General features: G+C 63.0%; 50 protein-coding genes, 1 other RNA gene and 1 riboswitch (2 of these 52 cut by a window edge). Of the genes, 28 read left to right on the forward strand and 23 right to left on the reverse strand.

Features of this window, described 5'->3' with window-relative positions; genetic code table 11:
* Positions 1-106, forward strand: partial view of a hypothetical protein gene (locus tag ACP7AL_RS07230; protein ID WP_425990204.1) — the final stretch only. 335 nt of this gene lie to the left of the window's left edge; the window shows 106 of its 441 coding nt (coding positions 336-441); the start codon falls outside the window, past its left edge; its stop codon occupies positions 104-106.
* Between the two features lie 9 nt (positions 107-115).
* On the opposite strand, the gene ACP7AL_RS07235 is transcribed toward ACP7AL_RS07230, so the two are convergent.
* Positions 116-814, reverse strand: a complete 699-nt coding sequence (locus tag ACP7AL_RS07235; protein ID WP_006021757.1) for a class I SAM-dependent methyltransferase — start codon at positions 812-814, stop codon at positions 116-118.
* 231 nt (positions 815-1045) lie between these two features.
* On the opposite strand from ACP7AL_RS07235, the gene ACP7AL_RS07240 reads away from it, so the two are divergent.
* The gene (locus ACP7AL_RS07240; RefSeq protein WP_006021756.1) at positions 1046-1483 is read left to right on the forward strand and encodes a hypothetical protein; all 438 of its coding nucleotides are present in this window, start codon (positions 1046-1048) and stop codon (positions 1481-1483) included.
* 90 nt (positions 1484-1573) lie between these two features.
* On the opposite strand, the gene ACP7AL_RS07245 is transcribed toward ACP7AL_RS07240, so the two are convergent.
* From ACP7AL_RS07245 to ACP7AL_RS07260, 4 genes are all read right to left on the reverse strand, one after another.
* Positions 1574-2071, reverse strand: coding sequence for a collagen-like protein (locus ACP7AL_RS07245; protein ID WP_425990207.1), 498 nt, complete (start codon positions 2069-2071; stop codon positions 1574-1576).
* 125 nt (positions 2072-2196) lie between these two features.
* Positions 2197-2664, reverse strand: coding sequence for a DUF6691 family protein (locus ACP7AL_RS07250; RefSeq protein WP_425990209.1), 468 nt, complete (start codon positions 2662-2664; stop codon positions 2197-2199).
* 4 nt (positions 2665-2668) lie between these two features.
* A complete protein-coding gene (locus ACP7AL_RS07255; protein WP_425990211.1) occupies positions 2669-3097 on the reverse strand; it encodes a YeeE/YedE family protein in 429 nt (142 codons plus the stop codon).
* An 89-nt stretch (positions 3098-3186) separates the two neighbouring features.
* Positions 3187-3738, reverse strand: coding sequence for a dTDP-4-dehydrorhamnose 3,5-epimerase family protein (locus ACP7AL_RS07260; protein WP_425990213.1), 552 nt, complete (start codon positions 3736-3738; stop codon positions 3187-3189).
* A gap of 152 nt (positions 3739-3890) precedes the next feature.
* Between ACP7AL_RS07260 and ACP7AL_RS07265 the strand changes: the two genes are divergently transcribed.
* Positions 3891-4352, forward strand: a complete 462-nt coding sequence (locus ACP7AL_RS07265; RefSeq protein WP_425990215.1) for a hypothetical protein — start codon at positions 3891-3893, stop codon at positions 4350-4352.
* 104 nt (positions 4353-4456) lie between these two features.
* Here ACP7AL_RS07265 and thiC read toward each other — a convergent pair whose 3' ends face one another.
* The 5 genes from thiC to ACP7AL_RS07290 all read right to left on the reverse strand — a co-directional run bounded on the left by thiC (position 4457) and on the right by ACP7AL_RS07290 (position 9197).
* Entirely contained in the window at positions 4457-6388 is a 1932-nt protein-coding gene (gene thiC / locus ACP7AL_RS07270) for a phosphomethylpyrimidine synthase ThiC (RefSeq protein ID WP_425990217.1), read from the reverse strand.
* A gap of 23 nt (positions 6389-6411) precedes the next feature.
* The gene (locus tag ACP7AL_RS07275) at positions 6412-7020 is read right to left on the reverse strand and encodes a thiamine phosphate synthase (protein ID WP_425990219.1); all 609 of its coding nucleotides are present in this window, start codon (positions 7018-7020) and stop codon (positions 6412-6414) included.
* Positions 7007-7789: a thiazole synthase gene (locus ACP7AL_RS07280; RefSeq protein WP_425990221.1), complete on the reverse strand. Its 783-nt coding sequence runs from the start codon at positions 7787-7789 to the stop codon at positions 7007-7009. The genes ACP7AL_RS07275 and ACP7AL_RS07280 overlap by 14 nt, the downstream gene beginning before the upstream one ends.
* A 168-nt stretch (positions 7790-7957) precedes the next feature.
* Positions 7958-8155 (reverse strand): sulfur carrier protein ThiS, encoded by a 198-nt coding sequence (thiS, locus tag ACP7AL_RS07285; RefSeq protein WP_006021747.1) that lies wholly within the window; start codon positions 8153-8155, stop codon positions 7958-7960.
* Positions 8156-8162: 7 nt separating this feature from the next.
* Positions 8163-9197: an FAD-dependent oxidoreductase gene (locus ACP7AL_RS07290; protein WP_425990223.1), complete on the reverse strand. Its 1035-nt coding sequence runs from the start codon at positions 9195-9197 to the stop codon at positions 8163-8165.
* A riboswitch (TPP riboswitch) is annotated at positions 9186-9295 on the reverse strand. (Overlaps the previous gene by 12 nt.)
* A 255-nt stretch (positions 9296-9550) precedes the next feature.
* Here ACP7AL_RS07290 and ACP7AL_RS07295 point away from each other — a divergent pair.
* Genes ACP7AL_RS07295 through ACP7AL_RS07305 form a run of 3 tightly spaced genes read left to right on the forward strand, consistent with a single transcriptional unit; the run spans position 9551 to position 14006 of the window.
* On the forward strand, positions 9551-11047 hold the full coding sequence (locus ACP7AL_RS07295; protein ID WP_425990225.1) for a hypothetical protein: 1497 nt from the start codon (positions 9551-9553) through the stop codon (positions 11045-11047).
* Positions 11044-12537, forward strand: coding sequence for a hypothetical protein (locus ACP7AL_RS07300; RefSeq protein ID WP_425990227.1), 1494 nt, complete (start codon positions 11044-11046; stop codon positions 12535-12537). The genes ACP7AL_RS07295 and ACP7AL_RS07300 overlap by 4 nt, the downstream gene beginning before the upstream one ends.
* A complete protein-coding gene (locus ACP7AL_RS07305) occupies positions 12534-14006 on the forward strand; it encodes a hypothetical protein (protein WP_425990229.1) in 1473 nt (490 codons plus the stop codon). The genes ACP7AL_RS07300 and ACP7AL_RS07305 overlap by 4 nt, the downstream gene beginning before the upstream one ends.
* An 18-nt stretch (positions 14007-14024) precedes the next feature.
* Here ACP7AL_RS07305 and ACP7AL_RS07310 read toward each other — a convergent pair whose 3' ends face one another.
* The 4 genes from ACP7AL_RS07310 to ACP7AL_RS07325 all read right to left on the reverse strand — a co-directional run bounded on the left by ACP7AL_RS07310 (position 14025) and on the right by ACP7AL_RS07325 (position 19129).
* Positions 14025-14525, reverse strand: a complete 501-nt coding sequence (locus tag ACP7AL_RS07310; protein ID WP_425990231.1) for a transglycosylase SLT domain-containing protein — start codon at positions 14523-14525, stop codon at positions 14025-14027.
* Positions 14526-14761: 236 nt separating this feature from the next.
* Positions 14762-16318 (reverse strand): DUF4403 family protein, encoded by a 1557-nt coding sequence (locus ACP7AL_RS07315; protein ID WP_425990233.1) that lies wholly within the window; start codon positions 16316-16318, stop codon positions 14762-14764.
* A gap of 85 nt (positions 16319-16403) precedes the next feature.
* Positions 16404-17930 carry a FecR domain-containing protein gene (locus tag ACP7AL_RS07320; protein ID WP_425990235.1) on the reverse strand — a complete coding sequence of 509 codons (1527 nt, stop codon included), beginning with the start codon at positions 17928-17930 and terminating at the stop codon, positions 16404-16406.
* A 155-nt stretch (positions 17931-18085) separates the two neighbouring features.
* Positions 18086-19129, reverse strand: a complete 1044-nt coding sequence (locus ACP7AL_RS07325) for an MBL fold metallo-hydrolase (RefSeq protein ID WP_425990237.1) — start codon at positions 19127-19129, stop codon at positions 18086-18088.
* A gap of 345 nt (positions 19130-19474) precedes the next feature.
* Between ACP7AL_RS07325 and ACP7AL_RS07330 the strand changes: the two genes are divergently transcribed.
* Positions 19475-20716, forward strand: a complete 1242-nt coding sequence (locus tag ACP7AL_RS07330) for an extensin family protein (protein WP_425990239.1) — start codon at positions 19475-19477, stop codon at positions 20714-20716.
* On the opposite strand, the gene ACP7AL_RS07335 is transcribed toward ACP7AL_RS07330, so the two are convergent.
* The 3 genes from ACP7AL_RS07335 to ACP7AL_RS07345 form a co-directional block, all read right to left on the reverse strand.
* Entirely contained in the window at positions 20717-22027 is a 1311-nt protein-coding gene (locus ACP7AL_RS07335; RefSeq protein ID WP_425990241.1) for a helix-turn-helix transcriptional regulator, read from the reverse strand.
* A 47-nt stretch (positions 22028-22074) separates the two neighbouring features.
* Positions 22075-23001 (reverse strand): outer membrane protein, encoded by a 927-nt coding sequence (locus ACP7AL_RS07340; protein WP_425990243.1) that lies wholly within the window; start codon positions 22999-23001, stop codon positions 22075-22077.
* A gap of 140 nt (positions 23002-23141) precedes the next feature.
* Positions 23142-23777, reverse strand: a complete 636-nt coding sequence (locus ACP7AL_RS07345) for a TetR/AcrR family transcriptional regulator (protein ID WP_425990246.1) — start codon at positions 23775-23777, stop codon at positions 23142-23144.
* 194 nt (positions 23778-23971) lie between these two features.
* Between ACP7AL_RS07345 and ACP7AL_RS07350 the strand changes: the two genes are divergently transcribed.
* The 5 genes from ACP7AL_RS07350 to ACP7AL_RS07370 all read left to right on the forward strand — a co-directional run bounded on the left by ACP7AL_RS07350 (position 23972) and on the right by ACP7AL_RS07370 (position 30761).
* A complete protein-coding gene (locus tag ACP7AL_RS07350) occupies positions 23972-25225 on the forward strand; it encodes an HlyD family secretion protein (protein ID WP_425990248.1) in 1254 nt (417 codons plus the stop codon).
* Positions 25226-25265: 40 nt separating this feature from the next.
* The gene (locus ACP7AL_RS07355) at positions 25266-26858 is read left to right on the forward strand and encodes a DHA2 family efflux MFS transporter permease subunit (RefSeq protein ID WP_425990250.1); all 1593 of its coding nucleotides are present in this window, start codon (positions 25266-25268) and stop codon (positions 26856-26858) included.
* Between the two features lie 56 nt (positions 26859-26914).
* On the forward strand, positions 26915-28051 hold the full coding sequence (locus ACP7AL_RS07360; protein ID WP_425990252.1) for a thiolase family protein: 1137 nt from the start codon (positions 26915-26917) through the stop codon (positions 28049-28051).
* A complete protein-coding gene (locus tag ACP7AL_RS07365; protein WP_425990254.1) occupies positions 28048-28410 on the forward strand; it encodes a Zn-ribbon domain-containing OB-fold protein in 363 nt (120 codons plus the stop codon). The genes ACP7AL_RS07360 and ACP7AL_RS07365 overlap by 4 nt, the downstream gene beginning before the upstream one ends.
* A gap of 554 nt (positions 28411-28964) precedes the next feature.
* Positions 28965-30761 (forward strand): ABC transporter ATP-binding protein, encoded by a 1797-nt coding sequence (locus ACP7AL_RS07370; protein ID WP_425990256.1) that lies wholly within the window; start codon positions 28965-28967, stop codon positions 30759-30761.
* A 49-nt stretch (positions 30762-30810) separates the two neighbouring features.
* On the opposite strand, the gene ACP7AL_RS07375 is transcribed toward ACP7AL_RS07370, so the two are convergent.
* Both ACP7AL_RS07375 and ACP7AL_RS07380 read right to left on the reverse strand, forming a co-directional pair.
* Positions 30811-31650 (reverse strand): alpha/beta fold hydrolase, encoded by an 840-nt coding sequence (locus tag ACP7AL_RS07375; protein ID WP_425990258.1) that lies wholly within the window; start codon positions 31648-31650, stop codon positions 30811-30813.
* A gap of 64 nt (positions 31651-31714) precedes the next feature.
* Entirely contained in the window at positions 31715-32551 is an 837-nt protein-coding gene (locus tag ACP7AL_RS07380; protein ID WP_425990260.1) for a class I SAM-dependent methyltransferase, read from the reverse strand.
* A gap of 96 nt (positions 32552-32647) precedes the next feature.
* Here ACP7AL_RS07380 and ACP7AL_RS07385 point away from each other — a divergent pair, with 96 nt between their 5' ends.
* The gene (locus tag ACP7AL_RS07385; RefSeq protein ID WP_425990262.1) at positions 32648-34714 is read left to right on the forward strand and encodes a transcriptional regulator; all 2067 of its coding nucleotides are present in this window, start codon (positions 32648-32650) and stop codon (positions 34712-34714) included.
* Positions 34715-34730: 16 nt separating this feature from the next.
* Here ACP7AL_RS07385 and ACP7AL_RS07390 read toward each other — a convergent pair whose 3' ends face one another.
* On the reverse strand, positions 34731-35939 hold the full coding sequence (locus tag ACP7AL_RS07390) for a diguanylate cyclase domain-containing protein (RefSeq protein ID WP_425990264.1): 1209 nt from the start codon (positions 35937-35939) through the stop codon (positions 34731-34733).
* A gap of 409 nt (positions 35940-36348) precedes the next feature.
* Here ACP7AL_RS07390 and ACP7AL_RS07395 point away from each other — a divergent pair, with 409 nt between their 5' ends.
* Positions 36349-36888 carry a FecR domain-containing protein gene (locus ACP7AL_RS07395; protein ID WP_425990266.1) on the forward strand — a complete coding sequence of 180 codons (540 nt, stop codon included), beginning with the start codon at positions 36349-36351 and terminating at the stop codon, positions 36886-36888.
* A 6-nt stretch (positions 36889-36894) separates the two neighbouring features.
* Entirely contained in the window at positions 36895-38781 is a 1887-nt protein-coding gene (locus tag ACP7AL_RS07400) for a CHASE2 domain-containing protein (RefSeq protein ID WP_425990268.1), read from the forward strand.
* An 81-nt stretch (positions 38782-38862) separates the two neighbouring features.
* Here ACP7AL_RS07400 and rnpB read toward each other — a convergent pair.
* Together rnpB and ACP7AL_RS07410 are read right to left on the reverse strand one after the other, a co-directional pair.
* Positions 38863-39279: RNase P RNA component class A (gene rnpB, locus ACP7AL_RS07405), an RNA gene on the reverse strand.
* Between the two features lie 32 nt (positions 39280-39311).
* The gene (locus ACP7AL_RS07410; RefSeq protein WP_425990270.1) at positions 39312-40088 is read right to left on the reverse strand and encodes an N-acetylmuramoyl-L-alanine amidase; all 777 of its coding nucleotides are present in this window, start codon (positions 40086-40088) and stop codon (positions 39312-39314) included.
* 620 nt (positions 40089-40708) lie between these two features.
* Between ACP7AL_RS07410 and rsmH the strand changes: the two genes are divergently transcribed.
* From rsmH to ACP7AL_RS07460, 10 genes are all read left to right on the forward strand, one after another.
* A complete protein-coding gene (rsmH, locus tag ACP7AL_RS07415; protein ID WP_425991644.1) occupies positions 40709-41710 on the forward strand; it encodes a 16S rRNA (cytosine(1402)-N(4))-methyltransferase RsmH in 1002 nt (333 codons plus the stop codon).
* A gap of 1 nt (position 41711) precedes the next feature.
* A complete protein-coding gene (ftsL, locus tag ACP7AL_RS07420; protein WP_425990272.1) occupies positions 41712-42122 on the forward strand; it encodes a cell division protein FtsL in 411 nt (136 codons plus the stop codon).
* Entirely contained in the window at positions 42119-43858 is a 1740-nt protein-coding gene (locus ACP7AL_RS07425) for a peptidoglycan D,D-transpeptidase FtsI family protein (protein ID WP_425990274.1), read from the forward strand. The genes ftsL and ACP7AL_RS07425 overlap by 4 nt, the downstream gene beginning before the upstream one ends.
* Before the next feature lie 91 nt (positions 43859-43949).
* The gene (locus ACP7AL_RS07430) at positions 43950-45398 is read left to right on the forward strand and encodes a UDP-N-acetylmuramoyl-L-alanyl-D-glutamate--2,6-diaminopimelate ligase (protein ID WP_425990277.1); all 1449 of its coding nucleotides are present in this window, start codon (positions 43950-43952) and stop codon (positions 45396-45398) included.
* Entirely contained in the window at positions 45395-46831 is a 1437-nt protein-coding gene (locus tag ACP7AL_RS07435; RefSeq protein ID WP_425990279.1) for a UDP-N-acetylmuramoylalanyl-D-glutamyl-2,6-diaminopimelate--D-alanyl-D-alanine ligase, read from the forward strand. The genes ACP7AL_RS07430 and ACP7AL_RS07435 overlap by 4 nt, the downstream gene beginning before the upstream one ends.
* A gap of 10 nt (positions 46832-46841) precedes the next feature.
* A complete protein-coding gene (mraY, locus tag ACP7AL_RS07440) occupies positions 46842-47927 on the forward strand; it encodes a phospho-N-acetylmuramoyl-pentapeptide-transferase (RefSeq protein ID WP_425990281.1) in 1086 nt (361 codons plus the stop codon).
* Between the two features lie 4 nt (positions 47928-47931).
* Entirely contained in the window at positions 47932-49329 is a 1398-nt protein-coding gene (murD, locus tag ACP7AL_RS07445) for a UDP-N-acetylmuramoyl-L-alanine--D-glutamate ligase (protein WP_425990283.1), read from the forward strand.
* 296 nt (positions 49330-49625) lie between these two features.
* Positions 49626-50777: a putative lipid II flippase FtsW gene (ftsW, locus tag ACP7AL_RS07450; protein WP_006021717.1), complete on the forward strand. Its 1152-nt coding sequence runs from the start codon at positions 49626-49628 to the stop codon at positions 50775-50777.
* Between the two features lie 10 nt (positions 50778-50787).
* Complete coding sequence (murG, locus tag ACP7AL_RS07455) at positions 50788-51888, forward strand: undecaprenyldiphospho-muramoylpentapeptide beta-N-acetylglucosaminyltransferase (RefSeq protein ID WP_425990285.1); 1101 nt, start codon at positions 50788-50790, stop codon at positions 51886-51888.
* A 200-nt stretch (positions 51889-52088) separates the two neighbouring features.
* Complete coding sequence (locus ACP7AL_RS07460; RefSeq protein ID WP_425991646.1) at positions 52089-52847, forward strand: alpha/beta fold hydrolase; 759 nt, start codon at positions 52089-52091, stop codon at positions 52845-52847.
* Positions 52848-52988: 141 nt separating this feature from the next.
* On the opposite strand, the gene ACP7AL_RS07465 is transcribed toward ACP7AL_RS07460, so the two are convergent.
* Complete coding sequence (locus tag ACP7AL_RS07465; RefSeq protein WP_024920361.1) at positions 52989-53894, reverse strand: LysR family transcriptional regulator; 906 nt, start codon at positions 53892-53894, stop codon at positions 52989-52991.
* Between the two features lie 113 nt (positions 53895-54007).
* Between ACP7AL_RS07465 and ACP7AL_RS07470 the strand changes: the two genes are divergently transcribed.
* The 3 genes from ACP7AL_RS07470 to murB form a co-directional block, all read left to right on the forward strand.
* Positions 54008-55198 carry an MFS transporter gene (locus tag ACP7AL_RS07470; RefSeq protein WP_425990287.1) on the forward strand — a complete coding sequence of 397 codons (1191 nt, stop codon included), beginning with the start codon at positions 54008-54010 and terminating at the stop codon, positions 55196-55198.
* Between the two features lie 143 nt (positions 55199-55341).
* Positions 55342-56748 carry a UDP-N-acetylmuramate--L-alanine ligase gene (murC, locus tag ACP7AL_RS07475; protein WP_425990289.1) on the forward strand — a complete coding sequence of 469 codons (1407 nt, stop codon included), beginning with the start codon at positions 55342-55344 and terminating at the stop codon, positions 56746-56748.
* Between the two features lies 1 nt (position 56749).
* On the forward strand, positions 56750-57671 hold the 5' portion of the coding sequence (gene murB / locus ACP7AL_RS07480) for a UDP-N-acetylmuramate dehydrogenase (RefSeq protein ID WP_425990291.1). The gene runs 2 nt beyond the window's last position; the window shows 922 of its 924 coding nt (coding positions 1-922); the start codon lies at positions 56750-56752; its stop codon straddles the right edge of the window (only 1 of its three bases is visible, at position 57671).

The following is a 57671-nucleotide window of genomic DNA, read 5'->3' on the forward strand; positions in this document are numbered from 1 at the left end:
GTACGTCGTCGCGAACGGCTATTTGGAAAAGCTGGAGTTCAGCACGATCTCGGGCGCACGGATCATCGACGAGTTCGGCTACAGGGAATGTCCGCGCGGCGGGTGATGCCGCGCGTCACGCCGCGCGCTGCGCCAGGAAGCCCCAGTCCCACGGCAATTGCCGGGACAGCCGGGGTTTGCGCAGGCCGTCCACCGACCAGGGATAATACACCTTGGCGATCCGTGTGACCTCGAAGCCGGTCCCGGAAACGGTGGAGATCAATTCGTCGCGCTCGTAGAATTTCTGCCAGACGCCGTCACGGTGAACGAGGCCGCCCGCCTTGATCCTGTCCGCCGACGCGCCGAGCTTGTTGACCATCAGTTGCGACTCCATCGACGGCACCACCACCAGCGCAAAGCCTTTCGGCTTGGTGACATCGGCCATGGTCGACCACAGCGCATCGCGCTTGGCCTGACGCGGCGAGGTGATGACGTTCAGGCAGACCGTCAGGTCGGCGACGGTGCCGAGGACTTTGGCGGACTGGGTGACATCCATCGCGAGCCATTTCGCGTTCGGAAGGTCCGCGCACCGCTTCCTTGCACGCGCGACAATGCGCGGCGCGAAATCGATTCCGGTGATCCGCTCGAAGCGGTGTCCGAATTTCTTGACGAAGCTGCCGACTCCGCAACCGAGATCGACCAGCTCAAGATTTTTCCGCGAGCGGCAGGCCGCAGCAACGAAGCGCGGCATCTGCCCGCTCGTCTCGTCCGTCACGATGTCGCACACCAGCGACTCGAATTTGGCCGCGTGCAGATCCCATTCAACTCGATTCACAGGAACCTCCGCCGGTCATTGTGACGCCCGAATCGATTAAACAACAGAAATCGGCGCGGCGATATGCACCGCAGCGCCGAATCTGTTGATCGATTCTGCTGCTTCAGGGTTCCGCTTGCGCCATTGGCGTTTTACGAATCTGCGCCGTGGGCTAGTGTTGATTCGGTTTTGTCGGTCCGCTTCGCAGCATCCGCTGCTCATTCCTCGTCCACACCAATCCGGAGAATCCCCATGCGTTTGCCATCTGCCATTCGCGCCGCGCTGATCGCCGTGACGGCGCTCATCGGAGCCGGCCTGTCGTCGGCCCATGCCGACAGCGGCACCGTGTCGCTCGTCATCTACAAGGCCGGATGGTTCATCGGCGGTTCGGGTGGCACCGGCACGCTGAACTTCCGCGGCAGGTCCTATGCGCTGTCCACCGGCGGCATCGACTACGGTCTGGTGTTCGGCGGATCGAAGACGGTGCTGCGCGGCCGGGTGAGCAACATCAACCGTCCGTCGGATGTGGCGGGTGTCTACGGCGCGGCGGGCGCGGGCATTGCGGTGGGCCGCGGCGCACGCGCGATCGTTCTGACCAACCAGAAGGGCGCGGTGCTCGAACTCTCCGGTCAGCAGACAGGATTGATGGCCAACGCCGATCTGAGCGGTCTTGCGATCACGCTGAAGTAAACGTGCGCAACCGCTGCGCTCGCTCAAAGGAAAAAGGCCGGACGCGAGTCCGGCCTTTTGTTCGATCTCGCGAGGTTTCGCGGCTTGCCGCTATTTCTTGTCCTTGCGATGCTTCTTTTTCTTCTTGTGATGATCGTCATCGCTGTCGTCGTCGAGCGCGCCCGCTGCAAGAGCCGCGGCGTGGCGGGAGGCAGCTTCCTGCGCCTCGCGCTCCTTCGCTTCCTGCTCGCGCTTGCGGCGATGCTCTTCCCATGCGTCGAAAATCGTCTCCAGCCAGGGAAGGATTTCCTCGAAAGACGGCAGGCGGCCGGGCGGCCCCTGCTCGCCGCGCGGGCCTTGCGCACCCACGGGGCCTTGCTTGCCCTGCGGACCTTGTTCGCCGCGCGGGCCCTGCGCGCCGGGTTTGCCCGCCGGTCCGGCTTCGCCGCGCTTGCCCTGCGGTCCTGCTTTGCCCGGCATCCCCGGCTTGCCGCGCGGACCTTCCGGCCCGGGCCGGCCCGGATGTCCTTGCGGTCCCGGCTTTCCGGGTTTGCCTTGCGGGCCTTGCGGTCCGCTCCGAGGTTGCCGTGTGGTCGCGTCGTTCGCCACGTCTGCACTCCAGGTAATTTGCTACAGGTGATTTGCTACAGGTGATTTGCTACGCCGTCCTTCTAGCAGCGTTTTCATGACTGCCATAATTCAGCGGAAGGACGCCGCCTTTGAAATCGGCGGCGCTAGCCGTCTCCGCCTGCTGCAACAGTGGCTTGCGCGGTCTGTCGCGCCGATGCGCGGGATCTGGTCCATGCATCATGGCCCAGCATGCCGACAGCCATCGCGGCGACGAACACGATCACCGGCAGGCTCAGCCCTGCGAGATTGACCAGCGCCGGGCCGGGGCAAAGACCGACCAGACCCCAGCCGATCCCGAACAGAGCCGCGCCGGTCACCAGCGGTACGTCGATGTCCTTGCGCGTCGGCCAGAGCGACTGCGCGGCGAAGACCGGCGGGCCGCGCCGCCGTGCGAGCACAAAGCCGATGCTCGAGACCGCGACCGCGCCGGCCATCACGAAAGCCAGCGTCGCGTCCCACGCGCCGAAGATGTCGAGGAAGCCGAGCACTTTCGTTGTATCCGTCATGCCGGAGATCAAAAGGCCCGCGCCGAAGATGAGTCCGCAAATGAAGCTCACGAGAACGAGCGGCATCGCATCAGCCTCCCATACCATGACGCACGACGGCGACGGTGAGGATCGCCGCCGCCATGAAGATCGCGGTGGCGACAAGCGAGCGCGCGGACAGCCGCGCGACGCCGCACACGCCATGCCCCGAGGTGCAGCCGCCGCCCATGCGGCTGCCGAAGCCGACCAGCAGACCGGCGACGACGATCACGATCAGGCTCGCGGGCATGGCGGGTGAGGGGAGCGGCGTGCCGGCGGCGAGTGCCGCGGTCAGCGGCGCTGCGATCAGCCCCGCGATGAAAGCGAGCCGCCAGCCGCGATCGCTTGTCGCGGACGCAAGAAGCCCGCCGAAGATGCCGCTGATCCCTGCGATGCGTCCGGTCAGCAGCATCAGCATCGCTGCGGCGAGCCCGATCAGCGCGCCGCCGATCAATCCGGAAAGAGGCGTGAGGTTATGCATGGGCGCTCCATCGAGGCATGCCGGGTCAGCGCGAAGCATATCATAGCGCACGATTGCGCGCGCTTACCCTTTGATCGGCGATGACGGCCTCAATCCCGGAAGCTGAACGGAATGCGCGGATCGTCGATCGGCAGGCGGCACTTGTCCGGATCGCGGGGATCGTAAACCCTTGTCGGCATATTGATGAACGTCGCGTCCTCGCCGAGATTTTGCACGGCATGAACGATGAAAGGCGGAATGCGCAGCAGGCGGGGCCGCTCCTTGCCGAGGATCAGAACCGAAAGCTTGTTGAAGGTCGGGCTGTCCTGCCGGATGTCCAGCAGCACGACCCTGAAGCGGCCGCGCGTAAATGCCAGCCGGTCGGACTGATGGCGATGATACACCCAGCCGCGGAGCGATCCTGCTTTCGCCTCCACCTCGTAGACATGCACGATGGGCTGGCTCAAGCCGTCGCGCGTGGTGAGAAGTTCGGTCAATCCGCCACGATGATCGGCGCGCGTGACCAGCGGCGTCACGGTAACGCCGTCGATCAGATCGGCGGTAGTTGCCGCCGGTGCTGGCGTCGGCGCAACCGGCGCGTCCTGAACGAAATCGTCCGGGGTGAGGAAGGTGGCGGGGGTTAAGTTCTTGGACGTGTTCATAAGGTGTGCCGCCTGACGGAAAGGCGAGACGTATACACCAGCGGGCGCGCAGGGGAAGGTGATCATCACTTGTAAACTCCAAGAACTGATTGCAGGAATAAAATCCGATGCAGGTTCTGTGCATGCTATGCTGAACGCAAGGAGAGTTTGAGATGGCGATGGAATTGTATGTCCTATCCGACCATCGACTGGAATCTATTGATGAGTGGCAACGGGCGATTGACGTAGGTGGCTTTCCGGTGCGGCTCTTCACGGGGCGGCCTTTCATCGAATTGAGCGGTATATTGCCGGTTCAACTCGGTGACAGGCAGACAGCATTCGAATGTGGTCACTGGGATCTGGGTGATCTAGTGGAAACCTATACCGACATCGATTTCGGCCATCGCTGGAAATATACCCTCGCGTTTCGCTGGACTGGAAATCCCTATGAAGGGATCGCCGCTTACATGGCGGGTAGTGCATATGCCAAGGCGACCGGTGGCGTCGTTTTCGATTGCGAGGAAGGAAAGATCATCTCGCCGGAGCGCGCAGGCGAAATTGCAGGAGAACTCGAACGCGACATTCCGATGATCGAGGAGGCGCTGCGGCGGATGACTGAGAAGCTTCGGAAGTAAGGGGAAATATGCTGGGAAAGAAAAAAGGCCGCGCTTTCGCCCGGCCTTCTGTTCCCGGTGGATGCACGGGTCAAGCCCGGGCATGACGTTGAGGTTATTGCGGATCAGAAAGCCTTGTTGCTTTCCTTCACCGCTTCCGCCTCGACATAGACCTGTCCGCCCATCTTGACGAACTTCTCGCTCATCTGCGCCATGCCGTCGGCGATCACGCCCGAGATCGTCATGCCGACGCCGGGGAGCTTGCCGTCGAGATTGAGCGCGGCCTTCTCGTTGTCACCGAGGGTCGCCGCGTAGTCGCGCACGTCCTGCGTGATCTTCATCGAGCAGAACTTCGGTCCGCACATCGAGCAGAAATGCGCGACCTTGTGCGCTTCCTTCGGCAGCGTTTCGTCGTGATAGCTGCGTGCGGTATCCGGATCGAGACCGAGGTTGAACTGGTCCTCCCAGCGGAAATCGAAGCGCGCGCGGCTCAGCGCGTCGTCACGGAGCTGCGCCGCCGGATGGCCCTTGGCGAGATCGGAGGCGTGTGCCGCGATCTTGTAGGTGATGACGCCGACTTTCACGTCATCTCTGTTCGGCAGGCCGAGATGCTCCTTCGGCGTGACGTAGCAGAGCATCGCACAGCCGAACCAGCCGATCATCGCGGCACCAATGCCCGACGTGATGTGATCATAGCCCGGCGCGATGTCCGTGGTCAGCGGCCCGAGCGTATAGAACGGCGCTTCGCCGCACTCCTTGAGCTGCTTGTCCATGTTGATCTTGATCTTGTGCATCGGCACATGGCCGGGGCCTTCGATCATCACCTGGCAGCCCTTGTCCCACGCGATCCTGGTAAGTTCGCCGAGTGTTTCGAGTTCTGCGAACTGCGCGCGGTCGTTGGCGTCGGCGATCGAGCCGGGACGCAGGCCGTCGCCGAGCGAGAACGAGACGTCATACTTGCGCATGAGGTCGCAGATTTCCTCGAAGTGGGTGTAGAGGAAGCTCTCCTTGTGATGGGCGAGGCACCACTTCGCCATGATCGAGCCGCCGCGCGAGACGATGCCGGTGACGCGGTTGGCGGTGAGATGGATGTAGGGCAGGCGCACGCCGGCATGGATGGTGAAATAATCCACGCCCTGTTCGCACTGCTCGATCAGCGTGTCCTTGTAGAGTTCCCAGGTCAGCTTGACCGGATCGCCGTCGCATTTCTCCAGCGCCTGATAGATCGGCACGGTGCCGATCGGAATCGGCGCGTTGCGGAGAATCCATTCGCGGGTGGTGTGGATGTTGCGGCCGGTGGAGAGGTCCATCACGGTGTCCGCGCCCCAGCGGATCGCCCACACCATCTTGTCGACTTCTTCCTCGACCGATGACGTCACGGCGGAGTTGCCGATGTTGGCGTTGATCTTGGTCAGGAAGTTGCGGCCGATGATCATCGGCTCGAGTTCGGCGTGATTGATGTTGCAGGGGATGATGGCGCGGCCGCGCGCGATCTCGCTGCGCACGAATTCGGGGGTGATGAAGGCGGGAATGTCGGCGCCGAAGCTCTCGCCGTCCTTCAGGGCGGCTTCCGCGCGCTCCAACTGCTGCTTGCGCCCGAGGTTCTCGCGCGCCGCGACGTAGATCATTTCCTTGGTGATGATGCCCTTGCGCGCGAATTCAAGCTGCGTGATCGGCGCATCGCCGACGCCGCGGATCGGCTTGTGGTGCGCCTTGAAGGCGGCAGCCGCATGGGAGGCGCCGACATTGCCGTTGTCTTCCGGCTTGATCTGGCGGCCTTCATATTCCTCGACGCCGCCGCGTTCCTTCACCCATGCAAGGCGATTGCGCGCCAGACCGGCGTTGACGTCGATGATGACGTTCGGGTCGGTGTAGGGGCCGGAGGTATCGTATACGGGCAGATTGGGCTCACCCGCGCCCTCGGACAGAATAATCTCGCGCAGGGGGACGCGCAGGTCCGCCGCCTCGTCGGGCGTCACGTAGATCTTGCGCGACGACGTCAGACCGCCGGTGGTGACGGCGGGCTTGATGTCGGCCGTGTTGATTTGTTTGTTCATGGCGTCCTCCTTTGAAGGATGTCTCAGGCAACTTCTGGATAATCGGTGAGCCAGGCGCGCACGCGCGCGTCCGGATCGGCGTTCTGGGTGACGTCGCTGACGACGGCGATGGAATTGGCGCCCGCCGCAAAAATATCGCGGGCCTGTTCGAGCTTGATACCGCCGATCGCGACCAGCGGAATGTCGCCGATATCGAGCTTCCACGCGGTGATGCGCTCGATGCCCTGCGGCGCGAAGCGCATCGCCTTCAGGGTGGTCGGAAAGATCGGGCCGAGCGCGATGTAGTCCGGCTTTTGCCGGAGCGCGTTGTCGAGTTCGTCTTCATCGTGCGTGGAAATGCCGAGTGTCAGCCCGGCGCGGCGGATCGCAGGAACGTCGGCCTCCGCGAGGTCTTCCTGGCCGAGATGCAGATGCTGCGCGCCTGCGTCGATCGCCGCGCGCCAGTAGTCGTTCACCACGAGCCTGGTCGGCGTGCCCTCGGTGACGGCGAGGGCTTCCTTCACGATGGCGAGCGCCGCCGCGTTGTCGAGATCCTTCGCGCGCAACTGAATGGTGCCGGCGCCAAGTTTCGTCAGCCGCGCGACCCACGCGACGCTGTCGACCACGGGATAAAAGCGATCAGGATACGGCATGCCAGAATGGTGTCCCAACGACAGGGGTTGACGGAGAAGCGAAATCGCGCGCGCCCATCAGCCCCGCTTCGTATCCCGCGCGGCCGGCTTCGGCGGCGAGACGGAAGGCGTTGCCCATGGCGACAGGATCGTCGGCCTTGGCGATGGCGGTGTTGAGCAGCACGGCGTCATAGCCGAGCTCGAACGCTTCAGCCGCATGCGACGGCGCGCCGATGCCGGCGTCGACTACGAGCGTGATGTCGGGGAAGCGGGCGCGCAGCAGCTTCAGCGCATCGCGGTTGGTGATGCCGCGTGCGCTGCCGATCGGAGAGGCCCACGGCATCACAACCTTGCATCCGGCATCGACCAGGCGCGAGGCGACGCTGAGATCCTCGGTGCAGTAGGGAAACACCTCGAAGCCGTCCTTGATCAGGATGGACGCTGCCTCGACAAGTCCGACCACGTCGGGTTGCAGTGTCTCGTCGTCGGCGATCACTTCCAGCTTGATCCACGGCGTGCTGAACAGTTCGCGCGCGAGCTTTGCCGTGGTCACGGCTTCGCGCACGCTCTTGCAGCCGGCGGTGTTCGGCAGCACGGTGACTTTCAGCTCGCGGATCAGCGACCAGAACTGGTCGCCGGTCTTGCCGCCTGCGGTTTCGCGGCGCACCGACACGGTGACGATTTCGCTGCCGGCGGCGCGGATCGCGTCCTGCATGATCTTCGGTGACGGATAGAGCGCGCTGCCGATCAGCAGGCGCGAGGAGAATTCGCGGTCGTAGAATTTCAGCATGGGGCGTGCCTCGCGCGACTCCCTCCCCCCTTGCGGGGGAGGGTTGGGGAGGGGGGTGAGCTGCAAGGACGGTGGTTGTGATACCCCCACCCCCGACCCCTCCCCACAAGGGGGAGGGGAGCGGATGGTGCGAGCCTTCGCGGAGACGACGTGGAGAGATTTTTCATTTCATCCCCCCTGCCGGGGCGTGAGGATTTCCACTGAATCATTGTCGTTCAGCGCCGTCTCGGCCCAGCGCGCGCGTGGCACCACGTCGTAGTTCACCGCGACGGCCAGATGCGTGCCTTCATATTCAAGTTCAGCCAGCAGCGCGTCGACGCGCGTGGCCTTGGTCTCGACCCGTTCGCCGTTTACGATCAGAAACATTGGACGCTCACGAACATTGCATCACCTCGTTATCGATGGCGCCGCGCTCGACATAGGCGAGCGTCAGTTCGGCAAGGGCAGGCGCCAGCAGGAAGCCGTGGCGATAAAGCCCGTTGACGGAAATGCGCTTCGCGTCGATCGCGATGCGCGGCAGGTTGTCAGGGAAAGCCGGGCGCAGGCCCGCGCCGATCTCGACGATGCGCGCCTCGGCGAAGGCCGGATGCACCGCATAGGCCGCCGTGAGCAGTTCCAGCGCGGAGCGCACGCTGACGCCGGTGTCTTCGGCTTCGACAGTGGTTGCGCCGATCATGAAGCGGTTGCCGTCGCGCGGAATGATGTAGAGCGGCCAGCGCGGATGTATCAGCCGCACCGGGCGCGACAGTTGCACCTCCGGCGTCTCGATGATCACCATCTCGCCCTTGACGCCGCGCAGATCGCGCGTGCCAGATTCTCGTGCTGCAAGTCCGCGGCAATCGATCACGATGCCGTTTTTGATTTCTTGGGCGATCTTGTCGGGCTCGCAGTCGCTCTGGAATTTGATCGCGGCGCCCGCTTCGGCAAGCTTGGCATGCAGCTTCGGCAATACGGCGCGCGGCTCGATATGGCCTTCGCCGGCAAAGAACAGCGCTTCGCGAAAGCGGCCGTCGAGCGACGGCTCGAGTTCTGCAATGCCGGATGCATCGAGACGTTCATGATCGGTGGTGAGCTTGGCGAAACGCTCAAAGTCCGTGCGGTCGCGCGGATGCGATACCACGAGCGAGCCGTTGAACGGTGTCTCGGGAATCTGCTCGCGCCACAGATCGAGCGAGCGGATGCCAAGCCGCGTGATGACGGGTTCGGAGCTTTCGCGCTCGCACCACGGCGCCAGCATGCCGCCAGCCAGATGGCTGGTGGCCTGCGTCATCGCGGCGTCACCGCGCTCGTGCAGAGTGACGTCATAACCCGCGCGCGCGAATAGCAATGCCTGCCATGACCCGGCAATGCCCGCACCGATAATATTGACGGAAGATTCCCCTCGCGGAGATGTGGCTTTCTGTAACATCCCTGTCCCTTCGCCGGCATGACCCGGATCAGGTTCAAAGGGTCACCGCGCATCACGCGGTATCTCAGCTCCACGCCGGAGCCCCCCTCGGAACATCAATACGATAGACCCGATGATCCGGGGTTTCAATGGCCGGAGCCCCGACGTGGCATGGCTTTTCCGCATCGTGGGAAAGCGTTTCCGCATTTCGCATCGCAAAGATTGGCGCACAACGCCGCAGGTAAGGGTTCGTTGACCTTGCCGGGGCGCGATTTTGAGGCCGTTCCACGCCGGTTTCCGGGGCCCGAGTTTACCCGGAATTATGCCGCCGGTGGTTAGGTCGCGGAAACAGGTTCCGCGCTTCAGGATCAATAATGAGCATCGCCGGTCTCGATCACATCGGGCACAAGCCAGGCACGGCCGGGAAAACCCTCGGGCAGGTGCCGGCATGGCTGTGGTTCGGTGCCGGGCTGTTTCTGTTGTTCGTGATCGGCGGCAATCGTGCGCTTCAGGATGCAGACACCTACTGGCAGATCGTGGTCGGGCAATCGATCATCGATCATCGCGCGCTGCCGCAGACCGACGTCTATTCGTTCACGCGATTTGGCGCGCCGTGGATGTCGTCGTCCTGGCTGGCGCAGGTTCTCTATGCCGCCTCATACGCGATGGCCGGCTGGGCCGGGCCTGTGATCCTTGCCGCGCTCGGAACGGCGGCGGCATTCGCGCTGCTGGTCCATACTCTGTGCCGGTATTTTTCGGCGGCGCATGCGATCATCGTGGCGATGGCCGCGGTGCTGATGTCCGCGCATCATTTCGTCGCGCGCCCGCATCTGCTGGCGCTGCCGGTGATGGTGGCGTGGGTTTACGGTCTGGTGAAGGCCAGCGATGCGCGCAGCGCGCCGTCACTCCGGCTGCTGCCGCTCATTATACTGTGGGCGAACCTGCACGGCGGCTTCGTGCTCGGGCTGGCTCTGATCGCGCCGTTTGCGCTCGATGCGCTGTGGAATGCGGAGGCGTCGCAACGAGTCTCGCTGGCATTGCGATGGATGGCATTCGGCATCTGTGCGCTGGTTGCAAGCTGGATCACGCCCTACGGCTGGAACTCGCTGCTGGCGGCGCGCCAGATCCTCGATCTCGGCGATGCGATGCCGCTGATCGCCGAATGGCAGCCTGCGGATTTCGGCAGTCTCGGTGTGTTCGAGGTCTGCCTGCTGGCTGCGGTGGCCGCGGCGCTCTGGCGCGGCATCGTGCTGTCGCCGCCGCGCATTCTGCTGGTGCTCGGCCTGCTGCACATGGCACTCTCGCACAACCGCAATATCGAAGTGTTCGCGCTGCTGACGCCGCTGGTGGTTGCGGGTCCGCTCGCTGCGCAGCTCGGAAGAGCTGAAGCCGTTGCGCGGACAAGAAGCTGGATCGGCGTTGTCGCTGTTGTTCTGGGTGTCGTGGTGGCGACCACGGCCTTTGCCGTGAGCCACGCCTTTTCACCGATGGCTGCACAGACACCGGCTGCCGCGGTCGATGTGCTGAAGGCGCGCAAGGCATCGCGAATTCTCCACAACGCCGGCTTCGGCGGCTATCTCATCACGCAGGGCATTCCGACCTTCTTCGACGGACGCGGCGAACTTTATGGTGCGCCGTTCCTCGTCAAGACGTTCGATGCGCTCGCGCTCCGGGACGTCGACGGATTTCTCGGCCTGCTCGACAGTTACAAGATCGACGCGACGCTGCTGACGCCGGACACGCCTGCGGCCGGACTTCTCGACCGGCTCGATGGCTGGCAGCGCATCCATACCGACGGCATCGCCGTCGTCCATGTGCGCAAGTCCGGCACGGCCAATCCAGCAATCAAACCGGAAGGCGCTGCGCGATGACCGCACAGGCAATCGACGCAGCACCGGCGGAGCGCTGCACCCTGCCGCTGTGGGTCGGCCTTATCGTCTATGCCGTGCTGCTGAGCACCGGCAACCGGCTGCTGATCGATCCCGATACATTCTGGCAGGTCGCGGTCGGACAGTGGATGGTCGATCACCGCACGGTGCCGCTGACCGATGTGTATTCGTTCACGATGCAGGGTCAGCCATGGATGTCGACGCAATGGCTGGCGCAGGTGATCTTCAGCCAGGTCCATGGATGGTTCGGCTGGGCGGGGCTTGTCGCGCTGACGGCGCTGGCGATCGCCGTGACCTACATGTTGCTGACGCGGTTCCTGGTCCGTTATTTCGGCGACACGCCGGTGATGATCCTGCTTCCGGTATCGTTCCTCATCGGACTGCCGCATTTCTACGCGCGGCCGCATGCGCTGGCGCTGCCGGTGATGGTGGCGTGGGTTGCGGCATTGCTGTCGGCGGCTGAGCGGCGGCAAGCGCCGCCGTTCGTCTTGGTCCTGCTGATGACGCTGTGGGCGAACCTGCACGGCGGTTTCGTTCTCGGTCTCATGCTGATCGGCCCGATCGCGCTGGATGCGGTGCTGAACGCCGAAGCTCCGGCGCGGCTGCGGCTGTTGCTGCGCTGGTTTGTGTTCGGTCTGGTTGCGCTCGCAGCGAGCTGCCTCACGCCCTATGGCTGGAATTCGCTGCTGGCGGCGCGCGCCATTCTCAATCTCGGCGAAGCGCTCACCCTGATCCGCGAATGGGCGCCGGCCGATTTCAGTTTCCTCGGTCCGCTGGAGGCCGGGACGCTGCTGATCATCGTGCTTGCGTTCCTCAAGGGCGTGAAGCTGCCCTTGATGCGCACCGTGCTGTTCGTCGGTTTACTGTACATGGCGCTGGCCCACATCCGCAACGCGGACGTCTTTGCCCTGCTGGGGCCGATGGTGGTCGCGGCGCCGCTCGCCGCGCAATTCGGCGGGCGAAACGGCGAGGCGGGCCTGACCTTTCCGCAGTCTCCGGGCATCGCGTCAGCACTGACCGTTGTGCTGATGGCCGGCATGACGGTGGCGGCGCTTGCCATCGGCCACTATCGCCCGGCGGAAAACATGTCACCGGCCGCGGCGGTGCAGGCGCTGAAACAGCATCAGGCGAAGCGGGTGTTCAACGATTACGACTTCGGCGGCTACCTGATCTCGCAGGGTGTCGCGCCCTATATCGACGGACGCACGGAATTGTACGGTGAGAAATTCGTGGTCGAGCACAGCGCGGCGAGGGGCCTGCGCGATCCGGCAAGCTTCTTCGACCTGCTGGAGCGCCACAAGATCGACGCGACGCTGCTGCGCAAAAAGACGCCGGGCGCGCAACTGCTCGACCAGATCGACGGCTGGCGCAAGGTCTTCGCCGACGACGATGTCGTCGTTCATGTCCGCGACGCGAATGCGCGTCATACCGTCCAGCCCAACGTCAAACCGCCTGAAGGCGCAGCGCGATGACGGCGCAGGCCAGCGATGCTCCGGCAAGGTGGTTGTCGTTGCCGCTGGTGACGGGCGTCTGCGTCTACGCGGGACTGCTTGCGCTCGGCAACCGGATGCTGGCGGATCCCGACACGTTCTGGCAGATCAAGGTCGGCCAGTGGATTCTCGATAGCGCCGCCGTTCCGCAAGCCGACATCTTTTCCTTCACGATGCAAGGCCAGCCGTGGATCTCGACGCAGTGGCTGGCACAGGCCTGTTACGCGCTCGCTTTCTCGGTCGCGGGCTGGGCCGGACCCGTCGTCCTGACCGCCGCGTCGATCGCGGCGGCATTTGCAATGCTCGCGCGGTTTCTCGAACGTCGTCTGGATACGTTCGTCGTGCTCATTCTTCTGCTGGCAGCGCTCGCGATAGCGTCGCCGCATTTTCTGGTGCGGCCGCACGCGCTCGCCATGCCGGTGATGGTGGCCTGGGTGATGGGCTTGATCGCGACGGCAGACCGCGGCGGTGTGCCGTCGTTCTGGCTGCTGCCGCTCATGACCCTTTGGGCAAACCTTCACGGCAGTTTCATTTTCGGCCTCGTGCTGATCGGGGCGATCGCACTCGATGCCATGATGAGGGTGGAGCGGCCTGCGCGCGTGAAGTTATTGCTGCGCTGGTTCGTGTTCGGTCTCGTCGCGCTCGCGGCGAGCTGCATCACGCCCTATGGCTGGAATTCGCTGCTCGCGGCCCGCAACATTCTCAATCTCGGCGCTGCGCTGTCGATGATCACCGAATGGCGTCCGGCGGACTTCACGCGCTTCGGTACTTTCGAGGGCGTTCTGCTGCTTGGGCTGGGAGCGATCCTGTTCAAAGGATTGAAGCTCCCCTGGATGCGGATCGCGCTGACGCTCGGGCTGCTTCACATGGCGCTGGCGAGCGCGCGCAATGCCACCGTGCTGGCGCTGCTGTTGCCGATCGTGCTGGCTGCGCCACTGGCTGCGCGTTTCGCGCAGGTGGCGATATTGCCGACGAACGGCACACGGCTACGGTCGACGGTTGCAATGGCGGCGCTGGTGCCGGTTATCGCGATAACAGGATTTGCGATGGCGACCGGCCGATACGCGCCACCGTCCGGCATTGCGCCGGCCGTTGCGGTATTGAAGGAGCGCGGCGTATCGCGGGTGCTGAACGATTACGATTTCGGCGGCTATCTGATCTGGTCGGGAGTGCCCGTCGCGATCGACGGGCGAACCGAATTGTATGGCGAGCGCTTCATGGTGGATGTCGATCGCGCCATGACTCTGAAGAGACCCGACGCGCTGTTCGATATGCTCAAGTCATACCGCATAGACGCCACCCTGTTATGGCGGCGGACACCCGCCGCGCAACTGCTCGATCATGTCGACGGCTGGAAGAAAGTTTTCGCCGACGACAATGTCGTGGCGCATGTGCGCGATCCATCGGCGCGTCATTCGGCCGAGCCGGAAATAAAGCCGGCTTCAAACTGAAGCCGGCCTGCTTTCTTATCAGTGATGGTGGCGATGATGACGATGCCGCCGCGCGGGCAGCACCTGCGCGTTCGCGTCGAACGGCGTGATCGATGGTTCGGCCTGCGCCTGAGGCTGCTGGCGCGGCAGAAGGCCCTGACGTTTCGCCGCATAGTAATAGCCGCCTGCATAATAGGAGACCGCGCGGTTGTGATTGCCGCCCGCCGCCTGATACGCGCCGGCGAGATACTTCACGGCGTAGGTGAGGTTGGTGTCGGGATCGAGCAGGCCTTGCGCTGTACCGGTGTAGCCAAGGCTGCGCGCGGTCGCGAGCTTGATCTGCATCATGCCGTAATTGCCCTTGCTGACGGCGCGGGGATTGTAGCGGCTCTCGCGCACGATCACGCGATGCACGAGTTCCGCGGGAACTCCGTTTGCGGCGGCGTGACTGGCGACCATCGACTCGTAGTTGGCGCGCTGCGCGCTGGCGGGATGAATCAGCATCATCGCCGCGGCTGCGGCGAGCAAGACTCGTTTCATGATGTAAATCCTCAGCAATGAATTTTTGGAGATGGGTTCAGCGCGGGCACTCTGTGCAGGCGCGACGACTGGCCCGGCTCAACGGCCATGGGCGCAAGCGGTTCCAGTGCGGAGCAAATGTGGAGAGAACGTGTCGCGAGTGTTAACGCGGGAACTCGCAGGAATTAACGCTCTGATATGAGCAGCTTGCAGCTATGCGAACATGGGGATGAGCTATGCGCCGGCGATTGCGCCGTTCACGGCTGCAAATTCGGCAGCGATGTCACCGCGACACTGATTGAACCTTCCGCTTCCGCGATGATCCGCAGCGTGCTGGAGTCGAATGCAATGCTGCCGAGGCGCACACTCGACACCGATGCTTCGACACGAATGCCTTCATCGTTCTTGCGGAAATCCGAGACGATCGCCGAAATTTTCTGCTGCGCGTTCGCAGCGAATGTCTTCAGATCGATGGTGGCGCGCTGCTCGAGCGCGCGTTGCAGATATGGGATCGCCGGGCGCGCAGCGGCCCCTAACAGGCCGAATGCGGAATCGGATTCGACCGCGAGTTCGAGATCGGTCAGCCGCAGGATCTGTTGCGCCTGATCCAGCACCGGGCGGCCCCAGATGTGTATCGTGGCTTCGCCGCCGAGGCCTAACCAGCTCTTCTTCTCCCTGGCGTTGACGAGCAGCGAGATCAGGAGCCGCTGACCGGCGGCGGCAACGCTCGCGCTTTTCACCGTGACATCGACCGAGCCGCTGCCGTCTTCAGGAAACGTGCGGCCCTTCAACTGCGTCGCGATGATCTTGCTGACTTCGGTGAAGGGCAGATCGATCGGCACGCCGATGGCGATGCGGCCGCGATCTGGCGGCGGCACAATGTCGAGATTTGCCGGGAACGGGCAATCCGGCTTGGTCTCGGCGGGAAGCACGCGTGTCTCCGCCTGCAGGCCGAGCATGAAGTTCACCGAGTTGGGATCGATGCGCGGCTGGGCCGCCATCGCGCGCACCGGCCGCATCTCCAGCCAGAGCGTCGGCATTCCCACCGCCGCCGGAGGCAGGGGTATCGAACGGCAAAGTTTCGCCCATTCGCGCCGCGCATTCTGTTCGAGCGAGCGATCATTTCGCAGCCGCGCCTGCAACTGCGCCATCTGCTCGTTGACCGTCTTGTCGATCACCGGCTTGACCTGTGCAGGCACCGCGACTTTCGCGCCTGCGATAGTGAGACTGCTTTCGCCGAGTGTCACCTGTGCGGTCAGCTTCGGATCGATCCGCCACTCCCGCAGGACTTCGGGCTTTGAGGTGATCGCGACATTGCCGTGGATCGCGGCATTCGCATTCAATTGTTTGATATTCACACTGCCGAGCTGCTTGACGGCGTTGCTGCCGAGCACGTTCCCCAGCGCATTGCCGAGCGCCGTGCCGCTTGCCGCCGACAGCGAGCCAAGCACGGTCAGCTTGCCGTCGAGCGGTGTCGACAGCGACAGCGCGTTCTGCACGCCGCTTGCGGCGATCGGCCCGCGCGTCACCGTCCAGTTGATGTCGGCATTCTGGAGAATCTGGCTGACGGGATTGTCCGCCTTGCCGCCGAGATTGCGCGGCGCGGCGCGGTCGAGCCCGTCGCGGAGCGCGGCGATCGAGATGGAAATCGGTGTCAGGATTTCGGAATTGCGCGAGACCGGCGGGAGCGGCGGCAGCTTCGCCAGCACCGGCTTCTCAACTGTCGTCGGCCAGAACCTGTTCATCGCATAAAGACTGGCGGCGAACGATGCGACGAGCACCGCCAACCCGAGCAGGATGAATTTCAAGCGCATAGCGACTCCGGCAGCATCATGACAACGATGCTACAGGCGGTGTCCGCGGCACGCCACCCCGCGTGAGGCAGCGGTATGGATCAACCTATCGGAGCAACTCTTTCGGCAGCTTGTCCTTCGGTGTGCCCGGCAGCTTTTTCTGCAAGGCAGGGACTGCGGGCTGGCCGGGACGCGGTACTGCTGATGGCACCTGCGGAATGCCGAGACGGTTCGGCACACCGAGCCGGTTGAAAATCCCCCCCGGACCTTGCATCGCCGGCGCACTCGGCACCGCGGATGGCCGCTGCAATCCGCCCGGCACGCCAGGTTGCGGTTGAAGCGCGGGCCGGTTCGCGAGGCCCGGCTGGCTCGGAAGCGCCGGCCTTGACCCCAACTGACCCGGTGTGCCGGGTGCTCTTTGCAGTCCGCCCTGGTTCGGCAAACCGGGGCGCCCCGGTTGGCCAGTGCCCGGCTGCAAATTGCCGCGCTGTCCCGGCGGGTTTTGCAGGCCCGGCCGCCCCGGCTGGCCAGGTTGATTCAGGCCCGGACGATTTGGCTGCCGGGGCTGATTGCGCAGGCCTGGCTGGTTCGGCTGTCCCGGCCTGTTGTTCAGGCCGGGCTGGTTGATGCCGCCGCGTTGACCCGGCTGATTCAGGCCGGGGCGCTGGCCGGGCTGATTGAGTCCGCCGCGCTGCGGAGCGTTCGGATTGAAGCCGGGCCGTCCGAAGGCCGGCGGACGATTCGGATTTTGCAGACGGAAGTTGCGCTGCTCCACCACAACCCGCCGTCCGATGTCCTGCATGGTGTGAACGCGCTGCATGAAGCCGCGATCGCGCGCGATCATCTGCGCGGACATCACCATCGGCATCGCGGACATGCGCATGCCGAAGCCCGGCACCATCGTGCCGCGCACGGTGAAGCCGCTCGCAGCCTGGGTCAGCATGCCGAGCGGCGCGCCGTCGCGCGCCCTGACCTCGATGCGGCCGACCTTGCCGTCGGCGTCGGGATAAAGCTTGATCCCCACATTGTTGGCATTAGCCATGGACGCAGCGCCTTCGGGCACTTCGACGACGCCGGTCGTGCCGCGAATGCCGAGCGTTGCGGTCGGCGTTTCGATCTTCATGTCGCCGGTCTTGGCAACCGCAGCAGCAACGAAGGCCATGGTGCCGCGCGTGACGTTCAGAAGCGCCGCGTTATCCTTGGACCCTTCCTGGTAGACGAAATTGTCCACGGCCACGCGCGAGCTTGCGGAGAGATTGAGCGTGGTGTCATCGCTGAACGTGACGCCGAGCGTTGAGTTCTTGCCGGTCTGAAGAACGTCGCCCTTGAAGATGTCGTCTTGCAGTTTCAGCGGACCGGTCATGCCGCCGCGCGTGACGGTTGCGGTGCCTTTGAGGATGGCGACATTGCCGGCGGGTTCGTCGCTGGCCTGCTGGGACGGATCTGCCGCAGGCTGATCGGCTGGAGCGGACGGCGTTGTTTGCGCGGACGGTGCGGACGAATCCGCCGGCGCCGGGGCGGGGCTCGCCGGTTGTGCGGGTGCGGCCTGTGCGAACTGGATGATGCGTTCTGCATGGGCGGGCGCAAGGGCGAGGCCGCACAGCATCGATGCAACGAGCAGGGCAGAGCGCATCAACATATTCACCTGCTCGGGGAGCAATCTGAAAGGCGGCACAATGGCATCATTTTTGACAGCCCTCGCAGGGCGATGCAACGCCACGCGCTCTGGCAGCCGGATTTTTCATTGCAATTGTGATGCGAAAGAGGTGGCGGTTCAAACCCCGCGCGTCATCGCTCGGGCGCGATCGTGCCGCCGGCGCGACGCCAGGCCTCGATGCCGCCCTGGATATGGCGGGCCGTGGTAAGTCCGGCTTCCTGTGCGGCCTGCACGGCCATCGCGGAGCGTTCGCCGAACGCGCAATAGAACAGCAACTGATTGCTGGTGGACGTGCCGAGCTGGTGAAGGACGCCGCCCGGTTTCACATTGTCTTCGAGAGCAGGGTAAGGCGCATGCAGCGAGCCCGGAATGACGCCGTGCTTCTCGCGCTCGCGCCGTTCGCGCAGATCGATAAGCACGACGTCGGACCGGCCGGCCATATCTTTGGCTTGCGATGCCGTAAGCGCCCAGCCGCGCCGCGCGACTTCGTCCTGTGCCAGACCCATATGCAGGTTGGCCGGCACCGCCACATCCATCATCTTCGGATTCGGCAGGTGCAGGCTGTTCATCAGGTCGACGTATTGATCGACCGACTTGACCTGCAGCCGCGGGTTACAGGCTTTTTCCTCGCCGATGGTCGAGACGGTGTCGCCCTTATAGTCGTGCGCCGGAAAGATGAGCGTCTGGTCGGGCAGCTTCAGCAGGCGGCCGAAGATCGACTCGTATTGCGCGCGCGGGTCACCGTTCTGGAAATCGGTGCGGCCGGTGCCGCGAATGAGCAGCGTGTCGCCGGTGAAAACCCGATCGGGCAGGATGAAGCTGTAGGAATCATCGGTGTGGCCCGGCGTGTAGAGCACATCGAGGCTGAGGCCCTCGATGTCGATCTTGTCGCCGTCGGAGACGCGCATCGACACGACATCGACGCCGCTCTGCTCGCCCATCACGGTGATGCAATGGGTCTTGTCGCGCAGCGCGCCGAGGCCGGTGATGTGGTCGGCGTGGATATGCGTATCGACCGCCTTGATCAGCTTGAGATCGAGGTCGTGCAGAAGCTGGATGTAACGGTCGACCTTCTCCAGCACCGGATCGATGATCAGTGCTTCGCCGCCGCGGCGGCTCGCAAGAAGATAGGTGTAAGTGCTGGAAACGCTGTCGAAGAGCTGACGGAAAATCATGGAACCATGATTGCAGATTCCTGTGAGCGATCAAGGGTGGACCGCGTCACTCAATCTGACGATCCGCTTGGCGGACAATATCTCTAGAACATGCCCAGCACGATCGCGCCGACCAGAATAAACGACGCATACGCTGCAACGACGCTCAGAGGTCCGACGATGGTCATGGGGAATCTCCCTTGGCTCAACGCTGGGTCATGTAACGCGGACGCTACCAAGACGTTCCCCCTTCAAAAAAGTCAGACCTGCTGACGGATCATCGGCCGCGGCGCGCCAACATGGTTAAAAAACCTTGAATAACAATGCGTTGAAGAGTCTTTAATTATCTTCGGTGAACTTGCGCGGATGACGCGTGGAGTGAGTTGGTTCGTCGTCGGCTCCCTTGTCCTTGTTGCGCTGGCGGGTTGCGGCCGCGGTTTCATGACCGCCGAACGCGAACCCTGGCGGGCTGAGGCGGAGAAGGCGTGCCTGAAATCCGGTGCGGTCAAGGAGACTGCCGATCTCGTCCGCATCGATCCGATTTCCGGCCCTGGCGCGTGCGGAGCTGAATTCCCGCTGAAAGTGGCGGCACTCGGCGAGCCGATGAGCAGCCTCGGTTACGCCGACGACCTGCGTCCGCCCGGCAGCATCGGCAATCAGCCGCGCTGGCCTGCATCGCAGCCGCAGTCTCCGTCCTATCAGCCGTCCTATTCGTCGTCGCAGCCGCCATCCTATCCATCATCATCTTATCCGTCGCAGCAGCCGTATCCGGCGGCGCGTTCGCCGTCGTTTCCAGAGCAGGCCGGTGCGCCGATGCGGTTGAATGCGCCGGGAACAGAGCCGCCGGATGAGGAAGATCTGGCGGGGGCTCCTGACTCCGCGTCGCCGACCATCAGCCGCCCGCAAACCCGCGCGCCCTATGCCGCGCAGCCTTATCCTCCCGCGAGCCAGCCTTACACGCCGCCGCGTCTCGGCCCTTCGCGGGGCTCGCCGGTGAACGGGTTCGGCGCTGTTGCGGTGAAGCCAGCGGCAACGCTGGCGTGCCCGATCGTCTCGGCGCTCGACCGCTGGCTGGCGGACGCGGTTCAGCCTGCGGCGCAGCGCTGGTTCGGCTCGCCGGTCGCGGAGATCAAGCAGATTTCGGCCTACTCATGCCGCGGCATGAACGGCAATTCGCGCGCGCATATTTCGGAGCATGCGTTCGGCAACGCGCTCGACATCGCCTCGTTCACGCTGGCGGACGGGCGGCGCATCTCGGTCAAGGATGGCTGGAAAGGTTTACCGGAAGAGCAGGGCTTCCTGCGCGATGTGCAGGCCGCCGCGTGCCAGCAGTTCAACACCGTGCTGGCGCCGGGATCGAACGTCTATCACTACGATCACATTCACGTCGATCTGATGCGCCGCGCCAGCGGACGCATCATCTGCCAGCCTGCGGCTGTGTCCGGCGAAGAAATCGCGGCGCGCGCGGCACCACGCGGCTATGCGCTGCGCGATGGCGGCGTCACCGGCTCGATCGGGCAGCGTGTGAAGCGGATGTTCGCGCGCGGTCCGCTGTCGAAGGAAGACCAAGAGTCGATCGAAGACGAATCCCGCGTCAGGGAGCGCTGACTAGCTTTGAATTGGCGGCTGCAGACTTCGCAGCAATGCCACGAGCTGACTTTGTTGCCGGGTCTGGGTCTTGCGGAAGACATTCTCCAGATAGGTCCGCATCGTGCTATAGGCAACGCCGGTATCTTCCGCCGCTTCCCTGACGGATCGTCCCGATGCAAGTGAAGCTGCGAGACTGGCTTCGCGCGCCGTAAATCCGAACAGATTACGCGTCTGCAGCTCGAATCCTGCCTGCACATCCAGATTGATTTCGCGTACGAAAATGGCGGCGCAAGGCTGAAGAAAAGGCCCGCCATTTAGGTTGGTCTCGGCCAGCGGGCCGATCGACATAGAAAGATTTATTGGTCTCAAAGCGTTTCCGCTGCGGATCATGAGGTCCCCGCCGGTGCCGGAAATGACACCATCCGTCGCGCGGCAGGCGTCAACGATCATCCTATGAAGCGCCGACATGCTTTCGGCATTGTTTGATATCAGGTGTCCTGAGACTTGCGTAAGGAGGCTGCCGGGGCGTGCCATGATTTTTTCTGCCGCCACATTTGACGCAATGATGCGCATGTATGCATCCACGACAATCGCGCCGAACGGCAAATGCGAAAACGCAGATGCCAGCGGTTGCATAGACTTGAATTGCCGGCTGATCTTCGTGGCGCGCACAAGATGCGGTGCGAGGTATTGAAGCAACTCCACGTCGTTCGCGTCAAATTTATCCTGATGACGTCCGCGCTGCACGTCGAACATCCAGAATGATGGCCCGGAGATCATCAGTTTACTGGCGATGCCGCCGTACATATCCTGCGGCGCCATCCATTCATTCCAGAACCTGCTCTTTTTCAGAGCTTCTCCCGCAATATCGTGGTCATGGTAGATGGTGCCGACCGGCACTACGCCGACTGCATCGAGCAGCGGATTTGCAAGGCTAGCCAGTTCATCAATATAGATCTGATGGAACTTCGAATCAAAACTGGTGCTGATAGAGTCGTTAGGCTGGAGATCCGGTCCGATCCTGGCGAGGCAGGCTTTGGAGCCATGAAACAAATTACAGAGACTGTCGACGGTATCAGGCCATTTGCTCAGGTCGTAAGCGCCCTCGTAAATATCAGCGATGACGCGAGACAAAAGCTCCGGTTGAATATCGATCATAAAAAACGCCCGCCAGAATTCCAAAATAACAATCGGTGGTTTGGTTGATGCGATCAAGCTGTTGCGTGCTGAAATTCGCGGCTGACCGGTATGCGGTGTGATCGGGAACTTTTGCACGACGAACTTTTTGGCCGATGAGAAAACGGTTCCACGAGTAAAAAAGCCCGGCACGAAGCCGGGCTTTTGATGTGATTTTGAAAATTCGATCGTCTTAGAAATTAGTATGCGGCGAAGTGATAGTTCAATCCGGCGCGAATGATGTGACCGGTATTTTTATAGCTGATAACGCCGGTCTCAGGAGGGCCGCCGACGGGGAGCAAGTTCACGTCAGAGTTGCCCAAATCATAGTAGAGATACTCAGCTTTGACGGACCAGTTCGGCATGAATATGTGTTCGACGCCGCCACCCGCAGTCCAGCCCGCTTTCCATGCATTTTCGCTTCCAGCGAGTGCCGAGGCTCCAGGCACGGAGAAGATTTGTGCAGTGGACTGGACGTGGCCGTAAGCAAGACCGCCAGTCACATAGAGCAAGGTATTGTCGATTGCGTAGCCTAACCGGGCGCGAACTGTGCCAATGGCGTCAAGCTTGCGATCGAAGGTCGTCGTTGTGACGCCAGGTCCCTGGGTTACAGCCACGGTGTCGCGGAGGCTGGAATACATCAAGTCGGCTTCCCCACCGACAACAACGCGGTCGTATTGGCGGTTGCAGCCGATGGTGCCGCCCACAACGGCACCGTCCGGATCGCTCGCAAGCCGGGTAGGCACGTTGCCGAGGAGAATCGAGGTGTCCAGACCGGGGCTTGTCGCTCTGATACGCGGGTCACTATCAGATCCACCGGTTCCGGGCGTATAGCCTGCGGTGACACCGATATAGCACTTGTTCCAAGGCAAATAGGCGATCGGTGCTGCTTTGTAATATGGCCGGGCAGGCAGATCAGCGGAGTCAGCCTGGCCTGAGATGAGAAGGGCTCCAGTGAGAGCAATGGCAGATGCAAATTTCATTTTCATTCTCGCTTCCAATTCCATGTCGGGAACGTAGCGACTCAATGCGAAGAAAAAACAAGGAACTGAGCGGAACCCGGTTTTGCTTTTCTCGTGTTGCGCGACTGCACACGACTTGCTGAACAGCCCATCAAACACCGGCATTTGCTGAGGAAGTTCACCGGCAAATGCCGGGTATCGACTCCAATTTTCGCGACCTGATTCATTAGAACAGACGCGCGCGAAGCGTTGCGCATGTCCAGCACGGTGATTCTCGCTGGCTCTCTGAAACGATTCCGCCTTGCTCAGTTCTTAGCACGATAGCCGGCGAGGAAAACTCGCGTGGCGCTGTCGACCACCGTTGCGATTTCCTTTTTTGTCGGGGCAGGCTTGACCTGAAAGACGTAAGGCTGAAACAGCGTCGCCTGGCACATCATCATGAACTGTGCACCAGCGAGATAGCAGTCGTCGATTGCAAGCTCCCCGGCTTTGACCCGCGCTGCAAGATAATCGCCGAGCAGGCGCATGGTGTGGGCGATAACGTGATCATAGAAACGCCTGCCGACATCCGGCATCCGTTCCGCGATGGCCATCACGGTTCTGACCGCTGAACCGCCATCCGGGCGGCACACGATTTCCAGATAGGCGCGGCCGAATGCGCGCAGGCTGGTTTCGGCATCCTGCGCCGGGTCGAAGTTGAACGCCTTCTTGCCGTGCTCGAGACTTTCCTGTTCGACGATGGCCTCGAAAAGCCGGTTCTTGTCGGTGAAATAGACGTAGAGCGTGCCTTTGGAGACGCCAGCGGCGCGGGCGATCTCGTTCATGCTGGCGCCGTCGAAACCCAGATCCATGAAAACACGCCGTGCGCCATCCATGATCTGATGGCGCTTCGCGCTGTCTTCGTCGCCGGACGCGACCGTCAGGTGGCTCTGTGTAACCATTTGTTTAGTCTGTTTTTTCGTTCCGCTGTGGATCGCGCCGCCGGAAAGAATACGGGAACCCGTAATGCGGTATCCAAGTATCGCCTTAAAATACATTTGACCGAACCGTTCGGTCAATGATAATTTTGTCGCAGGCCGGGTTGCCGCTATCGGCGCCGGGCGTGTGTTTGAGTTTAGAATTTAAGGAAATAGTGATGGCTGTGCCTGCCCGAGACCAGGTCGCAAGGGTTGTCCACCCCAAGCCTGATGCATCCGACACCGATGCATCGCACGCCGTTCCGGCGGCGGAGATCGAGCAGCGTTCACGTCCTGCGGAGCAGCCGGCCCCCGACGCGCCGGTGGCGGATGGATCGGATGATGCCGTCGGGCAATCCGCCAAACCGAAATCCAAAACCCGCAAAAGGGTTCTGGTCGGCGTCGGCGCGGTTGCTGCGCTTGCCGGCATCTATTTCGGCTACCACTACATGGTCATCGGCCGTTACATGGTGACCACCGACGACGCCTATGTGCGCGCCAACAACTCCACCATGGGCGCGAAGATCGCCGGGCACATTTCCAAGGTGATGGTGGGCGATAACGCGCGCGTCGGCGCGGGCAATGTCCTCTTTATGATCGATGACGGCGACTATCAACTGGCTGTCGAAAGCGCGCGCGCCAAGGTCGCGACGCAGGAAGCCACCATCGAGCGCATCGGCCGCCAGATCGCAGCCCAGCAGAGCCAGGTCGATCAGGCCAGGGCACAGCTCGTTTCGGCCGAGGCCGGGATCAAGCGCGCGCAGTCTGACTTTGAACGTCAGGAATCGCTGAGCACGAAGGGCTTCGCATCCAAGGCGACCTTCGACGTTTCGCAGGCCGGTCGCGATCAGGCCGTTGCCGCGGTGCAGGCCGCGCGGGCCACGCTTGAAGCCGCGGAAACGCAGGTCGACGTCATCAAGTCGCAGAAGGCTGAAGCTGAAGGCCAGTTGCAGGAACTGCGCGCGGCGCTCGCGAAGGCGGTGCGCGATCTTTCCTTTACGGTGGTGCGTGCGCCGGTTGACGGAATTTTCTCCAACCGCATTGTCAACGTCGGCGATTATGTGCAGCCGGGCCAGCGGCTCGCCAACATCGTACCGATCGATGACGTTTATATCGACGCCAACTACAAGGAAACGCAGCTCGGCCGCCTGAAAGCGGGGCAGCCGGTTTCGATCACGGTCGATGCGGTGTCGGGTCGCACCATCAACGGCGTTGTCGACAGCCTCGCGCCGGCCTCGGGCTCGGTGTTCACGCTGCTGCCGCCGGACAACGCCACCGGCAATTTCACCAAGGTGGTGCAGCGCGTGCCAGTCCGCATCCGCGTGCCGTTCTCGGTGGCGCGCGAAAACCTGCTGCGGCCCGGCATGTCGGTGATCACGACGGTGAACACCAAGCCAAACCCGGACCACGTCGATCCGATCGCGGCGCGATAACAGCACAAGGTCCCGCATCGCGGGCCTTTAGGACAACGTGATGTCGTCAAACACCGCATCGCCTACCATGGACGGCATTCCGGCGTCGCCGGCCGTTCCTGAGACGATCAGCACGCGGCGGCTGATCGCGTTCCTCATCATGGTGTTCGGGATGTTCATGTCGATTCTGGACATCCAGATCGTCTCGGCATCGCTATCCGACATTCAGGCTGGCCTTTCGGCAAGCTCCAGCGAAGTCTCCTGGGTCCAGACCGCATATTTGATCGCCGAAGTGATCGCGATCCCGCTTTCGGGTTTTCTGTCGCGCGCACTCGGCACGCGACTTCTTTTTGCGATCTCCGCTGCCGGTTTCACCGCGGCGAGCTTCATGTGCGGCCTGACATCGACCATCGAGCAGATGATCCTCTGGCGCGCGGTTCAGGGTTTTCTCGGCGCGGGCATGATTCCGACGGTGTTCGCGTCGGCCTACACGATCTTTCCCCGTTCCAAGATGCCGATGGTGACGCCGATCATCGGCCTTGTGGCGACGCTGGCGCCGACGGTCGGCCCGACGGTCGGCGGTTACATCACCGACGTGATGTCATGGCACTGGCTGTTCTTTATCAACATCGTTCCCGGCATCGGCATCACCATTGGTGTGTGGATGCTGGTTGATTTCGACAAGCCGAACTTCAAGCTGCTCGAGAAATTCGACTGGTGGGGGCTGGCATCGATGGCCGGTTTTCTCGGCGCGCTGGAATATGTGCTCGAGGAGGGCCCGCAATACGACTGGTTTCAGGACCCTTCGGTGTTCTGGATGGGCATCGTCTGCGCGTTCTCGGCGGTCGTCTTCTTCTGGCGCGTGCTGAGGGTCAAGGAACCGATTGTCGACATCCGGGCCTTCACCGACCGGAATTTTGCGCTTGGCAGCATGTTCTCGTTCTGCGTTGGCATCGGGCTGTACGGGCTCACCTACATCTATCCCCGTTATCTCGCGGAAGTGCGCGGCTACAGCGCCTTGATGATCGGCGAGACGATGTTCGTTTCCGGCATTGCAATGTTCGCCACCGCGCCGCTGGTCGGAAAGCTGATGACCAAGGTGGATCTGCGCTATCTGATCGCGGCCGGCCTCATCATCTTTGCCATCGGTTCCTGGCAGATGACCTGGATCACGCGCGATTACGATTTCTACGAATTGCTGTGGCCGCAGGTCTTCCGCGGTGTCGGCATGATGCTGGCGATGGTCCCGGTGAACAATATCGCGCTGGGTACGCTGCCGCCTGACCGCCTCAAGAACGCCTCCGGACTTTTCAACCTGACGCGCAACCTCGGCGGCGCGGTGGGTCTTGCGATCATCAACACGGTGCTCGATCACCGGACCGATCTGCATATTTCGCGGCTTCATGATCGCGTGACATGGGGCAACGCGATGGCGGTCGAGACGCTCAATATGCTGACGCAGAAATTCCAGGGCGCGGGCAATGCTTCGCTGATGGCGATGAAGCAGCTGTCGCAGATCGTGCACCGGCAGGCTGTGGTGATGAGCTTCGGCGACGCCTTCTTCATGCTGACGTGCTTCTATCTCGTGCTGAGCACGCTGGTCTTCTTTGTCCGCAAACCCAACGTGATGGGACCGCCGCCGGACGCGCATTGAAGATCGCCGGCAGCCGTGGCAAACACGGTACGGTATCTCAATGACACGAGTGGCGAATGAGTTTCATCAGCGGCGTCGGACTGACCGCATTCGGAAAACATGAAGGCCGCTCGACGCTCGATCTGATGACCGAGGCGGCCGAGGACGCGCTGTCGGATGCAGGCCTCAGGCGTGCGGATATCGACGGTCTGTTGACCGGGTACTCCACCACCATGCCGCACCTGATGCTGGCGACCGTGTTCGCCGAGCACTTCGGTGTGCGGCCGTCTTATGCCCACGCCATTCAGGTCGGCGGCGCCACGGGTCTGGCAATGGCGATGCTGGCGCATGAACTGGTCGAGGCGGGGGTCGCCAAAACAATTATGGTTGTCGCGGGCGAGAACCGTCTGACCGGACAGGCGCGCGACTCGGCGATGAGCACGCTGGCTCAGGTCGGCCATCCCGACTACGAGGTGCCGCTCGGCCCGACCATCCCGGCCTATTACGGATTGCTCGCCTCGCGTTACATGCACGACTACGGCCTGACGCAGGCCGACATGGCGGAATTCGCGGTCTTGATGCGCAACCACGCGATGCTGCATCCCGGCGCGCAGTTTCACGATCCGATCACGGTGGCCGATGTGATGGCCTCGCGCGAAATATCCTCACCGCTGAAACTGCTCGATTGCTGTCCGGTGTCGGACGGCGGCGCGGCCTTTATCGTCAGCCGCGAGCCGACGAGTGACCATCATGTGCGCGTATTGGGCTGCGGGCAGGCGCATCTGCATCAGCACGTGACGGCGGCGAAATCGTTGTCCGATGTCGGTGCGGCAGTCGCGCTGAAGCGGGCGCAGGACAAGGCGGGCGTCGCTCTGAGCAATATCAGGTATGCCGGCATCTATGACAGCTTCACCATCACGCTGGCGATCCTGATCGAGGAGCTTGGCCTCGCGCAGCGCGGCGAGTCCGCCGCGCGTGCGCGCGGCGGCGATTTCGGCATCAACGGTGCGCTTCCGCTTAATACCCATGGCGGACTGTTGAGTTACGGTCACTGCGGCTGCGGCGGTGCGATGGCGCATCTGGTCGAGACGCAATTGCAGATGACGGGAAGGGCAGGGCAACGGCAGGTGCGCGACGCATCGCTGGCGCTGTTGCATGGCGATGGTGGCGTGATGTCATCCCATGTCAGCATGTTTCTGGAGCGGGTGCGATGAGCGAAGCAGCAGAACTCAAAGGCTGGACCGACGGAGCTGACGCGATCCTTTATCAGTCATGCGGCGCGTGCCGCCATCTCTGGTACTTCCGCCGTGCGTTCTGTCCGTCGTGCGCAGACGCGTCGCCGCAGACTCACAAGGCAAGCGGCAAGGGTGTGGTTTATTCCACGACAATCGTTCGCCGCGCGGCGACGCCGGACGCTAAGGCGCACGTGCCATATGCGATCCTGCTGGTCGATATGGCGGAAGGCTTTCGCATGATGGCGCATGGCGACATTGATTTGTGCATTGGATATCAAGTCGTCGCGGAATTCAGGCCCTTTACCGGCCTGCGCACGCCGTATTTCGTCAGAGCGTAGATGTTGCTTTTCACCTCTCCCCGTTTACGGGGAGAGGTCGCGAACGAAGTGAGCGGGTGAGGGGCTGTGTTTGGGGCATGTTGAAAATGCCCCTCACCCCAACCATCTCCCCGCAAGTGCGGGGAGAGGGAGAAGAGATGCGACGTGTCGTCGCGCGGACATTGCCGAATTTCAATCAGCCGGTACAAAATTTGCCGTAATTATTGCCCAAAACATCATCAGCGGCTCACGCAACGTTGAGTCAGCATTGCTCGAACGCGGGAGGATCGCATGGATTTGAAGTTTGCGTTTATCGCGACCCCGCGAGTCCTGCGCATTCGCGCCTCGGCATTCGGATACCCCATCGGTTAACCCCGCGGTCCTCCGCGCAAGGTTGCCGGCTGCCATCGGTTCTCCGATGGCCTGTCCGTGGTCGTCCGGTTCGAGTTGTCGCGAACCTTCGCTGACCAGATTCCACAACCTGTTTCTTTGACACGTGACGATTGCGCGCGGCGCTGCCCGCTGCGTCGTCCCTCATTTGGAGTCGGCTTGCGCCAGCGCAGCCGAAACATGCCATGACTCTGTCTCGTAATAAAAAGTCCGCCTTACGCGCGGTGCTTCCATTCGTCTTCCGCCACTGGCGCAATCAGCCGGCGCGGCTCTCCGTGGTTGCCGGTGGCCTGATCGCCGCTGCGGCTGCGGACGTCTTCATGCCGCTGTTCGCCGGAAAGCTGGTGGACTCAATTGCGCGAACCGATCCAGCCGCGGCGCGTCACGGGGCGATGATCGCTTTCGGTGCCATCGTCGCACTCGGTCTTGTGGCGATGATCACCCGTTTCGTCGGCCTGAAGGCGATCATCCCGTTCACGCTGCGCATCATGTCGGATGTAGCGCAGAAAGCCTTCGTGCGAATCCAGCGCTTCTCGACCGACTGGCACGCCAACAGCTTTGCCGGCTCGACCGTGCGTAAGATCACGCGCGGCATGTGGGCGCTCGATCTGCTGAACGACACCATCCTGATGGCGCTGATCCCGTCGCTGGTGGTGCTGCTCGGCTCGACCATCCTTGTCGGCTGGCACTGGCCGGTGCTGGGTGCCGTGATCGCGCTCATGACGGTGATCTATGTCGGCATGACGGTTGCGCTGACCACCAACTACATCGCGCCGGCGGCGCAACTGTCCAACGCGCTCGACACAAAGGTGGGCGGCACGCTGGCCGATGCGCTGACCTGCAACGCGGTGGTGAAGTCGTTCGGTGCGGAAGCCCGGGAGCACGGGCGTCTCGGCGGGGTGCTCGGCAAGTGGCGCCGCCGCGCGACCCGGACATGGTCGCGCTACACCTATGTCGGCACGGCGCAGCATGCCGTGCTGGTGTTGATGAGCGTGACTGTGATCGGCGGCGTGCTGCTGCTGTGGGCCGCGGGCCGTGCGACGCCGGGTGAGGTGGCCTATGTGGTGACGACCTATTTCGTCATTCACGGCTATCTCGGCGATATCGGGCAGCACATCAGCCATCTCCAGCGTTCGGTGAACGATATGGAGGAGCTGGTGGCGATGCACGACGAGGTGATCGGCATTGCCGATGCGCCCGATGCGAGGCCGATCAAGGTCGCCGGCGGCGGCATCGTGTTCGACGATGTGACGTTCCACTATCGCGGACACGACACGCCGCTCTACGACCGGCTTGCGGTCAGCATCAGGCCCGGCGAGCGCGTCGGTCTGGTCGGCCGCTCCGGCTCCGGCAAGACGACCTTCGTCAAGCTGGTGCAGCGGCTGTACGACGCAACTGGCGGCCGCATCCTGATCGACGGTCAGGATGTCGCCAAGGCCACGCAGCAGTCGCTGCGCAGCCAGATCGCCATCGTGCAGCAGGAGCCGACCCTGTTCCATCGCTCGCTCGCGGAAAATATCGCCTACGGGCGGCCGGGCGCGAGCATGGCGCAGATCGAGGACGCGGCGCGTCTTGCCAACGCGCATGACTTCATCATGCGGCTGCCGAAGCGTTACGAGACGCTGGTGGGCGAGCGTGGCGTGAAACTGTCGGGCGGCGAACGTCAGCGTGTGGCGCTGGCGCGGGCCTTCCTTGCGGACGCGCCGATCCTGATCCTGGACGAGGCCACATCAAGCCTCGATTCGGAATCGGAAGCCTTGATTCAGGAGGCGATGGACCGCCTGATCCAGGGCCGCACCGCGATCGTGATCGCGCACCGTCTGTCGACCGTGCGCAGCCTCGACCGGATCCTCGTGTTCGACCGGGGCCGGATCGCTGAAGAAGGGACGCACACATCGCTGGCCAGGCGTCCCGGCGGCATCTACCGCTCGCTGTTCGAGCGGCAGGTGCTCGAACTCGACCGCATGTCGGCGGCGGAGTAAGGCCTTGTCCCACAAGAACGCGAAGCCGGAATCGAGAGTTCCGGCTTCGTCACCCCGCGGCGCAGCCGTCGAACACGCAACGCCTTTCGACGCGGGTGATGTGATCGGCGATCACGCGGGCAGTGTCTTCGGGATGGGTCAGGATCATGAAATGCGCAGCGCCTTCGGTTGTCACGAGCGACGCGCCCTTGATGTAGATGCTCAACAGTTCGTTGGCGCGTTTCACGGCCGGGTGACTTTCCGCGCCCCGCACGACCATGACGGGAATATCGATACCGGCAAGCACCGGCGGGAATAGCTCGAAGGCATAAGCGCTCGCCCAATCGAGAATGTTGACGTGTGTCGTCTCCATTGCATAGGCGCGGACACGGGACGGCCATGACGCGAAGGTGCCGCTGCCGCCGTAGAAGTCGATCATCGATGAAATTGCTTCTTTGTCTCCGCCGCGGAAGGCTGCGAAATAGGCATCGGACATTTCCCGGAACGTGCGGTAGTGCCGGTACTCGCCAATTTCCCGCAGGATGTTGACCGCCGGGGCTTCCATGATCGTCAGGCTTTGCAACGGCACCCTGGCGCGCAGTGCGACGGCGAGCGAAGCAAGGCCGCCAAACGAATGACCAACCAGGTGGACAGGGCCGCCCGCTCGCCGGATGACGGCCTCAATAAGTTCGGCCTCATGAGCGATCGAAGGATTACGTGCGGTGCGGCGCTCGGTGGTTCCGCCATAGCCGAGCAGGCTGGTGGTTATGCACCGAAAACGGCCGTTCAACGCGGAGATTACCGGCCGCCAGGCGGCGCCGGTGCTGCACGAGCCGGGCACGAACACGATGCTCGGGCCGTCGCCGGTTTCGTCATAGTCGAACGCGTCAATGAATGGTTCGGCGATCATCTGCTTGTCCTGACATCGGTTAGCTGAAACGGGCTGCGGCAATGGAGACGCAGCCCGTCCGCATTCAGCGCTTGTTGATGACGATCTCGAGATACTCGCTCGGGACAACCAAGGCGCGGTCGCCGGAGCGGTTGAACTGGGTGATGAGGGCTCTGATGTCACGCTCCAGAGCCGATTGCGCCGTGGCGTCGAGCGCCGCAAATGCCTTGAGCACCGGCCCGTAATAGGTCCTGAAGACGTCCAGCCAGTGATCCTGCGAGCGATAGCGGAAAGTGAAATGCCGCTGCGCGGTCACAATGGATGAGGCGTCGGGCTCGAACATCTCCTGGATTCGCTCCCGCGTGCCCCACAGGGCTGGGGACTTCACACCCGCAGGCGGGGGAACGTGCTTGCCGATGGTCTTGAACAACTGGCCGATGAAGCCGTCGGGCGTCCAGTTGGCAAGGCCGATTTTGCCGCCCGGCTTGCAGACGCGAACCAGTTCGCTCGCGGCGAGGTCATGGTTCGGAGTGAACATCACCCCAAAGGTGGAGACCACCACGTCGAAGCTGTCATCCGAAAATGGCAGCGCTTCGGCATCGGCTTCACGGATCGTGAGATCGAGCCGGTCGGCAGCCGCACGCTCCCGGGCGCGTTCGAGCAGCGCGACCACATAGTCGGTCGAAGTGACATCGCACCAGCGGCGCGCGGCAGCGAGAGACACGTTGCCGTTGCCGGCTGCGACATCCAGCACGGTTTGCCCTGCGCGTATGTCGAGCGCTTCACACAACTGCTCGCCGACGATCTGTAGCGTGGTGCCGACAACGGCGTAATCGCCGGACGACCAGGCTCCTTGCTGGCGGGCCTTGACCGCCGTAAAGTCGATGGGTGCCTTGCTAGCGGTATCGACGGAAGTCAGCATGGTTCTCCTCCGATTGTTCTGGGATAGCCCCGAGAGGGGGGCAAGCATCGGATCCGGCAGTTTCGCCATTTCCTCGACGTACCGTAGCGGCCGCACATGGAGACGAGCGTGGTAGCCGGCGTGGAAAAGCACGTGGAATCGGGTCGCGCCGGCCGCGGTGATTTGTCGCTGCAGGTGCAATTGCTTGGCGCCCTGACGATTTCCCGAAACGGCGCTGCGCTGAAGTTGCCGGCGTCGCGCAAGGTGCGCGCGCTTCTCGCCTATCTGGCGCTGGCTCCGCACGCGGTGCCGCGAAGTCAGCTTTGCGAATTGCTGTGGGACGTTCCGAGCGATCCGCGCGGTGAGCTTCGCTGGTGTCTCAGCAAGCTGCGAAGTGTCGTGGACGAGCCGGATCGGCCGCGCGTTGTGACCGATGGAGATACTGTCGCGTTCGACCTGACGGATTGTCTCATCGACGCGGTCGAGATCGCGCAGGCGACACAAGAGGGACTGGACGCGCTGCCGCCTGAGCGGCTGCGCGCGCTGTCGTCGTTGTGTCACGGAGAATTTCTCGAAGGCTTCGAGATCGATCGCAACCCTGCTTTCAACACCTGGCTCACCGCGCAGCGCCGCCAGTTTCGCAGCCGCCACGCGGCGTTGCTTGAACGGCTCGCCGGAAGCGAAGCTGGCGTTGAGGTGTTCGGATATCTGGAGAAATGGCTGGAGCTCGCGCCGTTCGATCTGCGCGTTCACGAAAATCTCCTCAACGCGTTTGCCCGGCACGGCCGGATTCGTGAGGGTGAAGATCATCTGTCGGCGACGGCACGGCTGTTCGATGCCGAGGGTCTCGATTGCGCGCCGATCCGGGAGGCGTGGCGGGCAACTCGGGCCCATGCGGACGGATCGCCGAAGCCTCAGGTTCATGCGGCTGATCTGTCGATCATCGCGCCGACCGGGACCGACAGCATCATCACGCCTGCCGAGAGTGTCATCACGTCACCTCGCCGAGCCTCCATCGCCGTCATGCCTTTTGTCGAACGGACCGCCGAGGCGTCGATAGCCCCGGGCGGGCCTGCGGGCGGTCTCGCTCATGACCTCATTACGAGACTCGCAAAGCTGCGAAGTCTCTTTGTCATTGCACAGGGCACAGTCTTCGCCCTGAGCGAGCGGCATGTGGGGCCGGAGGAAGCCGGACGCATGCTCAATGTGGATTATGTTGTCAGCGGATCGCTGCAACGTCGGGGCGATCGCCTCACCGTGACCGTCGAACTCGCCGAGACCCGCTCCGCCCGGGTGGTGTGGGCGGAGGTCTTCGATCAGAAGTCAGACGATGCATTCTTCGTCCTCGGTGAAATCGGCGACAGGATCGTTGCGTCCATCGCGAACGAAATCGAGATGATCGAGCGCAACCGCGCGATGCTGAAGCCGCCCAGCTCGCTGGATGCCTGGGAGGCCTATCACCGTGGCCTGTGGCACATGTATCGATTCAACAAGGCCGACAACGAGCGCGCGCAACAGTTTTTCCAGACCGCAGTGCATCTCGATCCCACCTTCTCGCGGGCGTATGGCGGTCTGTCCTTCACCCATTTCCAGAACGCTTTTCAGGGATGGACCAGGCGCGAGCCGGAGGTCGAGCGTGCCTTCGATGCCGCCGGTCAAAGCCTGATGGCCGACGACCGCGATCCCGGCGCGCACTGGGCCATGGGCCGGGCCCTGTGGCTGCGCGGCCATCAGGATCAGTCGCTCGTCGAACTGGAGCAGGCGATCGACCTCAGTCCGAATTTTGCGCTCGGGCACTACACGCTCGCGTTCGTTCATTCGCAGGGAGGCGATCCGCGGGCTGCCGTGCGGTTCTCCGACCATTCGCGTCACCTGAGCCCGTTCGATCCGCTACTGTTCGGCATGCTCGGCGCCCGCGCGATGGCGCTTGTGAGGCTAAAGCAGTTTGATGAGGCTGCGGAGTGGGGCCTCAAGGCCGCAGCCCGTCCCAATGCCCACGCGCATATTCTGGCGATAGCCGCTTATTGTCTGGCGCTGGCAGGCCGCCTTGAAGAGGCACGTGCTCAAATGGCGGCGATCCGCAAACGACTTCCCGGATATCGTGTCGATGATTTTCTGACCGCCATGCAGTTCGCGCCGGAGAGCGCCGAGTTGTTCCGGCAAGGGGCGCGGCGCATCGGCTGATCCGGGCGCCGAATGACTAACGCAGGTTGACCGTTTTGCGGCTGATCGCGTCGCGGTCCTGAAAATCGTCGCCGTCGTTCAATGAAGGAACAAGATGCGGCGCCATCGTGTAAACGGCGTAGCCGCTTCTCGTTCGTTTGGCCTGATAGAGCGCCTGATCGGCGCGGGCAAGCAATTCGTCCGGTGCGAGCACGTCGTCCGTCAGCAGCGCGATGCCGACGCTGGTGCCGATCTCGATGGTGTAGCCATTGACGCTGTAATAGCTGCCGATGTCCTCGACGATGCGGGAGGCCAGTCCGGTGGCTTGTTCTCGCTCGGCGACGCCGGTCTGCACCAGCACGAACTCGTCGCCGCCCAGCCGCACCAGCAGGTCGCTTGCCCGGGTCAGGCGGGTCAGCCGCCGCGCGACTTCCCGCAGAATCGCGTCGCCTGCGGGATGGCCGTAAAGATCGTTCGCCGCCTTGAAGCGGTCGAGGTCGAGGCTGTGTACCGCAAGGCCGTGGCCGTTGCGCTGTGCATCGGCGATGACGGTTTCCAGATTTTCGTCGAGGCCGAGCCGGTTCGCCAGACCGGTCAGTGCGTCTTGCTGCGCGAGGCCCGCGAACTTTCGCTTGAGGGTCAGTTGGCTGACCGCCGTCGCATAGGCATGTTTGACGATGTCGAACGCGCCGAACAGGAACATGAGCGTGATGAGCCCGAGGCAGACGTAGATCAGTCCGCCATTCAGGATGCAGGCGATGCTCGGCGGAACGGCGACGATCAGGACGTTGAGCAGCGCCAGCCGCGGGCGATAGGCGACGCGTGTCACTGTGCCCGCGGCATAGGTGGAGATCACTCCGCTGATCAGCATATGAACCGTCGGGTCGGGGAGCATGAAGCAACGGACGCCAATCGCGCTGACGGTCGCTGCGGTCGCAATGCTGCGGATCGCGAACCGGCGTTCCCAGATCATGGCTGCGTCGCGGGAAAGCGGCCTTCCGGTGGCGGCGCGATGATAGCGGCGGATCATCCAGATGCGTTCGATTGAAATAACAATAGCGATCAGCGTCAGCGCCAGAACGTAGGGGTCGCCCGTTTGCGCGAAGATGGCCGCGCCGATCACGCACTGGCTCAGCAGGAAGACGACAATCGACGGCGTCGCGCTGAAGAGATCGGCGATGATCTCGACATAGATGCCCTCCGGGAGCCGGTGAGGGCGGAGCAGTTGCAACGGTGAAATGGCCATCGGATGCAATTCTTCCTGCAAGCCCCCTATCGAGGCCTATCCTCGTACTTAGCGGCCCCCGGTAAAGTGAAGGGTCAGCGGAAGGCTCAAAATTGAGGGAACTGGAACCTGTTTGCAGGTCATGGAAGGAAATCCCAAGCGGAACACGGGCCAAGCCATGCATCCGGCACCCGTGGGGTGAGCCCCTGGAGCAGCACCGAATGTGAAGCGCTTCACACGGAAAATGTGGTTTCGTAGCCATGTTGGGCAGGTGATTGCATTCAGCGCGATGCCCGACGGCGCAATTTCTGTCTCCGCAGCAACAGATTCGTGCTTAGGTTCCCGCAATAAGGCCGCTTGCTGCTTTCAATCTTGAAATTGTAATTGCCGCTCCCTGATGATCTCGGATCGGGAGCAAGGAGCCATTGTCATGAACAGGGTGAGCAGAGCGCTTCGCTGTCTGGCCGGCGCTATCTTCGTCAGTGCAATTTATGCGAGCTCCGTTGCCGCGCAGCCGATCGGCGCGGGTTGCGTGCTGGATCAGGCGGCATTTGCCGGGCGGCAGGTCCTGCGCTGCGAGGGCGGTCTGACCATTACCGTCGAGAGCGGTGCTCAGTACTCGCTCGCCGATCGCGACGGGAACGGGAAAGCCGACACGGCTCGTCTGAGCAGCAGGGCGTTGCTGCTGGACGCGCCCAAGGGCAGTCTCGGCAAGGCGGGCTTCCAGGTCACGACACCGCAAGCTATCGCCGCGGTGCGCGGCACGAAGTGGGCGGTGGATGCAGACGGAAGCAAGACGTCCGTGTTCGTCGTGCGCGGCCGCGTCGCGGTGCGGCGGCCGGAGTCGGGGCGTGCCGTGGTGCTCGGCGCCGGTGATGGTGTCGACGTGGAGGCCGGCACCGGTCCGCTGACCGTCAAGCGCTGGGCGCCCGCGCGTGTTCAGGCCCTCATGGCGCGCTTCGGACAATAAACGCCGATGAAGCGACTGCGACTCCCGACCTTGGCGGCGCTCGCTCTCGCGGGTTTGTGGGGACTCGGGCTTGGTCTGCTTCATTTGCGCGGCGACGCTTGGTTTCTCGATCGCTTCGAGGCAACGATGACCGATCTCCGCACGCTCGTTCGCGGAAAAACCAGCCCGCCTGATCTCGTGACGATCGTTGCCATCGATGATGACGTCGTGCTCAGCCAGGGCGGTTACCCGCTTCCCCGCGCGGCGCTGGCCAGAATCGTCGAGGGACTCGCACGCTTCAAGCCCAAGGTGATCGTGATCGATCTGCTTCTTGTCGATCCGGGACCGGAAAGCGGCGATCGGGCCCTCGAGCAGGCGCTCGCTCAAAGCCCGAGCGTGATTGCCGCCGCCGCGGTCTTCGCGCAGGGCAAGCAGTGGATCGCGCCCGGTGACGACGGGCCGCTTGCAGGTGTGCCGAGCGCCGACCGGTTCCTGTTGCCGTTGCAGCGCTTCGCCGATCGCGCCGCGGTCGGCGTGGTCAATGTCGCGACCGACCAGAGCGGAACGCCGCGTTTCTTTCCCATGCTGTTCAGGGGTGGCAACCGCATTGAATCATCGCTGCCGCTGCGTGTCGCCGCTGTGGCGGCTGCGGAAAATCCGGGCGTGGAGCCGGATCGCCTGACGCTTGCGGGCAAGTCGATCCCGACGGACATCGGCCACGTTCTCCCGCTGAGCTTCTACGGCCCTCGCGGGACGATCCCGACATTCAGCGCCGCTTCCGTGCTCAACGGACAGATAGACAGCAAGACGATCCGCGACCGGGTTGTGGTGATCGGCGCAACCGTCACCGGCGGCGGCGACGTGTTCCCGACGCCCTTCGATTCCGTGCTGCCGGGCGTAGAAGTCATTGCAACTGCCATTACGCATTTGATGGCGGGCGATGGGATCGTCCGAGACCGGCGTGTTCGGCTTGCCGATGTCGGCTTTGCGGTCGGGTTGCCCATGATCCTTGTCGGCCTGCTGGCGTGGCGCCGCAGCGTTGTCGCGCTGGTGATGATCGCGGTGGTTTTTCTGGCGTGGCTGGGATTGAACTTCACGGCATTTTCACGCGGCATCTGGCTGAGTGCGGCGCTGCCGATGGCCGCCGCAATTCCGCCGGTCTTACTGTTCGGCGCTGTGCAGCTCTGGCAGGGAAGGCGGCGTGCACAGTATTTCGCAATGAGGAACAGCCTCCTTCAGCAATTCCAGGCTCCCGTCGTGCGCGACTGGCTGACCCGTCACCCCGATTTTCTTTCGGAGCCGGTCCATCAGAACGCAGCCATCGTGTTTATCGATCTGTCCGGCTTCACGGCGCTGAGCGAGACGATGGACGCGGATGAGATCCGCGACCTGCTGAAGTCTTTCCACGCCTTGATCGACAAGGAAGTCGTCGCGACCGGCGGCGTGATTACAAGCTTTATGGGGGATGGCGCGATGATCCTTTTCGGATTGCCTGAACCCGCACCGGATGATGCTGCCAATGCAGCACGGTGCTGCGTCAGTCTCTGCACCGGTACTCAAAAATGGCTTGCGTCGCTGCCGCCGCCGATCGCTGCACGGCTCGGATTCAAGGTCGGAGCGCATTTCGGGATGATCGTTGCATCCCGATTGGGCGGCAGAAGCTATCAGCACATCACGGCGACCGGCGACACCGTCAATGTCGCGAGCCGTTTGATGGAAGTCGCCGCGCGGCAGGGGGCCGAGCTTGCGATGAGTGCGGAGATGCTCCGTGCCGCCGGTGCCAACAATGCGTTGTCAGCGTCAGGTTTTCTCAGCGGACCTCTGGACACGAAAATCAGAGGGCGGTCGGGCTCGCTGACAATCTGGCTCTGGAAAAATTCGCCCGGTGACGACGCCCTGTCCCTGGCCAGTTAACGGGCGCCAAATGGCGAGGGGTCCGGCGTATTCCGCCGAACCCCTCATTCTTGCGCATGATCTTTTTCGGATCATGCGATCGGTATCAGCCGGCCTGTAAGCCGGGTTCTGTAGGGCCTGAATGGTTCGCACCACGCAGACGTGACGGCCATTCCTCTGGGACGCAAGTTACCTTGCGCCTCAAGCAACCTACCCGGACAGCGGGCCTGACATCGCCCCGCGGAGTTATCGCCCGAGAGCGAACTTTCCACTGTGCCGTCCCTATTCGGTTTTGCTCCCGGTGGGGTTTGCCATGCCGTCTCTATTGCTAGAAACGCGGTGCGCTCTTACCGCACCTTTTCACCCTTACCTTCACGGAGTGAAGGCGGTTCGTTCTCTGTGGCACTTTCCCTGGGGTCGCCCCCGCCGGATGTTATCCGGCACCGTATGTCGATGGAGCCCGGACTTTCCTCCCCGGCGACCTTTCGATCCTGCCGGAGCGGCCGTCCAGCCGACTGACAGCGCAGTGATGGGCGCGCCGGCGCAATAGGTCAAGAGGTGAGGAGCGCTTCTTTCGGCATCAGCGCGAGCAGATCGTTCAACGTCGTCAATGTTGAGGTGTCGGCGATGCCGTCGATCCGCTCCGGACGGAAGTGCCGCTGGAAGGCGGCGACCACGTCCATGGTGGCCGCGTCATAGAGTCCGTTCAGCGGAACGCCGTAACCGAAGCTCGCCAGCAGCTTTTGCAGGGCGAGTACATCGTCGCCGGATTGTCCGAGCATGGTCTGCACGCCGCGCACGATCGGCGCAGGTTCGACCCAGAGGCCGACGCCGGAATCCGCCAGCAGCCGCCATGGAAACTTCTCGCCGGGATCTTTCTTGCGGCCCGGCGCGACATCCGAATGTCCGAGGATGCGATGCTTCGGAATATCGCGGCGGATCATGATGCCCTTGCACAGCGCGATCACCGCCGCGATCTGCCGCAATGGAAAATCGGTGTAGCCGAGATCGTGGCCCTGATTGACGATCTCGATGCCGATCGAAAGCGAGTTGATATCGGTCTCGTTGCCCCACGACGATGCGCCAGCATGCCAGGCGCGATCGGACTCGCGCACGCACTGGACGATGTTGCCGTCCTCGAGCACGACATAATGTGCGGAGACTTCGGTGCCCGTCGTACACAGCCGCACGATCGCACTCGCGGCATCGGCCATCCCGGTGTAGTGCAGCACGATCATGTTCGGCGCCAGCACGCCCTTGCGGTCGCCGAAGTTCGGCGATGGCGTGACGGTCGACACGACGGATGAATCGGGCACGAAGTTCAGCATGTCAGCAGGTTCCCCCAGGCAAGTCATCGGGACGCTGACGCTTCGATCCAAATCCAGCAGACTCAAACAATCCTCGCGGCATACAGGGACTCGAAACTGGGCGAGAGAAGGGCGGTAGCGGGCTAGTGGTCCGATTCTGACATTCGCTTCGCGGACTCGCCGCCCGCTGGGCCGCGAATGTCGAATCCACTCCACCCGTCGTGATACGGCAATGCATTTCCGGTGCAATCGGCGCGGGTTCCATGGCCGGTTCTTGCCCCCAGAACATTGTGCATGGCCGGGTTGCTCGCCGACGCCGCGGAAGACACCTTCTTTAAAGGCAATTCTCCGCGTCAACCATTCCTTAACGATAACTGCCGCCAATGAAGGATGGAGAGTCGCGCCGGAACGGTGCGGCTGTGGTCCTTAAATGCGCAAAAAGCCCTGCGAAAAGCTCGATGGCTGGCCAGAAAATCCCATGCGGAACCTCGAATTTAAGGCGCGTCATCGCCAGCGCTTCCGCGTTCAGGTCGATCTGGATGCCGGAAAGGGCCAATCTGGGGCTGTTCGGCCGCGATCTTGCGGACCGGCCCGGATATTCCGGCCGGCATGCGGCCGTCTTTCACCGGCAGGCGTTTGAAATGTCGCCCGACGATGCACCCGTACGTCATGTTCCGGTTCTCGGCCGCGAAGCGGTCGAGGCGCTCGCGCCCCGCGACGGCGGCATTTACGTGGACGGAACGTTCGGAGCGGGCGGCTACAGCCGCGCAATCCTGAAAGTTCCCGGCACCCGCGTGATCGGCATCGATCGCGACCGCACCGCGATTGCCGGCGGCTTCGATCTCGTGGACTCCTCGGCCGGGCGGCTGACGCTGGTCGAGGATCGTTTTTCCAATCTGGCGGACGTCTGCGCGGCGCAGGGCATTACGGCCGTCGATGGCGTCGTCATGGATGTCGGCGTCTCCTCGATGCAACTCGATCAGTCCGAGCGCGGCTTCTCGTTCCGCCTCAACGGCCCGCTCGACATGCGGATGGGCCAGGATGGGCCGACCGCCGCCGATGTGGTCGCGAAGGCGTCCGAAACCGACCTCGCCAATATCATTTATATCTTCGGCGAAGAGCGGCATTCCCGCGCCGTTGCGCGCGCCATCGTCGCGGCGCGGAAAGAAGCGCCGATTACAACGACACGCGCGCTGGCCGACATTGTCTCGCGCGTGGTGCGCTCCAAGCCGAATGAAATTCATCCCGCGACGCGGACGTTCCAGGCGCTGCGCATCTTCGTCAACGAGGAACTGGATGAACTTCACGCGGCGCTGGTGGCGGCGGAGCAGATGCTGAAGCCGGGCGGCAGGCTGGCCGTGGTGTCGTTCCATTCGCTCGAAGACCGCATCGTCAAGAATTTCCTTAACGAGCGCGGCAAGCGCGGCGGCGGTTCGCGGCATCTGCCCGAAATCGATCAGGCGTTGCCGAGCTTTGAAATCCTCACCAAGCGCCCGATCGTGGCGGACGATGAGGAAGTCGCGGACAATCCGCGCGCGCGCTCCGCGAAGCTGCGCGCCGCTGCGCGCACCGATGCGCCTGCGCAATCGGAGACCGCATCATTCGACTGGCCGCAGCTTGCCGACGTGATGAGGGGAGGCTGACATGCGGTTTGTCCACCTTTTTGTCATCTGCGCACTGATCTTCGGCGCGGCCTACGTCTACCGCATCAAGATGGAATCGACGGTGCGGACCGAAAGCGTTCTCCGGCTGCGTGCGGACATCCGCAAGGAGCGCGATTCCATCGCCGCCCTCAAGGCAGAGTGGGCCAAACTGGAATCGCCGAAACGTTTGCAGGAACTCGCCTCGCGTCACCTGTCGCTGCGTTCGATCGAAGCCATACAATATGACTCGCTGAAGAACCTGCCGCCGCGTCCGCCGAGCTTCGTGAGGCCGGGCGATCCCGATCCGATCGGGACCATGATCGAAAGCGTCGATCTGGAAGCGCTTGCCAAGGCCGCGTCGGAAGATGAAACGCTCACCGGCTCGATACCCAAACCGGAGGGCGCGCAGTGACCGAGCAAATCACACCGCCTCCGGAACCCTGGCGGCAACGGCTGATCCGCACGCTGCTTTACGGAAAGAACGTGGACCGCTCGGCCAAGGCGCGTGCGCGCGTCGGCCTTGCGATCATCGCTTTCGCGGCGGTTTACGCGATCATTGCCGGCCGCCTCGTCATGTTCGCGATCGGCGGCGATGGTCACGGCACGCGGCGCACGGCCTCGCAGGACGCCGTCGCCACGGCGCGGCCCGATATCCTTGATCGCAACGGGATGATCCTCGCCACCGACGTCAAGACGCCGTCCCTGTTCGGCGAGCCCCGCCGCATTATCGATAAGGACGAGGCGATCGAGCTTCTCACCGGAACGCTGCCGGACCTCGACGCGGGCGAAGTGCGGGATCGTCTTTCGTCGAAGAAGGGGTTTGTCTGGCTGAAGCGCGAAATTACGCCAACGCAGCAGAAGGAAATCTATCGTCTGGGTCTCCCCGGCGTCGGGTTCCTGCGCGAGAACAAGCGCGTGTATCCAAGCGGCCCCGTGGTGTCGCATCTGATCGGCCATGTGAACATCGACAACCAAGGCATTGCCGGCATCGAGAAGTGGCTGGACAGCAACGGTCTGGCCGACCTGCATCGGGCCGGCTTCGCCACGGACCGGCAACAGGAGCCCGTGCGGCTCGCAGTCGATCTGCGCGTCGAACATGCGCTGCGCGATGAACTGCTCAAGGCCAAGGACAAGTTCAAGGCGAAGGCGGCCGCTGGTCTGGTTTCGAACGTCAATACCGGCGAAATCATCGCGATGGTCTCGGTGCCGGATTACGATCCTAACAATCCGCGTGAAGCCAACGACCCGACCCGCATCAACCGCCTGACCACCGGCGTGTTCGAGATGGGCTCGACGTTCAAGTCGCTTACGCTTGCGATGGCGCTGGATTCCGGCCGCGCCACCGTCAACACGCTCTACGATGCGCGTGCGCCGCTGACCTACGGCAAGTTCAAGATTCATGACACCCACAATCTGGGACGTGCTGTCCCCATGTGGGAGGTCTTCACCGAATCCTCCAACGTCGGCGCGGCGCGTGTCGCGCTGTCGATGGGCGTTGAGGCGCACAAGGCGTTCCTGCGCAAGCTCGGACAGCTCTCGCGGCTTCGCACCGAACTGCCCGAAAGCGCAGAGCCGCTGGTGCCAAAACGCTGGGGAGAGTTGAACACCATCACCATCGCATTCGGACACGGCATGGCCGTGGCGCCGTTGCAGGCCGTGATGGGCATCAACGCGCTGGTCAATGGCGGCTATCTGATCCCGCCGACATTCCTGAAGCGATCACGCGAGGATGCGATGCAACTCGCCAAGCAGGTCGTGAAGCCGGAAACCAGCGCCAGCATGCGCTACATGATGCGGCTGAATGCGGAGCGGGGCACGGCGCGCAAGGCCGACGTCAAAGGCTATTATGTCGGCGGCAAGACAGGCACCTCGGAAAAGGTCGTCAACGGCCGCTATTCCAAGAAGCAGGTGCTGAATTCGTTCACGGCCATCATGCCTGCGGACAATCCGCAATATCAGCTGCTGATCATGCTGGACGAGCCGCAGCCGCTGCCCGAAACCCACGGCTTCATCACCTCGGGCTGGAACACGGTCCCGACCGGCGGCAAGGTCATCGAGCGAATCGCCCCGCTGCTCGGGATGGTGCCGCGGTTCGATTTACCGCCGTCCGACCGCCTTATTCTTGCGGCATCGAAGGAAAGCCGGTAACCGCTCACGGAGTTTTGTGGACGTGCGTATCCCGCAGCGCGGGCGCCGGTTCTGCGGTTAGAATACGCTATGATTCCAAATCCGGGGTGAGATGAAGTTACGCGATCTTTTCAGCGGGGATGCCGTGGTCGGCGCGCAGCATGCCGATGTTGCGGTCGCGGGGATCGCCGTGGACAGCCGCGTGGTGAAGCCCGGCGATGTTTTCTTCGCGCTGGCCGGGACCAGGACCGACGGTGCGCGCTTTATCGATCAGGCGATCGCGTCCGGCGCTGCCGCTGTCGTCAGCGACCGTATTCCGGAGGGCGACGGTCGCGTTGCATTTATTGCCGTGCCGAATCCGCGCCGCGCGCTGGCGCTCGCCGCGGCAAAATTCTATCCGCGTCAGCCCGCGACCATCGCCGCCGTCACCGGCACCAGCGGCAAGACTTCGGTCGCGGTGTTCACCCGGCAGATCTGGCAGCGTCTCGGTTATGCAGCCGCGAGCATCGGGACCATTGGCCTCGTGTCGCCGAAGCACACTGTCTACGGCTCGCTGACCACGCCCGATCCGATCGCGCTGCATCGGTCACTCGACGAGATCGCGGGCGAGGGCGTGACCCATCTGGCATTCGAGGCGTCGTCGCATGGGCTCGACCAGCACCGGCTCGACGGGGTGCGCGTCAGCGCGGGTGGATTCACCAATCTGTCGCGTGACCACATGGATTATCATCCGACTGTCGAGCACTATCTCGCAGCGAAGCTGCGACTGTTCACGGATCTGGTCGTCGATGGCGGCGCGGCGATCATCGCCGCCGATCACGAACATTCGCAGGCGGTGATCGATGCCGCGCGCATCCGCAAGCTGCGGATCATCACGGTCGGACGCAAAGGCGAGGGCATCAGGCTTGTCGATGCGGCTGTCGATGGCTTTGCGCAGAAGCTGACGCTGGAGCATGACGGCAAGCGCACTCAGGTGCGGCTGCCGCTGGTCGGAGAATTCCAGATCGAGAACGCGCTGGTTGCGGCTGGACTTGTGATTGCCACCGGCGGCGATGCGGAGCGTGTGTTCGCGGCGCTTGAGCATCTTCAAGGAGCGCCGGGACGCCTCGAACTGGTCGGCGAGCGCAACGGCGCGCCGGTATTTGTCGACTACGCACACAAGCCCGATGCGCTGGCGAAAGCGCTCGAAGCGCTGCGCCCCTATACAAAACGCAAACTCGTGGTGGTGTTCGGCGCGGGCGGCGACCGCGACGCCGGCAAGCGTCCGCTGATGGGGGCGATCGCCGCTGAGAACGCAGATACTGTCATCATTACCGATGATAATCCCCGATCGGAGAATCCCGCCTCGATCCGGGCCGCCATCGTGGCGGCTGCGAAAGGCGCGAAGGATATCGCCGACCGCAATGAGGCGATCCGCGCCGCCGTCGCAGGCCTGCAACAGGGCGATGCGCTGCTGATCGCGGGCAAGGGTCACGAGACCGGACAGATTGTTGGAGATAAAGTTTTGCCGTTCAGCGATCACGACGCCGCCGCGGCGGCATTGGCGGAGCATGCTGCATGAGTGCGCCCTTGTGGACCAGCACCGCGATGGCGAAGGCGATGCAGGCCTCGACGCGCGGCGCATTGCCCGATGCGATCACCGGCATTTCGATCGACAGCCGCACACTGACGCCGGGCGAGGCTTACTTCGCCATCAAGGGCGACGTGCACGACGGGCACGACTTCGTTGAGGCGGCGCTGAAGAACAGCGCGGGTCTTGCGGTGGTCTCAAAGGCGCATGCGGACAAGTTCGCCGCGGATGCGCGGTTGCTGGTGGTCGAGGACGTGCTCGCCGGGCTGGTGGACCTCGGCCGCGCGGCACGGGCCAGGCTCGGCGGAAAAGTCATCGCGGTGACCGGATCGGTCGGCAAGACCTCGACCAAGGAAGCGTTGCGTGCGGTGCTTGGCGCGCAGGGCGAGACCCATGCATCGGTTGCGTCCTTCAACAATCACTGGGGCGTGCCGCTGACGCTGGCGCGTTGCCCGGCGTCGTCCCGGTTTGCGATCTTCGAGATCGGCATGAACCATGCGGGAGAAATCGAGCCGCTGGTGAAGATGGTGCGCCCGCATGTGGCGATCATCACCACCGTTGAGCCGGTGCATCTGGAATTCTTTTCCGGGATCGAGGCGATTGCCGACGCCAAGGCTGAAATTTTCTTAGGCGTCGAGCCGGGCGGAGCGGTGGTGCTCAACCGCGACAATCCGCAATTTGCGCGCCTGACCAAGAGCGCCCAGGCAGCGAAGATCGAACGTATCGTCTCGTTCGGCAGTGACGAAAAAGCCGATGCGCGGCTGATCGACGTCTCGCTGCATTCCGCATGCTCGGCGGTGCACGCCAGCATTCTTGGCCAGGACATCACTTACAAGATCGGCATGCCGGGACGGCACATGGCGATGAATTCGCTCGCGGTGCTGGCCGCGGCCTCCGTCGCAGGCGCGGACCTTGCGCTGTCGGCGCTGGCGCTGGCGCAGCTCAAGCCCGCCGCCGGGCGCGGCGTGCGCGAGGTGCTGACCCTCACGGAAGGCACCGCCACGCTGATCGATGAAAGCTACAACGCCAATCCGGCTTCGATGCAGGCCGCGATCAACGTCCTCGGTCAGGCCAGTGTCGGTCCGCGCGGGCGGCGCATTGCGGTGCTCGGCGACATGCTGGAACTCGGCGTGACCGGCCCCGATCTGCACCGCGGCCTCAGCGAAGCCATCAAGGCGAATAATATCGATGCCGTATTTTGCTGTGGTCCGCTGATGCTCAATCTCTGGGAGGCCCTTCCTTCCGCCAAGAAGGGCGGCTATGCCGATCATTCCGCTGCTCTCGAACAGCAGGTTGTCGCCGCTGTCGGCGCCGGCGACGCGATTATGGTCAAGGGTTCGCTTGGTTCTCGTATGAAATTGATTGTAACTGCGTTGCAGAAGCGTTTTCCCGAAAAGGCCGCGCTCGACGGCGCCACCCACTAAGGCAATTGGAATGTTTTATTGGCTCACTGAATTGGCCGGCACCATCCCCGGCATCAATGTGTTCCGTTACATCACCTTCCGCACTGGCGGCGCGATGGTCACCGGAGCGCTGTTCGTGTTCATGTTCGGGCCCTGGATTATCGACCAGCTTCGTCTGGCGCAGGGCAAGGGTCAGCCGATCCGTGCAGACGGTCCGCCGACGCACCTGGTGACCAAGAAGGGCACGCCCACCATGGGGGGGCTGATGATCCTGTCGGGACTGATCGTCTCGACACTCCTGTGGGCCAACCTGCGCAATGCGTATGTCTGGATCGTGCTGCTGGTCACGCTCGGCTTCGGCTTTGTCGGTTTCTACGACGACTACCTGAAAGTCTCCAAGCAGACCGACAAGGGATTCTCCGGGCGCTCGCGTCTCGCGGTCGAAGGATTGATCGCGCTGATCGCCTGCACCTGCATCATCTGGTTCGGCCGCGACGCGTCCGTCACGGCTGTATCGATTCCCTTCATCAAGGAATTCCTCCTCAACATTGGCTGGTTCTACGTGATGTTCGGCATGTTCATCATCGTCGGCGCCGGCAACGCGGTGAATCTCACCGACGGTCTCGATGGTCTCGCGATCGTGCCGGTGATGATCGCGGCCGCGAGCTTCGGCATGATCGCCTATCTGGTCGGCAACGCGGTGTTCGCGGAGTATCTGCAAATCCGTTACGTCCCCGGAACCGGCGAACTCGCCGTGCTCTGCGGCGCCGTGCTCGGCGCGGGCCTCGGATTCCTCTGGTTCAATGCACCGCCGGCGTCGATCTTCATGGGCGATACAGGATCGCTCGCCCTCGGCGGCATGCTCGGCGCGATCGCGGTCGCCACGAAGCATGAAATCGTGCTGGCGGTGATCGGCGGGCTGTTCGTGGTCGAGGCGCTGTCCGTCATCGTGCAGGTGGCGTCGTTCAAGCTGACCGGCAAGCGTTTCTTCCGTATGGCGCCGATCCATCATCACTACGAGCAGAAGGGCTGGACCGAACCGCAGATCGTGATCCGGTTCTGGATCGTCTCGGTGATGCTGGCGCTGGCCGGTCTCTCCACGCTCAAGCTGCGGTGAACGCGTGACGCCTGTCACTTCCTTCAAGGGCAAGACGGTTGCCGTGTTCGGCCTCGGAGGGTCCGGGCTTGCGAGTTGTCATGCGTTGAAGGCGGGCGGCGCGGAAGTGATCGCCAGCGACGATACGCCGGCGAAACTCGCGGAAGCGGCGAGGGCCGGTTTCATCACTGCGGATCTGCGGACGGTCTCCTGGGCGAATTTCGCGGCGCTGGTTCTGACGCCGGGCGTGCCTCTGACCCATCCTCAGCCGCACTGGACGGTACTTGCTGCAAAGCAGGCAGGCGTCGAAGTGATCGGCGACATCGAATTGTTTTGTCGCGAACGCAAGCTCCATGCGCCTGACGCGCCGTTCGTCGCCATCACCGGCACCAACGGCAAGTCCACCACCACCGCGCTGGTCGCGCATCTGATGCGCGAAGCTGGTTACGACACCCAGATGGGCGGTAACATCGGCACCGCGATCCTGTCGCTGGAGCCGCCGGCCAAGGGCCGCGTTCATGTGATCGAGATGTCATCATACCAGATCGATCTCACGCCGTCGCTCGATCCAAGCGTTGGCATCCTGCTCAATGTCACCGAAGATCATATCGACCGTCACGGCAGCATCGAACATTACGCCGCAGTGAAGGAGCGGCTGGTGGCGGGCGTGCAGCGGAACGGGACCGCGATCGTCGGTGTCGACGATCACTGGTGCGCGGCGATCGCCGACCGCGTCGCGCAGGCAGGCAGGAATGTCGTCCGCGTGTCGGTGAAGCATCCGGTAGCCGACGGCATCTGCCTCGAAGGCGACACCATTGTTCGCGTTGATAGCGGAGCCCGGTCGCGGATCGCGAGCATCAATGAGATCGGTTCGCTGCGCGGACTGCATAACGCGCAGAACGCGGCGTGTGCGTCGGCCGCGGTGCTGGCGCTCGGCGTCAGTCACGAGATGTTGCAGCAGGGACTGCGCAGCTTTCCGGGCCTTGCGCATCGCATGGAGCAGATCGGGCGCCAGGGCAATGTGCTGTTCGTCAACGACTCCAAGGGCACCAATGCCGACGCCGCGGCGCGTGCATTGTCGTCGTTCAAGGACATTTTCTGGATTGCCGGCGGCAAGCCGAAGACCGGCGGCATCGAGAGCTTGCGCGAATTCTTTCCGCGGATCCGCAAGGCCTATCTGATCGGCGAGGCGGCGCAGGAGTTCGCGGCGACGCTTGGCGATGTGCCGCACGAAATCAGCAAGACCCTTGAGGAAGCGGTGCCGCATGCTGCACGCGATGCGCAAGCGTCTGGTGTCGGAGAGCCGGTTATCCTGCTGTCCCCGGCCTGCGCCTCTTTCGACCAGTTTCCGAATTTCGAGAAGCGGGGCGACCGTTTCCGCGAAGTCGCCAACGCGCTGCCGGGCGGCCTGACGCCTCCCTGAAGCGAGCCTCTTCCATTATCCGTTGCACTTTGACGAGATTTTTTCTCGTATTTGCCCATCCTTAACCCTCCGGAAACCATGATGCGGGAGTAATACCCCGTTAACCGCTCGTGTGGCGGTTCGCAGGTCCGCATCGCTGTGCAGCTAGCTCAATTTGCGGACCGGCGAACCAAGGCCACACGAGAAGTCATATTTATTCAGTGTCCTTCCGAATCCGAAGTTCGCTACGGAACGTGCAGCAGGACTGGCGAACTTCGGATTCGAAAGGACACTGGTACCAGGATGGCGGACGGCCCATGATCTCCCGCGAACAACGCACACCCTTGAGCGAATGGTGGTGGACGGTGGACCGGCTGCTGGTGGCTGCGTTCATCACGCTCATGCTCGGCGGCGTGATCCTGTCGCTGGCCGCGAGTCCGCCGGTGGCGGCGCGCATCGGCCTCGATCCGTTTCACTTCTTCAACCGGCATGTGCTGTTTCTGGTGCCGTCGCTGATCGTGATGCTCGGCGTGTCGTTCCTGTCGCCGCGTCAGGTGCGCCGCACCGCGCTGGTTGTGTTTACGGTCAGCATCCTGCTGGTCGTGGCGACGCTGCTGTTCGGGCCGGAGGTGAAGGGCGCCAAGCGCTGGATCACCATTCTCGGCATCAACATTCAGGCCTCGGAATCCCTGAAGCCCGCTTTCGTCGTTCTCGTGGCGTGGCTGTTCGCCGAATCGGCCAAGCGGCCGGAAATGCCGGCGACGTCGATGGCGCTCGGCTTGCTGCTAATGACAGTCACGCTGCTGGTGCTCGAGCCGGACTTCGGCCAGACCATGCTGATCCTGATGGTGTGGGGCACGCTGTTCTTTATCGCCGGCATGCGGATGATCTGGGTGTTCGGTCTGATGGGCGCGGGCGCGGTCGGATTGTTCGGCGCCTACATGATGGTGCCGCACGTGGCAGGCCGCATCAAACGCTTCATGGACCCTGCATCGGGTGACACGTTCCAGGTCGACACGGCGATGGAAGCCTTCACGCATGGCGGCTGGTTCGGACAGGGGCCGGGCGAGGGGACAGTGAAGCGCATCTTGCCGGACAGCCACACCGACTTCGTGTTCGCCGTGGCGGCCGAGGAATTCGGCATCATCCTGTGCCTCGCGCTGCTGGCGCTGTTCGCCTTCATCGTGATCCGCGCGCTGTCGCGGGCCTATGCAAGTGAGGATATGTTCGCGCGCTTTGCCGCTGCGGGCCTCGCGATCATGTTCGGTATCCAGGCGTCGATCAACATGGCGGTGAACCTGCACCTGATGCCGGCCAAGGGCATGACCCTGCCGTTCATTTCCTATGGCGGCTCGTCGATGATCTCGCTGGCCTACGGCGTCGGCATGTTGCTCGCGCTGACGCGGCAGCGTCCGCGCGTCGAGATGGAATCGATCGGCGCTGCCAACGCCGCGCACGGCTTCGCCTGACGAGGCGGTTATGCCCGACACACCTCTCATTATGCTGGCGGCGGGCGGAACCGGCGGACACCTGTTTCCTGCCGAGGCGCTCGGCGTGGCGCTGATGAAGCGCGGCGCACGCGTGCGGCTGATGACCGACTCCCGCGCGGTGCGTTACGGCGGAATGTTCACCCCCGACATGATGGATGTGGTGCCGAGCGAAACCGTCCGTGGGCGCACGCCGTGGGCGCTCGCGCGCACCGGCGCAATGCTCGCGGCCGGCGGCGCGATGTCGCTCGCGCTGCTGTTGCGGCAGAAGCCGAAAGCCGTGATCGGGTTCGGCGGCTATCCGACACTGCCACCTTTGATTGCGGCAAAACTGCTCGGCATCCCGACGATCATTCACGATTCCAACGCCGTGCTCGGCCGCGCCAATCGCTTGCTGTCGACGCGGGTCAGCGCGATCGCGACATCGCTGCCTGGTGTGCTCGACCGCGATCCGGCGCTGGCCGGAAAAGCGACGGTCACCGGCACGCCGATGCGGCCTGCGATCCTCGCTGCCGCTGCGGTGCCTTACGCTTCGCCGGATACAACGGGGCCGTTGCGTCTGCTCGTTGTCGGCGGCAGTCAGGGCGCGCGCATCATGGCGGACATCGTGCCGCCGGCGATTGAGAAACTTGACCCGGCGCTGTGGCGCAGATTGAGCCTGGTACAGCAGGTGCGCGAGGAAGACATGAGCCGCGTACGCGCGGTCTATAATCGTCTCAAGATCGAAGCCGAACTGGCGCCGTTCTTCGCCGATCTGCCAGCGCGGCTCGCAGCAACGCATCTGGTGATCTCGCGTTCAGGCGCTGGCACTGTCGCCGAACTTGGAGCGATCGGTCGTCCGTCAATTCTGGTGCCGCTCCCCGGCGCAATCGATCAGGATCAATTCGCCAATGCCGGCGTGCTGGAGAAAGCAGGCGGCGCGATCCGGATTCCGCAAAACGAATTCACGCCGGATCGTCTGGCGTCGGAAATCTCCACGCTCGGGGCCGATCCGGCGCGGCTGACCACGATGGCGACCAGCGCGCGTTCGGTCGGACGCCTCGATGCCGCGGAACGGCTCGCCGATCTCGCCGCGAAGATTGCGGGAATTTAGCTCCGCACCCCGTCATTCCGGCGACACTCTCCAATATGACGAAAAAGTCATGCGGCGCCGGGCGATCTGCCCGTTCTTTCCGCATGTCACAAGCCCGTGAGTTTGTTGCGCTGCGCGATTTTGAATCGAAGTGCTTTGTGAAGGGGCGCAACGCCCCTGAATAATCACGGAGCAAGATCATGAAGTTTGTGAAACTCGTTATGGCGGTGGCTGTCAGCGTGGCGACAGGCGCATACTGCACATTGGAAGCTGTCGCGCAGACCAACCCGCCGGTGGCGGCGAAGAATGTGGTGCTGGTGCACGGCGCCTGGGCCGACGGCTCAAGCTGGGGTGAGGTGATCCCGCGTTTGCAGGCCGCAGGATTGCATGTGACCGCCGTCCAGAACCCTCTTAGTTCCCTTGAGGATTCCGATGCGGCGACACGCCGTGTGCTCGCCCTTCAGGACGGTCCGACCGTGCTCGTTGCGCATTCATGGGGCGGCACAGTCATCAGCGATGTCGGCAACGATCCGAAAGTATCGTCGCTGGTTTACGTTGCTGCGCGGGCTCCCGATGCCGGAGAGGACTTCGTTGCGCTGTCCGGCAAATTCCCGACGGGTCCCGTGCGCGCCGGCATTCAGACCCATGACGGCTATACGCGTCTGTCGGAAGACTCGTTCCTGAAATATTTCGCCAACGGCGTTCCGCACAAGCAGGCCGAGTCGCTTTACGCGGAGCAGGGCGACACCGCGGCGTCGATCTTTGCCGGCCGCACCACGCAGGCGGCATGGCACGACAAGCCGTCATTCTATGCGGTGTCGAAGGACGACAAGACCATCAATCCCGATCTGGAGCGCTTCCTCGCCAAGCGCATGAACGCGACCACGGTCGAACTGGATGCCGGTCATCTGTCATTGGTCTCGCATCCGAAGGAGATCGCCGACCTGATCATCCAGGCTGCGGGTCAGCACAAGAGCTGATTGTTGCAGATTGCCGCGAGAGAGCGTGCATCCACTAAGTCGTCATTGCGAGGAGCGCTTGCGACGAAGCAATCCATTCCTTCTGTTCTGCTTCGCTCCGCTCGCAATGACGAAGAGGTCATTCCTGCCTCGCAATTTCCGTCACAACTTCACGTGCTCAACCAGGTAATCCAGAAAGGCCCGCACCCGCGCCGGCAGTTGTCCGCCATGGCCGACGAACACCGCATGGATCGGTTCGAGATCGCCCGGATTGAAGTCTTCAAGCACTGGCACAAGGCGGCCCGCCTTGATATCCGCATCGACATGAAAGCGGGCGAGCCGGGAGAGACCTGCGCCTGCAACGGTCAGCCGTTGCATGGCCTCGCCGTCTGAAACCAGCGCAGTACCGACAGGCGGCACGGAGACGATGCCGCCGCTGCTGTCACGAAACGGCCAGCCGTCCATCTGCTTTGAAAAGCAGAAGCCGAGCATATTGTGCTTGGCAAGATCGGCGGGCGTGCGCGGCGTTCCGTGGTCCGCGAGATAGGCGGGCGCCGCGACCACGACCATCCGGCTCTCGCCGAGCTTGCGCGCGAGCAGACGGGACTCGCGCAGCGGTCCCACGCGGATGGCGATGTCCGCGCGCTCTTCCATCAGGTCCACCACCGTATCGGTCAGCGCCACGTCGACATTGACGCCGGGATGCAACTTGAGAAATCCGGGCAATAGCGGCAGCAGCCAGTGCAGCCCGAACGGCACGCTGGTATTGACCCGTACGCGGCCGCGCGGGGTTGCGCCGATTGCGGCTTCGCGCTCCGCCGTATTGATATCGTCGAGAATGCGGATGCTGCGGTCGTAATAGGCCGTGCCTTCCGGGGTCAGTTGCAGCTTGCGGGTCGACCGGTTGATGAGGCGCACGCCGAGCCGGGTTTCCAGCCGCGCCACCAGTTTGCTGACCGCGGATGGCGTCATCCGGAAGGCGCGCGCCGCCGCCGAAAAGCCGCCCAGTTCCACCACACGGGCGAACACTTCCATTTCGCCGGATCGGTTGACGTCCTGACGTGCCATTGTGACTTTGTTTCACAAATATTGTTACTTATGGCAGTCTAGTTCACGAATGGCTTTGCGTCCACTTCTCCGAAGTTGCCGGCGGTCGGCCGGATTCGCCTGAGGGATGCTCCATGCCACTCGCACTTTATGCGCTCACCGCCGGCGCTTTCGGAATCGGCGTCACTGAATTCGTCATTATGGGCCTGCTGATCCAGGTCGGCGCCGATCTCGGCGTCTCCATTCCGGCTGCGGGCCTGCTGATCTCGGGTTATGCGCTTGGCGTCGTTGTCGGCGCCCCGATCATGACCATCGCCACCGCCCGCTGGCCGCGGAAGACGGCGCTGCTGGTGCTGATGGCGGTCTTCACCATCGGCAATCTGGCCTGCGCCCTTGCGCCGAACTACTGGACCCTGATGGCCGCGCGTGTGCTCACGGCCTTCGCGCATGGCACATTCTTCGGGGTCGGCTCGGTGGTCGCCACCTCGCTCGTGGCGTCCGACAAGAAGGCATCGGCCATCGCGATCATGTTCACGGGCCTGACCGTCGCCACCATTCTCGGTGTGCCGTTCGGGACCTGGCTCGGTCAGCATTTCGGCTGGCGTGCAACATTCTGGGCCGTGACGCTGGTTGGTGTGGTTGCTTTCGCCATCATTGCGCTGCTGGTGCCGGCCAGCAAGGAAGCGCCTGAAGCCTTCAATCTCAGGGAAGATCTTGCGGTTCTCAAGCGCGGCCCCGTGCTCGCTGGCTTGCTCACAACGGTGCTGGGATGGGTCGGCGTATTCGCTGTCTTCACCTATCTCGCGCCGCTGCTGACCAAGGTCACGGGCTTCTCCGATGCTGCCGTGTCGCCGATCCTGCTGGTGGTCGGCATCGGATTGCTGATCGGAAACCTGCTCGGTGGACGGTTCGCCGACAAGCGGCTCATGCCTACCGTATTTGGCAGTCTGTTCGCACTCTCGGTTGTGCTCGCACTGATGACATTCGCGGTTCACAACAAGATTGCAGTGGTTGCCTTTGCCGCTCTGTTTGGTGTTGCAGCGTTCGCGACGGCTCCGCCGCTTCAGATGTGGGTACTGGACAAGGCGCATGGTGCCGGCCAGTCGCTGGCCTCGAGTTTCAACATCGCGGCGTTCAATCTCGGCAATGCTATCGGTGCGTGGCTCGGCGGTGTTGTGATCGATCGCGGACCGGGCCTGGAGTCGGTGCCATGGATCGCGGCGCTGGTGCCGCTGGCTGGTATGGTGCTGGCGATGGCGAGTTATCGGCTTGAGGTGCGCGCGAAGCCGGTTCCGGCCCCTGTTTGCCCCGCTGCCGCCGAATAGCGGACGAAGTCGGGCCTTTCCGGCCTATTTGAAAAGAATCGTGTATTTTTCCGAGCTGGCCGGGCTTGTCCCGGCCAGCTTCGTCTGTTTGAAGGACGTCATGGATGCCTGAGACGGCGTCCCCCCGTGACTGGAAGATATTGATGAGACTGCCGCGCGAGATCGGACCCATTCACTTCGTCGGAATCGGCGGCATCGGCATGAGCGGCATTGCCGAGGTGCTGTGCAATCTCGGCTACACCGTGCAGGGCTCGGACGCTTCCGAGAATGCCAACGTCACCCGGCTGCGCGACAAGGGCATCAAGATCAGCATTGGCCACAAGGCCGAGAACGTGAACGGCGCGGACGTGATGGTGGTCTCCACCGCCATCAAGCGCGACAATCCTGAATTGATGGCGGCGCGCGGATTGCGCATTCCGGTGGTGCGCCGCGCCGAAATGCTGGCCGAGCTGATGCGGCTGAAAAGCTGCATCGCCATTGCCGGCACCCACGGCAAGACCACCACGACCTCGATGGTCGCGACCCTGCTCGATGCGGGCAATATGGACCCCACCGTCATCAATGGCGGCATCATCAATGCCTATGGCACCAACGCACGTCTCGGCGCAGGTGACTGGATGGTGGTGGAAGCCGACGAGAGCGACGGCACATTTCTCAAGCTCCCCGCCGACGTGGCCATCGTCACCAACGTCGATCCCGAGCATCTCGATCACTTCAAGACGTTCGAGGCCGTGCAGGATGCGTTCAGGGCTTTCGTTGAGGGCGTGCCTTTCTACGGCTTTGCGGTGATGTGCATCGATCATCCGGTGGTGCAGGCGCTGGTCGGCAAGATCGAAGACCGCCGCATCATTACCTATGGCGAGAACCCGCAATCCGACGCGCGGCTTGTCGACCTGGTGCCGTTCAGCGGCGGTTCGAAGTTCAAGGTTGCGTTCCGTCATCGCAAGACGGATGCGGCTCACGAGATTTCCGATCTGGTGCTGCCGATGCCGGGCCGTCACAACGCGCTGAACGCGACGGCGGCAATCGCCGTCGCGCACGAGATCGGCATCTCGGACGATGCGATCCGCACGGCGCTGGCAGGCTTCGGCGGCGTAAAGCGGCGCTTCACGCGCACCGGCGAGTGGAACGGCGTGACCATCATTGATGACTACGGCCATCATCCGGTGGAGATCGCCGCCGTGCTCAAGGCTGCGCGTGATTCCACCAAGGGCAAGGTGATCGCCGTGGTGCAGCCGCACCGCTACACGCGCCTGCAGTCGCTGTTCGAGGAATTCTGCACCTGCTTCAACGATGCGGATACGGTCATCGTTGCGGATATTTATGCAGCAGGTGAAGACCCGATCCCGGGCGTGGATCGCGATGCGTTCGTGCTAGGTCTGCGCGCGCACGGCCATCGTGAAGTGATTCCGCTGCCCGGCGTGGACAAGCTTGCGTCGGTGGTGCGCGATGTCGCCAGGCCCGGCGACTTTGTGGTTTGTCTCGGTGCGGGCAACATCACGCAGTGGGCCTACGCGTTGCCGGATGAGTTGAAGGCGCTGGGCAAGTAGCGTGGCCTTTCCCGACATCAGCGCCGATCTGAAATCCGCGATGCCCGGTCTGCGCGGGCGTCTGCTGGCGAATGAATCGCTCGCGCCGCTGACATGGTTTCGCGTCGGCGGCCCGGCGCAGGTTCTGTTCACGCCTGCCGATGAGGACGATCTCGCTTACTTCCTTATGAGGCTGCCGCAGGAGATTCCGGTTTATACGGTTGGCGTCGGTTCGAACCTGATCGTACGCGATGGCGGCGTGAGCGGTGTTGTCATTCGCCTGTCGCCACGCGGATTCGGCGAGGTGAGGGCCGAGGGCGATATGGTTCGCGCCGGCACCGCCGCGCTGGACAAACGCGTGGCGGAGACTGCTGCCGCCGCCAACATCGGCGGGCTCGAATTCTATTTCGGGATTCCCGGCTCGATCGGCGGCGCGCTGCGCATGAACGCGGGCGCCAATGGTGGCGAGACCAAGGACGTCCTGGTCGAGGCGCGGGGCGTCACGCGCGCGGGCGAGAAGGTCACGTTCTCGAACGCCGACATGAAATTCGTCTATCGCAATTCGGGTGTCGACACGTCGGTGATTTTCACTTCCGCGCTTTATCGCGGGCGCGTCACCGATCCCGAGACGATCCGCACCCGCATGGCCGAAGTGCAGAACCACCGGGAAACCGCGCAGCCGATCCGCGAAAAGACCGGCGGATCGACCTTCAAGAATCCGCCGGGTCACAGTGCGTGGAGACTGATCGATGCGGCGGGGATGCGCGGCTTCCGCGTCGGCGGAGCGCAGGTCTCCGAGATGCACTGCAATTTTCTGATCAACACCGGCAACGCGACCGGGCACGACATCGAGACGCTGGGCGAAACCGTGCGCGCGCGGGTCATGGAGAATTCAGGCATCGATCTGCATTGGGAGATCAAGCGGATCGGCGTCGCGCTGCCCT

Source organism: Afipia sp. DC4300-2b1 (assembly GCF_049895725.1).
Classification (GTDB): Bacteria; Pseudomonadota; Alphaproteobacteria; order Rhizobiales; family Xanthobacteraceae; genus Afipia; species Afipia broomeae.

Coding starts and splice junctions, on each gene's coding strand:
- ACP7AL_RS07240 (WP_006021756.1), top strand. CDS start 1,046: ATGCGTTTGCCATCTGCCATTCGCGCCGCGCTGATCGCCGTGACGGCG.
- ACP7AL_RS07250 (WP_425990209.1), bottom strand. CDS start 2,664: ATGCCGCTCGTTCTCGTGAGCTTCATTTGCGGACTCATCTTCGGCGCG.
- ACP7AL_RS07255 (WP_425990211.1), bottom strand. CDS start 3,097: ATGCATAACCTCACGCCTCTTTCCGGATTGATCGGCGGCGCGCTGATC.
- ACP7AL_RS07260 (WP_425990213.1), bottom strand. CDS start 3,738: ATGAACACGTCCAAGAACTTAACCCCCGCCACCTTCCTCACCCCGGAC.
- ACP7AL_RS07265 (WP_425990215.1), top strand. CDS start 3,891: ATGGCGATGGAATTGTATGTCCTATCCGACCATCGACTGGAATCTATT.
- thiC (WP_425990217.1), bottom strand. CDS start 6,388: ATGAACAAACAAATCAACACGGCCGACATCAAGCCCGCCGTCACCACC.
- ACP7AL_RS07275 (WP_425990219.1), bottom strand. CDS start 7,020: ATGCCGTATCCTGATCGCTTTTATCCCGTGGTCGACAGCGTCGCGTGG.
- ACP7AL_RS07280 (WP_425990221.1), bottom strand. CDS start 7,789: ATGCTGAAATTCTACGACCGCGAATTCTCCTCGCGCCTGCTGATCGGC.
- thiS (WP_006021747.1), bottom strand. CDS start 8,155: ATGTTTCTGATCGTAAACGGCGAACGGGTCGAGACCAAGGCCACGCGC.
- ACP7AL_RS07290 (WP_425990223.1), bottom strand. CDS start 9,197: ATGTTACAGAAAGCCACATCTCCGCGAGGGGAATCTTCCGTCAATATT.
- ACP7AL_RS07295 (WP_425990225.1), top strand. CDS start 9,551: ATGAGCATCGCCGGTCTCGATCACATCGGGCACAAGCCAGGCACGGCC.
- ACP7AL_RS07300 (WP_425990227.1), top strand. CDS start 11,044: ATGACCGCACAGGCAATCGACGCAGCACCGGCGGAGCGCTGCACCCTG.
- ACP7AL_RS07305 (WP_425990229.1), top strand. CDS start 12,534: ATGACGGCGCAGGCCAGCGATGCTCCGGCAAGGTGGTTGTCGTTGCCG.
- ACP7AL_RS07310 (WP_425990231.1), bottom strand. CDS start 14,525: ATGAAACGAGTCTTGCTCGCCGCAGCCGCGGCGATGATGCTGATTCAT.
- ACP7AL_RS07315 (WP_425990233.1), bottom strand. CDS start 16,318: ATGCGCTTGAAATTCATCCTGCTCGGGTTGGCGGTGCTCGTCGCATCG.
- ACP7AL_RS07320 (WP_425990235.1), bottom strand. CDS start 17,930: ATGCGCTCTGCCCTGCTCGTTGCATCGATGCTGTGCGGCCTCGCCCTT.
- ACP7AL_RS07325 (WP_425990237.1), bottom strand. CDS start 19,129: ATGATTTTCCGTCAGCTCTTCGACAGCGTTTCCAGCACTTACACCTAT.
- ACP7AL_RS07330 (WP_425990239.1), top strand. CDS start 19,475: ATGACGCGTGGAGTGAGTTGGTTCGTCGTCGGCTCCCTTGTCCTTGTT.
- ACP7AL_RS07340 (WP_425990243.1), bottom strand. CDS start 23,001: ATGCCGGTGTTTGATGGGCTGTTCAGCAAGTCGTGTGCAGTCGCGCAA.
- ACP7AL_RS07345 (WP_425990246.1), bottom strand. CDS start 23,777: ATGGTTACACAGAGCCACCTGACGGTCGCGTCCGGCGACGAAGACAGC.
- ACP7AL_RS07350 (WP_425990248.1), top strand. CDS start 23,972: ATGGCTGTGCCTGCCCGAGACCAGGTCGCAAGGGTTGTCCACCCCAAG.
- ACP7AL_RS07355 (WP_425990250.1), top strand. CDS start 25,266: ATGTCGTCAAACACCGCATCGCCTACCATGGACGGCATTCCGGCGTCG.
- ACP7AL_RS07360 (WP_425990252.1), top strand. CDS start 26,915: ATGAGTTTCATCAGCGGCGTCGGACTGACCGCATTCGGAAAACATGAA.
- ACP7AL_RS07365 (WP_425990254.1), top strand. CDS start 28,048: ATGAGCGAAGCAGCAGAACTCAAAGGCTGGACCGACGGAGCTGACGCG.
- ACP7AL_RS07370 (WP_425990256.1), top strand. CDS start 28,965: ATGACTCTGTCTCGTAATAAAAAGTCCGCCTTACGCGCGGTGCTTCCA.
- ACP7AL_RS07375 (WP_425990258.1), bottom strand. CDS start 31,650: ATGATCGCCGAACCATTCATTGACGCGTTCGACTATGACGAAACCGGC.
- ACP7AL_RS07380 (WP_425990260.1), bottom strand. CDS start 32,551: ATGCTGACTTCCGTCGATACCGCTAGCAAGGCACCCATCGACTTTACG.
- ACP7AL_RS07385 (WP_425990262.1), top strand. CDS start 32,648: ATGGAGACGAGCGTGGTAGCCGGCGTGGAAAAGCACGTGGAATCGGGT.
- ACP7AL_RS07390 (WP_425990264.1), bottom strand. CDS start 35,939: ATGGCCATTTCACCGTTGCAACTGCTCCGCCCTCACCGGCTCCCGGAG.
- ACP7AL_RS07395 (WP_425990266.1), top strand. CDS start 36,349: ATGAACAGGGTGAGCAGAGCGCTTCGCTGTCTGGCCGGCGCTATCTTC.
- ACP7AL_RS07400 (WP_425990268.1), top strand. CDS start 36,895: ATGAAGCGACTGCGACTCCCGACCTTGGCGGCGCTCGCTCTCGCGGGT.
- ACP7AL_RS07410 (WP_425990270.1), bottom strand. CDS start 40,088: ATGCTGAACTTCGTGCCCGATTCATCCGTCGTGTCGACCGTCACGCCA.
- rsmH (WP_425991644.1), top strand. CDS start 40,709: ATGTCGCCCGACGATGCACCCGTACGTCATGTTCCGGTTCTCGGCCGC.
- ftsL (WP_425990272.1), top strand. CDS start 41,712: ATGCGGTTTGTCCACCTTTTTGTCATCTGCGCACTGATCTTCGGCGCG.
- ACP7AL_RS07430 (WP_425990277.1), top strand. CDS start 43,950: ATGAAGTTACGCGATCTTTTCAGCGGGGATGCCGTGGTCGGCGCGCAG.
- ACP7AL_RS07435 (WP_425990279.1), top strand. CDS start 45,395: ATGAGTGCGCCCTTGTGGACCAGCACCGCGATGGCGAAGGCGATGCAG.
- mraY (WP_425990281.1), top strand. CDS start 46,842: ATGTTTTATTGGCTCACTGAATTGGCCGGCACCATCCCCGGCATCAAT.
- ftsW (WP_006021717.1), top strand. CDS start 49,626: ATGATCTCCCGCGAACAACGCACACCCTTGAGCGAATGGTGGTGGACG.
- murG (WP_425990285.1), top strand. CDS start 50,788: ATGCCCGACACACCTCTCATTATGCTGGCGGCGGGCGGAACCGGCGGA.
- ACP7AL_RS07460 (WP_425991646.1), top strand. CDS start 52,089: ATGGCGGTGGCTGTCAGCGTGGCGACAGGCGCATACTGCACATTGGAA.
- ACP7AL_RS07465 (WP_024920361.1), bottom strand. CDS start 53,894: ATGGCACGTCAGGACGTCAACCGATCCGGCGAAATGGAAGTGTTCGCC.
- ACP7AL_RS07470 (WP_425990287.1), top strand. CDS start 54,008: ATGCCACTCGCACTTTATGCGCTCACCGCCGGCGCTTTCGGAATCGGC.
- murC (WP_425990289.1), top strand. CDS start 55,342: ATGAGACTGCCGCGCGAGATCGGACCCATTCACTTCGTCGGAATCGGC.